Annotated in this window: 45 protein-coding genes (2 of these 45 cut by a window edge); 30 read left to right on the top strand and 15 right to left on the bottom strand. The window is 51.1% G+C overall.

Annotation, left to right across the window (positions count from 1 at the left end; genetic code table 11):
* From ptsP to dgoD, 6 genes are all read left to right on the top strand, one after another.
* Positions 1-1,667, top strand: partial view of a phosphoenolpyruvate--protein phosphotransferase gene (gene ptsP / locus RB298_RS21190; protein ID WP_486048448.1) — the 3' portion only. It extends 94 nt beyond the left edge of the window; the window shows 1,667 of its 1,761 coding nt (coding positions 95-1,761); the start codon falls outside the window, past its left edge; it ends in the stop codon at positions 1,665-1,667.
* Between the two features lie 226 nt (positions 1,668-1,893).
* Entirely contained in the window at positions 1,894-2,727 is an 834-nt protein-coding gene (locus RB298_RS21185; protein ID WP_096776223.1) for a helix-turn-helix domain-containing protein, read from the top strand.
* A 229-nt stretch (positions 2,728-2,956) separates the two neighbouring features.
* On the top strand, positions 2,957-3,913 hold the full coding sequence (locus RB298_RS21180) for a glycoside hydrolase family 43 protein (protein ID WP_486048446.1): 957 nt from the start codon (positions 2,957-2,959) through the stop codon (positions 3,911-3,913).
* A gap of 72 nt (positions 3,914-3,985) precedes the next feature.
* Positions 3,986-5,989: an AbfB domain-containing protein gene (locus RB298_RS21175; RefSeq protein ID WP_486048444.1), complete on the top strand. Its 2,004-nt coding sequence runs from the start codon at positions 3,986-3,988 to the stop codon at positions 5,987-5,989.
* Between the two features lie 161 nt (positions 5,990-6,150).
* Positions 6,151-6,786, top strand: a complete 636-nt coding sequence (locus RB298_RS21170) for a bifunctional 4-hydroxy-2-oxoglutarate aldolase/2-dehydro-3-deoxy-phosphogluconate aldolase (protein ID WP_486048442.1) — start codon at positions 6,151-6,153, stop codon at positions 6,784-6,786.
* A 14-nt stretch (positions 6,787-6,800) separates the two neighbouring features.
* The gene (gene dgoD, locus RB298_RS21165; RefSeq protein ID WP_009593299.1) at positions 6,801-7,949 is read left to right on the top strand and encodes a galactonate dehydratase; all 1,149 of its coding nucleotides are present in this window, start codon (positions 6,801-6,803) and stop codon (positions 7,947-7,949) included.
* A 154-nt stretch (positions 7,950-8,103) separates the two neighbouring features.
* Here dgoD and RB298_RS21160 read toward each other — a convergent pair whose 3' ends face one another.
* From RB298_RS21160 to RB298_RS21145, 4 genes are all read right to left on the bottom strand, one after another.
* Positions 8,104-8,463, bottom strand: a complete 360-nt coding sequence (locus RB298_RS21160; RefSeq protein ID WP_486048441.1) for a hypothetical protein — start codon at positions 8,461-8,463, stop codon at positions 8,104-8,106.
* Between the two features lie 78 nt (positions 8,464-8,541).
* Complete coding sequence (locus tag RB298_RS21155) at positions 8,542-9,018, bottom strand: nucleoside hydrolase (protein WP_486048439.1); 477 nt, start codon at positions 9,016-9,018, stop codon at positions 8,542-8,544.
* Between the two features lie 79 nt (positions 9,019-9,097).
* Complete coding sequence (locus RB298_RS21150) at positions 9,098-10,021, bottom strand: S66 peptidase family protein (protein WP_486048437.1); 924 nt, start codon at positions 10,019-10,021, stop codon at positions 9,098-9,100.
* A 150-nt stretch (positions 10,022-10,171) separates the two neighbouring features.
* Positions 10,172-11,047, bottom strand: a complete 876-nt coding sequence (locus tag RB298_RS21145) for a helix-turn-helix domain-containing protein (protein WP_375121655.1) — start codon at positions 11,045-11,047, stop codon at positions 10,172-10,174.
* Positions 11,048-11,186: 139 nt separating this feature from the next.
* Here RB298_RS21145 and RB298_RS21140 point away from each other — a divergent pair, with 139 nt between their 5' ends.
* The 10 genes from RB298_RS21140 to RB298_RS21095 all read left to right on the top strand — a co-directional run bounded on the left by RB298_RS21140 (position 11,187) and on the right by RB298_RS21095 (position 24,954).
* Complete coding sequence (locus RB298_RS21140) at positions 11,187-12,047, top strand: amidohydrolase family protein (RefSeq protein WP_486048435.1); 861 nt, start codon at positions 11,187-11,189, stop codon at positions 12,045-12,047.
* Positions 12,034-12,975, top strand: coding sequence for an aldo/keto reductase (locus RB298_RS21135; protein ID WP_486048433.1), 942 nt, complete (start codon positions 12,034-12,036; stop codon positions 12,973-12,975). The genes RB298_RS21140 and RB298_RS21135 overlap by 14 nt, the downstream gene beginning before the upstream one ends.
* 19 nt (positions 12,976-12,994) lie before the next feature.
* Complete coding sequence (locus RB298_RS21130; protein ID WP_486048431.1) at positions 12,995-14,023, top strand: zinc-binding alcohol dehydrogenase family protein; 1,029 nt, start codon at positions 12,995-12,997, stop codon at positions 14,021-14,023.
* A 315-nt stretch (positions 14,024-14,338) separates the two neighbouring features.
* A complete protein-coding gene (locus RB298_RS21125) occupies positions 14,339-15,910 on the top strand; it encodes a response regulator transcription factor (RefSeq protein WP_486048429.1) in 1,572 nt (523 codons plus the stop codon).
* Entirely contained in the window at positions 15,907-17,715 is a 1,809-nt protein-coding gene (locus tag RB298_RS21120) for a cache domain-containing sensor histidine kinase (protein ID WP_375121651.1), read from the top strand. The genes RB298_RS21125 and RB298_RS21120 overlap by 4 nt, the downstream gene beginning before the upstream one ends.
* A gap of 167 nt (positions 17,716-17,882) precedes the next feature.
* Positions 17,883-19,193, top strand: a complete 1,311-nt coding sequence (locus tag RB298_RS21115) for an ABC transporter substrate-binding protein (protein ID WP_213579494.1) — start codon at positions 17,883-17,885, stop codon at positions 19,191-19,193.
* 240 nt (positions 19,194-19,433) lie between these two features.
* Positions 19,434-20,249, top strand: coding sequence for a carbohydrate ABC transporter permease (locus tag RB298_RS21110; protein ID WP_486048456.1), 816 nt, complete (start codon positions 19,434-19,436; stop codon positions 20,247-20,249).
* Complete coding sequence (locus tag RB298_RS21105; RefSeq protein WP_096776208.1) at positions 20,246-21,067, top strand: carbohydrate ABC transporter permease; 822 nt, start codon at positions 20,246-20,248, stop codon at positions 21,065-21,067. Before RB298_RS21110 ends, RB298_RS21105 begins: the two co-directional genes overlap by 4 nt.
* 15 nt (positions 21,068-21,082) lie before the next feature.
* Entirely contained in the window at positions 21,083-24,205 is a 3,123-nt protein-coding gene (gene lacZ, locus RB298_RS21100) for a beta-galactosidase, LacZ type (protein WP_486048426.1), read from the top strand.
* 317 nt (positions 24,206-24,522) lie between these two features.
* The gene (locus RB298_RS21095; RefSeq protein WP_486048424.1) at positions 24,523-24,954 is read left to right on the top strand and encodes a DnaJ family domain-containing protein; all 432 of its coding nucleotides are present in this window, start codon (positions 24,523-24,525) and stop codon (positions 24,952-24,954) included.
* A gap of 138 nt (positions 24,955-25,092) precedes the next feature.
* On the opposite strand, the gene RB298_RS21090 is transcribed toward RB298_RS21095, so the two are convergent.
* The 6 genes from RB298_RS21090 to RB298_RS21065 all read right to left on the bottom strand — a co-directional run bounded on the left by RB298_RS21090 (position 25,093) and on the right by RB298_RS21065 (position 32,757).
* Positions 25,093-26,613, bottom strand: coding sequence for an ABC transporter substrate-binding protein (locus RB298_RS21090; protein ID WP_486048422.1), 1,521 nt, complete (start codon positions 26,611-26,613; stop codon positions 25,093-25,095).
* Positions 26,614-26,641: 28 nt separating this feature from the next.
* A complete protein-coding gene (locus RB298_RS21085; RefSeq protein WP_375121646.1) occupies positions 26,642-27,403 on the bottom strand; it encodes a response regulator transcription factor in 762 nt (253 codons plus the stop codon).
* Positions 27,378-29,141, bottom strand: a complete 1,764-nt coding sequence (locus RB298_RS21080) for a sensor histidine kinase (protein ID WP_486048420.1) — start codon at positions 29,139-29,141, stop codon at positions 27,378-27,380. Before RB298_RS21080 ends, RB298_RS21085 begins: the two co-directional genes overlap by 26 nt.
* A gap of 135 nt (positions 29,142-29,276) precedes the next feature.
* On the bottom strand, positions 29,277-30,773 hold the full coding sequence (locus RB298_RS21075; RefSeq protein ID WP_486048418.1) for an ABC transporter substrate-binding protein: 1,497 nt from the start codon (positions 30,771-30,773) through the stop codon (positions 29,277-29,279).
* 88 nt (positions 30,774-30,861) lie between these two features.
* Positions 30,862-31,791, bottom strand: coding sequence for a carbohydrate ABC transporter permease (locus RB298_RS21070; protein ID WP_145037045.1), 930 nt, complete (start codon positions 31,789-31,791; stop codon positions 30,862-30,864).
* A 12-nt stretch (positions 31,792-31,803) separates the two neighbouring features.
* Positions 31,804-32,757: an ABC transporter permease gene (locus tag RB298_RS21065; RefSeq protein WP_096776201.1), complete on the bottom strand. Its 954-nt coding sequence runs from the start codon at positions 32,755-32,757 to the stop codon at positions 31,804-31,806.
* Positions 32,758-33,023: 266 nt separating this feature from the next.
* On the opposite strand from RB298_RS21065, the gene RB298_RS21060 reads away from it, so the two are divergent.
* The 4 genes from RB298_RS21060 to RB298_RS21045 all read left to right on the top strand — a co-directional run bounded on the left by RB298_RS21060 (position 33,024) and on the right by RB298_RS21045 (position 36,409).
* Positions 33,024-33,623, top strand: a complete 600-nt coding sequence (locus RB298_RS21060; RefSeq protein WP_486048416.1) for a short chain dehydrogenase — start codon at positions 33,024-33,026, stop codon at positions 33,621-33,623.
* Positions 33,624-33,837: 214 nt separating this feature from the next.
* Complete coding sequence (locus RB298_RS21055; protein ID WP_375121642.1) at positions 33,838-35,100, top strand: M20 family metallopeptidase; 1,263 nt, start codon at positions 33,838-33,840, stop codon at positions 35,098-35,100.
* Positions 35,101-35,132: 32 nt separating this feature from the next.
* Positions 35,133-35,930: a DUF3100 domain-containing protein gene (locus tag RB298_RS21050; protein ID WP_015736873.1), complete on the top strand. Its 798-nt coding sequence runs from the start codon at positions 35,133-35,135 to the stop codon at positions 35,928-35,930.
* A complete protein-coding gene (locus RB298_RS21045; RefSeq protein WP_009593297.1) occupies positions 35,927-36,409 on the top strand; it encodes a hypothetical protein in 483 nt (160 codons plus the stop codon). Before RB298_RS21050 ends, RB298_RS21045 begins: the two co-directional genes overlap by 4 nt.
* Before the next feature lie 148 nt (positions 36,410-36,557).
* Here the strand turns inward: RB298_RS21045 and RB298_RS21040 are convergent, their stop codons facing one another.
* From RB298_RS21040 to RB298_RS21020, 5 genes are all read right to left on the bottom strand, one after another.
* Positions 36,558-38,930, bottom strand: coding sequence for an ABC transporter permease (locus RB298_RS21040; RefSeq protein WP_192570911.1), 2,373 nt, complete (start codon positions 38,928-38,930; stop codon positions 36,558-36,560).
* Between the two features lie 6 nt (positions 38,931-38,936).
* On the bottom strand, positions 38,937-39,701 hold the full coding sequence (locus RB298_RS21035; RefSeq protein WP_486048412.1) for an ABC transporter ATP-binding protein: 765 nt from the start codon (positions 39,699-39,701) through the stop codon (positions 38,937-38,939).
* 90 nt (positions 39,702-39,791) lie between these two features.
* Positions 39,792-41,231, bottom strand: coding sequence for a HAMP domain-containing sensor histidine kinase (locus RB298_RS21030; protein WP_375121639.1), 1,440 nt, complete (start codon positions 41,229-41,231; stop codon positions 39,792-39,794).
* A 6-nt stretch (positions 41,232-41,237) separates the two neighbouring features.
* The gene (locus tag RB298_RS21025; protein WP_486048410.1) at positions 41,238-41,945 is read right to left on the bottom strand and encodes a response regulator transcription factor; all 708 of its coding nucleotides are present in this window, start codon (positions 41,943-41,945) and stop codon (positions 41,238-41,240) included.
* Between the two features lie 239 nt (positions 41,946-42,184).
* Positions 42,185-46,654, bottom strand: a complete 4,470-nt coding sequence (locus RB298_RS21020) for an S-layer homology domain-containing protein (protein ID WP_486048408.1) — start codon at positions 46,652-46,654, stop codon at positions 42,185-42,187.
* Positions 46,655-47,071: 417 nt separating this feature from the next.
* Between RB298_RS21020 and RB298_RS21015 the strand changes: the two genes are divergently transcribed.
* From RB298_RS21015 to RB298_RS20970, 10 genes are all read left to right on the top strand, one after another.
* Positions 47,072-47,734 (top strand): TetR/AcrR family transcriptional regulator, encoded by a 663-nt coding sequence (locus tag RB298_RS21015; RefSeq protein WP_486048406.1) that lies wholly within the window; start codon positions 47,072-47,074, stop codon positions 47,732-47,734.
* A complete protein-coding gene (locus tag RB298_RS21010; protein ID WP_486048405.1) occupies positions 47,734-48,105 on the top strand; it encodes a DUF4180 domain-containing protein in 372 nt (123 codons plus the stop codon). The genes RB298_RS21015 and RB298_RS21010 overlap by 1 nt, the downstream gene beginning before the upstream one ends.
* 24 nt (positions 48,106-48,129) lie before the next feature.
* Positions 48,130-48,822: a formylglycine-generating enzyme family protein gene (locus tag RB298_RS21005; protein WP_486048403.1), complete on the top strand. Its 693-nt coding sequence runs from the start codon at positions 48,130-48,132 to the stop codon at positions 48,820-48,822.
* 318 nt (positions 48,823-49,140) lie between these two features.
* Positions 49,141-50,094, top strand: a complete 954-nt coding sequence (locus tag RB298_RS21000; RefSeq protein WP_192570918.1) for a glycoside hydrolase family 43 protein — start codon at positions 49,141-49,143, stop codon at positions 50,092-50,094.
* 778 nt (positions 50,095-50,872) lie between these two features.
* Positions 50,873-52,606: a type 2 periplasmic-binding domain-containing protein gene (locus RB298_RS20995; protein ID WP_486048401.1), complete on the top strand. Its 1,734-nt coding sequence runs from the start codon at positions 50,873-50,875 to the stop codon at positions 52,604-52,606.
* A 29-nt stretch (positions 52,607-52,635) separates the two neighbouring features.
* A complete protein-coding gene (locus RB298_RS20990) occupies positions 52,636-53,607 on the top strand; it encodes an ABC transporter permease (RefSeq protein WP_090909282.1) in 972 nt (323 codons plus the stop codon).
* A 15-nt stretch (positions 53,608-53,622) separates the two neighbouring features.
* Entirely contained in the window at positions 53,623-54,558 is a 936-nt protein-coding gene (locus RB298_RS20985) for a carbohydrate ABC transporter permease (protein WP_277746693.1), read from the top strand.
* Between the two features lie 51 nt (positions 54,559-54,609).
* Complete coding sequence (locus RB298_RS20980; protein WP_486048398.1) at positions 54,610-56,388, top strand: glycoside hydrolase family 2 protein; 1,779 nt, start codon at positions 54,610-54,612, stop codon at positions 56,386-56,388.
* Between the two features lie 12 nt (positions 56,389-56,400).
* Positions 56,401-57,405, top strand: a complete 1,005-nt coding sequence (locus RB298_RS20975) for an aldose epimerase family protein (protein WP_486048396.1) — start codon at positions 56,401-56,403, stop codon at positions 57,403-57,405.
* Between the two features lie 33 nt (positions 57,406-57,438).
* On the top strand, positions 57,439-57,671 hold the 5' portion of the coding sequence (locus tag RB298_RS20970; RefSeq protein WP_486048394.1) for a glycoside hydrolase family 2 protein. It continues 1,510 nt past the right edge of the window; the window shows 233 of its 1,743 coding nt (coding positions 1-233); its start codon is at positions 57,439-57,441; its stop codon lies beyond the right edge, outside the window.

Here is a 57,671-nt window from a genome sequence, read left to right as displayed (position 1 = left end):
AAAGCAGTCCCGAAGGGAATTATATTCCCGATACCTCGGCTGCGGTCCAAGACGAGCTTCATAAGCTTCGCGAAGCCAAAGCGGGCTGCGCCGAGCAAATGGAGAAGCTGATTGAGAAAGCGAAGGAAGCGGTAGGCGAAGAGCAAGCCGGCATTCTTGCGGGACACCGAAAGCTGCTGGACGATCCGGCTTTCTACCCGAAGATGGAGGCGCGGATCCGGGAGAAATTGGAGACGGCCCCAAGGGCCGTTGCCGAGGTTGTCAACCAAGTCGCTTCCATGTTTGAAGGCATGAGCAATGATTATATGAAAGAGCGCGCGACCGACATCCGCGATATCGGCGGCCGTCTTCTCGCCTGTCTGTCGCCTGGGCAATCGCAGGGACTTGCCGGAATCACCGAGCCGGTGATTCTCGTTGCCGACGATTTGACGCCTTCGGATACGGTGCAACTGGACCCTGCCTTGGTGGTCGGCTTTATCACCCGTACCGGAGGAGCAACCTCGCATACTGCGATTCTCGCGCGGTCGCTCGGCATTGCCGCTGTCGTCGGCGCGGGAGACGGGATCGACGGCATCGAGGACGGCGATCTGCTCGTCCTCGACGGATCAGCCGGGCTGTGCATCGCCCGGCCGGAAGCGGCGGAGGCGGAGCAGCATCGCCTCCGCATGCAGCAGGACCTCGAGCGCAGGCAGTCGCTCGAGGAATACACGGCGCGTCCGGCGGTGACCGCCGACGGTACGCGCGTGGAGCTCGCGGCGAACATCGGCAGCGCCGCGGAAGCCGAGGCCGCCGTCCGGCAGGGCGCGGACGGCGTGGGTCTGTTCCGCACGGAGTTCCTGTTCATGAACGCCACGGCCATGCCGGGCGAGGAGGAGCAGTTCCGTGCGTACCAGGAAGCGGTCCGGCAGATGGAGGGTCGCCCCGTGATCATCCGCACGATGGACATCGGCGGAGATAAGGAGCTTCCGTACCTGCAGCTGCCAAAGGAAACGAATCCCTTCCTGGGTTACCGTGCAATACGGGTAGGGCTTGTCCGCCAGGAGCTGCTGCGCACGCAGCTGCGGGCCGTGCTGCGGGCCAGCGCCTTCGGTACGGTGAAGGTCATGTTCCCGATGATCTCCGGTTTGCAAGAATGGAGGCAGGCGAGATCCATCCTGGCGGAAGTGCAGGGTGAATTGAGGGAGGAGGGCGTACCGTTCGACGAGAAGATGGAAGTCGGCATTATGGTCGAGATTCCCTCCACGGCCGTGTTGGCAGGACTTTTCGCGGACGAAGTCGATTTCTTCAGCATCGGTACGAATGATCTCGTTCAGTACACGGTTGCCGCGGATCGCATGAACGAACACGTAGCGCACCTGTACGATTATTTCCATCCCGCCGTGCTTCAGCTCATCCGAACGGTGATCGATGCTTCCCATAAGGCCGGTAAATGGACCGGCATGTGCGGCAGCATGGCGGGCGACCCGTTGGCCGCGCCGCTCTTGCTCGGTCTGGGACTTGACGAATGGAGCATGGAGGCTGGCAGACTCAGCCCGATCAAGGAAAGGCTCGAAGGATTGGAGCGAGCGGAATGCCGCGATCTGGCGGAACGCATTCTTCGCCTGGACACGCCCCAAGCCGTTCGTCAGGAGCTGGAGGCATTTTGCAGCGCTAAGATTCCCTGCTGATTCGTCTTCGAGAATTTCATAGCGAAGCGATTTCGTTCGCGGCTCCGCAAGAAGAAAACCCTTGATGAATCATCAAGGGTTTTTAGTCTTATTCATTTCAATGTTTCACACCAAGCCATGTCAGAACAACCAGGGTACCTCGATATTTATTGACCAGGTTCGGAGGACTTCATAGAATGAATAGAGAAGGATGCCTATTAGAAGCCTCATAGAAAGAGGATGGAACATGGAAAACAGTGAAAAGAGCTTTGTGATGAGTATGGAGCGCTTTAAGCCTCACACCTTTCAGGCCGAGCAGGGAGAGGGCCTCTTCCAGTCACATGCCCATGAATACGATGAGCTGACGCTGGTATTGGATGGGGAAGGGTACTACAGCTCTTCTGAACAGAATATCAAGGTAGCTGCCGGCGATCTTATCCTGATACCTGCCCGGCTTCATCACGGCTTCGTTTGTACGAGGCCTTGGCAGGGGATATCCGTTCATTTCTTCCACGATAGGCTTCCGGTCCATTGCCAATACCTCTTTCATGAAATAGAGTCCAAACCACATCGGATCCGGAGCGCCCATCTTCACGAAGATGATATGCGGTGGGCGGAAATCAGTTTTTTTCAGCTGGAGAAAGAATGGAATTCCAAGAGGCAAGACATCGATGCCTACAACATGATGCGGATTGCCTTTGAGACAACCTTGCTGATATTCCAGCGTAACAGGGAAACGTCGATGCCGACGGCAGGTACCGATCAAGTCGTATTGGAAGCGATATTAAAAGAAATTCATAGCAGCTATCATACACAAATTACGGTTAACGAGCTCGCAGCTCGCCATTTTATTTCCGAAAGCAATCTTCGCAGGAAGTTCTCGGAATCCTTCGGCGTCTCGCCAAAGCAGTATATCATCAACCTTCGTTTGATGGAGGCTAAACGGCTGTTGCGACAAACCGATAAGGCGATCGAATCGATCTCCGCCGAGGTGGGCTTTACCTCTTCCAGTCGGTTTTATGAGTTCTTTACGAAATCGAATGGAGCCACACCGCTTGAATGGCGTAAGCAGAATCCATGAATCGAATCGTTTATGAGGACCGTCCGTCAGGGCGGCCCTTTTCGTTTTCGACCGTCGAAAACGATTCGGTATTGCTTTATTTTGCATATATACTAAAGCGTTTTCATAATTGTTTGCCCAGAATTCGTCCCTGATAATTGAAAGATGGAAGTAAGAAATAAACCGAAGGGAGTGGACATCGCGGAAGGCTTTACTTTGATTGGAATGAAGGGATGAAAGGAGAGAGGGCATGCCAAATCGCACAACGACGTTTAGCAATCCAATCGTAGCAAACGCAGCCGATCCTTGGGTGCTGAAGCACACGGATGGCTATTATTACTTTATGTCCACGCAGCCGGGTCGCCTGGAACTTACCCGATCCTCCACCTTGACCGGACTTGCAGAGGGCCGAAGGAAGACCATATGGTCTCCGGAACCGGGAGGTCCCTACAGCTATAACTTGTGGGCACCGGAAATACATTACCTGAATGACAAATGGTACATCTACTATACGGCTAACGATGGCGGAGGAGACGAATCGCGGGGGCTATGCGTGCTGGAGAACGAACATAGCGATCCGCTCGAGGGCGAATGGGTTTGGAAAGGGGCGATGAAGACTCCCGTTCCGGGCTTGGACGGCACCGTGATGACGGTACGGAATCGGCTTTATTTTCTATATGCCGGATACGGACATTTTCCCGAATACGGATCTGCTATTTATATTGCGCAAATGGCTAATCCTTGGACATTGACCGGGGAACACCGCTTGCTAACGGCTCCAACGCTTACGTGGGAAAAACAAGGCGGAATGGCCATTAATGAAGGTCCCGTCACGCTGCATAGGAACGGCCGCATTTTTCTGGTTTATTCCGCCAGCACGACCTGGTCCGAGGATTATGCCCTGGGAATGTTGACGATGGATGAAGATGCCGATCCGATGGATCCGGCTTCATGGCAAAAGTCGTTGGAGCCTGTATTTCGCAAAAGTATAGAGAACGGAGTCTATGCGACCGGCCACAACAGCTTTACGAGGTCTCCGGATGATCAAGAGGACTGGATCGTCTTCCATGCGCTTCCTTCAGCCGACGCCGATGCGAGCATCCGCTCGACGCGCATACAGAAATTCGGCTGGAAACTTGATGGTACGCCTGATTTCGGGGTTCCTTGGAGCGATGCGCATCATCTGCCCGTGCCATCGGGGGAGTAATCAATGAACGCCTTTAAACAGGTTTGCATATGAAATGATCCATTATCTATTATCTATTATGGAGGGATCGAGATGAATACTAGGCTGAAACGTTTTGGGCTGCTTGCAGTCATCGTTATGCTGTTCATGTCAACCTTAGCCGTGCCAACGGCGCAGGCGGCTGCTATCGGAACGGTTGTTTATAGTAATCCGGCTGAACCGGAGCCTTATTATGTAAGGGCGGTCAAGCTTGATAATGGAGATATTCTGACCACCTTCACCCCGCGGTTTCCCGGCAACGCAGGATGGAGCGGCATGCAGCCCTTTCCCTTTTACAAGAGCACGGACAACGGGGCAACCTGGTCCTTATTCAGTGAAATTGATCCGAATGATTACGGACTGAACCGGAATCAGCAAGGCATGACAACGCTGTATGTACTGCCTCAGCAGGTTGGGGATTATCCGGCAGGAACCTTATTGTTTGCATCCACGGATTGGGACAACTCGGCACCGTATACGATTCATATCTGGAGAAGCACGGACAACGGCGCCACTTGGCAGTTTCACAGTAACCTGGCTGCAAGGGGAACCGAGGGGACAAAGCGTACATGGGAGCCGGAGTTTGCGATCACGGCCGATGGCCGGTTGATCTGCTATTACTCGGATGAGCGGAAACCGGGGTATAACCAGGCAATCGCGCAGGAGATTTCCAGTGACGGTGGACTGACCTGGGGAAATTACAGCATCATTGTGGGTAATCAGGCAGATTGGAATTGGCGTCCGGGGATGCCGCGGGTAATACAAGCGAAGAACGGAAGCTATTTCATGTTTTTCGAGATGCTGGGGGCAGCCCCTAACTTTGCGGTCCGGTTCAAAACCTCACCTGATGGCATCAATTGGGGAAGTCCGACGGATCTTGGCGAGGTTGTAGGAACAGGAATATATCGCGCATCCCAGACACCGGAGGTTGCTTACATCGATGATGGAACCGCGAATGGCCGCTTTTACGTTCGGGGCATGACGGATGTGGTTTCTTCCGCTAACAAAATGTTTACGAGCGCCGATTACGGAGCGACCTGGACGCAAATGGACGCGCCGCTGACCGTAAAAGGGTCAAATCAGAGCACGCCGGCAGCCTGGAGCGGAACGCTGCTCCCGCTGGGCCCGTCATTGCTCCTGGAGGTCAACACCGTAAAAGTGGGGAGCCGAAATGAAATCCGTGCCAATGTAGCCCAGGTGGATAAGGAATTCTCCATTGTATCCGGGGGGACCTATAAGCTGGTCAATCAGAATAACCAGCTTCTGCTGGATAATGCCGGCGGCGGTTCGCCGGCCGGGACAAACGTCATCCAGTGGAACGATCTCGGGGCAGATACCCAGTGGTGGCGGTTGGATTACAGAAACGGCGGCTTCTTCCGGGCAATGAATGTAAACAACAGCCTGATCCTGGATAATCCCAACGGAGCCACGACACCGGGTACAAACGTGATCATGTGGACGAATAATGAATTGGATACTCAGAGGTGGAAATTTACGCACAAGGGCAACGGATATTACACCAGCATGAACGAGCGCAGCGGATTGATGCTGGACAATGCGGGTGCCGGTTCTCCGGCAGGTACCAAGGTCATTCAATGGACGGCCAATGGTTTGGATACGCAGAATTGGAAAGCGGTGCGAGTGGATGCGGAAATTCCGGTCAACCAGCTGGAAAGCTATAACATCGCCAACAGTTTTGTTCGTTATCATGATGGCCGAGGGAAGATTGACGGGGGGCAGTACAGCGCTGAATCGCAGTGGAGAATGGTTCCGGGATTGGCTGATCCATCCGCCGTCTCCATCGAATCGGTGTCCTTTCCAGGTCAATATCTCAGACATCGTGACGGCAAGATTTGGCTGGAGTCCAATAATGATACCGCTCTGTTTAAACAGGATTCGACATGGAAGTTGCGTACCGGATTTTCAAGTCCATGGGCGGCCTCCTTCGAGTCTTATAACATATCCGGAACATTTATCAGGCACCGGGACGGCGTGTTGGAGATCTCGCCGATCACGACTACATTGGATCAGAAGGATGCGACATTTTACGTGAAGTGAATCATTTGAGGGAATAAGCCTTCTGCAACATAATTAACAAGAGAAGACAGCTGATCAGGCGATCGGCTGCCTTCTTTTCTTGCAAAATATAACATTCCACTATCCGTTCTTTTATTGCGAATACGAAATACTTTTAAATGTAAGGAGGGAGCATAAACTTCATGAATACCATGTCCAGCATTCTAGATAACAAAATAATAGCGATTATCCGCGGCGCCAATTCAAAAGACGTTTTGAACATGGCAAAGGCGCTGCACGAAGGCGGGGTGAACATTCTAGAAATCACCATGAATTCACCAAACGCATTGTCTGCCATTGAAGAGATAACCGTTGAACTTGGAGATCGAGTGGTGGTGGGGGCGGGTACCGTTCTGGACTCTGAAACTGCGCGAGCCGCTATCTTAGCAGGCGCCAAATTCATTCTGTCTCCTACGGTTGACATAGAAACGATACAAATGGCAAAACGATACGGAGCAGTAAGCATCCCGGGTGCCTTTACTCCGACTGAAATTCTATCAGCCTATGAAAATGGCGGCGATATTATCAAAGTGTTTCCTGCGACGTTGGGACCAAGCTTCATTAAAGATATACGCGGACCGCTTCCGCAAATTCCGTTGCTGCCAACTGGTGGCATAGATTTAAACAATATTCAGGAATTTATGAAGGCGGGCGCTATTGGTTGTGGCATTGGAAGCGCACTCGTGAATACGCAGCTGGAGATAACAGATGAGTATTTCGTGCAATTAACAGAAAAAGCGAGACAATTTGCTTCAGCAGTACAATCTAACGAGGATTAAGGAGTGGATTCATAATGAAAATTACGGGTTACGAATTATTCCTGGTACCGCCCCGCTGGTTGTTTTTAAAGATGGAGACGGATGAAGGCATTATCGGCTGGGGCGAACCTGTCATAGAAGGAAAGGCGAGAACGGTAGGAACCGCAGTAGAAGAGTTAATGGAGAATTTAATAGGGAAAGACCCATTAAGAATAGAGGACCATTGGAATCTCATGTATCGATCAGGCTTTTATCGGGGCGGCCCCATCTTAATGAGTGCGATTTCGGGCATTGATCAAGCCTTATGGGACATCAAAGGGAAATATTATAACGCGCCCGTCCATCAATTGCTTGGGGGAAAAGCAAGGGAGTCCATCAAGGTCTATTCATGGATTGGGGGAGATCGTCCTTCAGATGTCGGGAAATCGGCGAAAGAAGTGGTCTCCCGAGGATTTACAGCCGTAAAAATGAACGGTACGGAAGAACTTCAATATGTCGATTCCTATGAGAAAATAGACCAGGTCATTGAACGCATTGCAGCTGTCAGGGACGCGGTGGGTCCGTATGTTGGAATCGGCATTGATTTTCACGGTCGCGTGCATAAGCCAATGGCCAAAATCTTAGCCAAAGAGCTGGAGCCTTTTCGCCCGATGTTTATTGAAGAACCGGTTTTGCCCGAAAATAATGAAGCGCTGCGCGACATCGCTAATCATGTAGCCATCCCTATTGCAACCGGTGAACGAATGTTTTCCAAATGGGAGTTTAAACGTATATTGATGGATGGATATGTTGATATTATTCAGCCGGATCTATCCCATGCAGGCGGTATTACGGAATGCAAAAAAATCATCTCCATGGCTGAAGCGTTTGATGTGGCGGCAGCTCCGCATTGTCCATTAGGACCGATTGCGTTGGCTTCTTGCCTTCAAGTCGATGCGACTTGCCACAATGCATTTATTCAAGAACAGAGCCTTGGCATTCATTATAATCAGGGGAGCGATTTACTCGATTACATTGTGGATAATCTTGTGTTCGAGTATGAGAACGGTTACGTGAAAATACCGGAGGGTCCTGGCTTGGGAATTGAAATCAACGAAGACCATGTGCGAAAAATGGCCGATATCGGACACAATTGGAGAAACCCCGTTTGGCGGCATACGGATGGAAGCATCGCGGAGTGGTGATAACCCAAACGGATGTCAATCCAAATCATCGGTATTTGTATGTGTTTTGCATATAGCTTCCTAAGAGCGCCGGCAGCCCCTTCTATATCAAGTAGAAGGGGCTGTTTTTTTGGGATGTATCCTTTATGAGGGCGTTTTTATAAGTTATCCATGTCTATCGGGCAATCCTCAAGAAAAGATCCCGGAACACCTCGTCACGCCGAATGAAATGAACGGAGCGAATCATGTGCCGGAACGGATCATGCATCCATCGGAAATCCTCGGATATGCGCGGACTGTGAACCAGAGCGCTCGGACACCATTCCGGGTTGTTGAGCCAGGCAATGACGCCAATGTCCCAGATGACCCGGGAATAAGCAAAATGATCGTCGGAACAACTTAAATATGTTTCGAATAAATAATCCCCGATCTCGCCTTGGCCTTTGACGAAGTCCCGCAGTTCGGATAACGAGGTCTGCAAATGAGATGCCACGCCGAGGCAAGGAACGAGAATGAGCGGGACGCCGCAGTCCATGACCAGCCTGGATGCGTGCAAATCCTGAAAAAGGTTAAACTCCTTCGTATCGCTCCAATGCAGGGCATGCCCGCCTAACTATACCAGCACGATCCGTTCGAGGATCCGGGGTTCCATGAGCAGGGCGGATGCAACATTCGTGATGGCACCGATCGCAACGACATACAAAGGATCGCCAGGATCGCTTGCCATGGCCCGCTCAACGAGATTACGCGCGGCTTCGCTTTCGACCGGCTGGTCGGAAGCAGGAAGGTAACCCGTGGAGCCGCGATAGACAGGGATGTCTTCACGTCCCAGAATGCGGCGGATGTTCCATATTTCCTGGTAGCTTTTTTCCATTCCGTCCGCAGGACCTGAAGATAGCTCATTGAAGAAAGGCGCTGCATATAATGCCTCTACGGTCATGTTGTCCGCGGATTTCAGCGCGTAAGCGATCGCAAACTGATCGTCGATTTCATTGAATGCGTCGGTATCCAGCACCAGGCGGATTTTACGTCCCGGATGCTCCAGACGCTGCACCAATTGGCTTGCCGGGATCGTTGGAAAAGTAGTCATCGCCATATCCTCCAATCATGTTTAGGCTAGGCCGCCAGGAGCCGCTCCAGCTGATTCATCTGGCATTAGGAAACGAACTTTATACGCTGACCGTGGGTTCGACCACCGTTATGGTATTACGGATGGAATCGAGATTAACGGTTGCGCCAATCGGCAGAGCTGCTTTATACACACCATGGCCCGTGGCAAGATTCGTGATTAACGGCTTGCCGAGAGGCACGATGAACTCGTTGATGACATCCTCATAGGCTTTGCCGTAAGCCGTCTGACAGCCTGTACATTCCCCCATGATGATGCCGATGCAGTCACGAAATTTTCCGGCGAGCTTCAAATCGTTGAAGTATCTGTAGACGGTATTGGTAGGTTCATGCGTTTCTTCAAGAACGATGATTTTCCCCCGTGTATCGATTTCGAAGGGAGTCCCCAGCGTATCAACGAATGACGTTAAATTACCGCCTACAAGCGGCCCCGTAACGTTGCCCGGAACCCGGCCGATCAGGGGCATACCAGGCGGGTTCAGGATGGGGCGCGTTAATGAATACAGGGACGTTGCCGCAAAAAACTGATCGAAATTATAGGCTGGCGTTTCGGGTTTGAAGTCAATAAGCAATAGACTATGGAATGTAATTAAATCGACCAGTTGATGCAGGGCGTTTAATAAAACCGTGATATCGCTGTAGCCCGTCAAGATTTTCGGGTGATTCCGGATAACCTGATAATCCAGGTACGGGAGGATTCCGGCTACGCCTGTGCCGCCTCTGGTAGGCAGTATCATTTTAACCTGCTCGTTTTGGAACATCATCATTAAATCGGATGCCCGCTGTTCGTCCGTGCCGGCCAGAAACCCGTTTTGCGCATATACATATTGACCCAATACGATATTGAACCCCATTGCTCTCAAATATTCGATCCGTGCATCAATGATGCTGGCAGCGAGCGGGCTGCCCAAGGTAACGATTCCAACGGTATCGCCTCTCTGTAGTATTGGCGGACGTATCGGCATATTCCTGCCTCCTGCCTTGAAATAGAAGAAGCCTCGTATTCCCGTGTCTCTTTCTAGATTATATTGAATACGCCATCTGCACAGTACTGAAATGAAGCGGGAATAGTGAATCGTTAGTTGGACGGCTACGCAAGGGCTTGCTGGCGTGTCTTAACGATGGGAAGCAGCCTGCTTCCTGTATGCTCCCGGGGTCATGCCCGTCAATTTTTTGAAATTGCGATGAAAGTGCGTCAGCGTGGCATACCCGCAGATTTCAGCGATTTGCCCGACAGACTCCTCATGGTTTCGCAGGAGTTCTTTGGCACGGGCGATCCGTTTTGCCTGGATGTAACCCGTCACATGCAAACCGGTGTACTTCTTGAACATGCGGGAAAAATGGGCGGGGTCCACCGCAGCTTTGGCCGACAGAGCAGCTAGTCCGATAGGCTGATCCAGATGTTCGTGAATCCATTGGATGGAATCCATCAGCCAGGCCGGGCCGATCTGGGAGTGGGCCGTCTGTTCTGCGGACAGGGTGCTGATATAGCGATTGATATGCAGCAGCAAGGAGCGCAGCTGAAGCACGAGCGCCTCGCGGAATCCTAGCTGGGCAAGCCGGATTTCTTCCGAGATTCCTTTCAGCATGTCCTCGATATAGGCTTGGTTCGACTCGGGTAATTGATGACGATAGGAACCTGTTCTATGGGCATATTCAAAACAGCTGAGGACGGAGTATTGCAAATCGCTTCCGTTCGCGCCGAGTACAAGCGAAGGCGCAAAGAATAAAGCACTCGAAACAATGGGCTGGTCCGGGTCAGGGAAAGAGCTGTGAATCGTGTTACCGGGTATGATGAAAAGGTCGCCTTCTTTTTTCTCCATCAGCTTGTTTTCAATAAAAAACGTGCCTTTTCCCTGGTACACGTATACCAATTCGTAAAGATCATGCAAGTGATGAGGCAGCTCCAGTTGAGGGCTTTTTTTAGTCCGATAAACCAATTCCATCGGAAACAGGGGATCTCCTTGAAATGGCTTGCGCAGGGGAGTCATGAACACCACTCCTTATCCTCTAATAAAAACAACAATATCAAAATAGGTTATAAAAATGCAATCCTTGGCTATTTTTGTACACTGATTATGAACGTACAATAAAGATAGCGAACACTACACCTAAAAGGCAGGGATGTATATGAGATTGGATGCCCACCAGCATTATTGGCTGATTGAGCGAGGAGATTATGAATGGATCACGCCGGAGGTTCCGGAGCTTTATCGAAACTTCCTGCCCTCCGATCTTAAGCCGCATTTGGATTCGCATCAATTGGACGGCAGCATAACGGTTCAGGCAGCACCGACCTTGGAAGAGACGGATTATCTGTTATCATTGGCGGATCGCGATGCTACCATTGTCGGAGTAGTAGGATGGATCGACCTGTTCGATCCGGAGCACCGCCGGCATTATGAGCGATTTCGGAAACATCCGAAATTTATCGGCTTTCGCATCATGATTCAGGATATGCCGGAAGCCAATGTGATCCTGGAGCCGACTTTTATCCAAGCATTGAACGAATATGTCAAGGAAGACGTTCCGATCGATCTTCTTGTCCGGAGTCATCAGCTGGAGACGCTGTTGAAGCTGATTGAGATGGTCCCCGGCATCCGCGGCGTCATCGATCATCTGGGCAAGCCGCCGATCCGAAGCGGACAGATGGAACCTTGGGAGAGCTTGATGAAGCAAATCGCCCGTTTTCCGCGCATCTACTGCAAGCTATCCGGTATGGTGACCGAGGCGGAGCATCGCCGGTGGAGCCAGGAAGACTTTAATGAGTATGTACATAAAGTGGTCGCGATGTTCGGTCCCGATCGGGTCATATTCGGCAGCGATTGGCCCGTGTGCCTGCTATCGGCAGAATATGACCAAGTGGTTGACGTATTGGCGGAAGCGCTGCCGAAGCATTGGGGAGAACGGGAACATGCACGTTTGTTCGGTCTGAACGCCAAGGCGTTCTATAAGTTGGAAAAGGATGGTGTTCATCATGAAATACCGTAAGTTAGGCCGAACCGGTCTGGATGTTTCCGTATTAGGCTTCGGAGCCTCTTCGCTAGGCTCCGTCTTTCGGGAGACCGACGACAACGAGGGAATCCGTACCGTGCACGCAGCCATGGATGCGGGCATCAATTTGATCGATGTATCCCCTTATTACGGATTGACGAAGGCGGAAACCGTGCTGGGCGAAGCGATCCGACAATTACCCCGGGACCAATTTATCCTGTCTACGAAAGCAGGCCGCTATGGCGAGAATGATTTTGATTTCACGTCCAAGCGGATTATCGCCAGTATCGATGAGAGCTTGAAGCGACTCCAAACCGATTACGTGGACATTCTCTTTTTGCATGATATTGAGTTCGTTCCCGCATCCGTTGTAATGGAGGAAGCCCTTCCTGCACTCCAGCTTTTAAAGGAAAAGGGGAAAATCCGTTTTGGAGGGATTTGCGGTCTGCCTCTGCAGTTGTTCGAAAAATTGCTGCCCCAAATCGAAGTGGACGCCATCATTTCTTACTGCCATTATTCTTTGAATGATCAGACGCTTACCGGTTTGCTGCCGCTGCTTGACGAGGAGGGAATTGGGCTTATTAACGCCTCTCCCTTATCCATGGGCCTTCTCGGTTTCCGAGGAGCGCCGTCTTGGCATCCGGCTTCAACGGAAATCAGGGAAGCCTGCAGACGTGCGGCCGAGTATTGCGCTAAAGCCGGAACGGATATCGCGAAGCTAGCCGTGCAATTCTCGACTTCGAATGAACAGATTCCGACGACGCTGGTCAGTACGGCCAATCCCGACAATATACAACGTAATGCCGCTTGGAGCGAAGAGCCGCTGGATCAGACCCTTTTAGCGGAAGTATTGAAGATTTTGGAGCCCGTACAAGGACGGACTTGGACAAGTGGACGCCCGGAATACAATGAAGGCATCCGATGAAGAAGAGGAGGCAGCTGGGATGAAGGGTATCGTATGTCAAGAGATCGGGAAATTTCAATACCGGGAGGATTTGCCCGAGCCTCCATTGCTCGAAGGAGAAGCCATCGTCAACATCAAGCGGATCGGGATTTGCGGTACGGATCTGCATGCCTTTCGCGGGAATCAGCCCTTTTTTACGTACCCGCGTATTCTCGGCCATGAGCTATCCGGCATCATTGAAAAAGTCGGAGCTAACGAAGAGGGATTGAAGCCCGGAGACACCGTCTGCGTCATTCCTTACATTCACTGCGGGGAATGCATGCCTTGCCTTAGAGGCAAAACAAACTGTTGCAGATCGTTGAAGGTGATGGGGGTGCATATCGACGGCGGCATGCGCGAGCGCATCTCCGTTCCGACTCGCCATTTGATGCGGGCGGAAGGGCTGACCTTGGATCAGGCTGCCTTGGTAGAACCGCTTGCCATTGGCGCGCATGGCGTTAAACGAGCGAATGTGACCCCGAAGGATACGGTTTTAGTCATCGGAGCCGGTCCGATAGGACTCGGGATCATGGTTTTTGCCAAAGCGCTGGGGGCAACCGTTATCGCCATGGATATGAACGCCGATCGGTTGGCCTTCTGCAAAACCTGGGCGAAGGTGGATCATGCCATCCAGGTTGGAGATGAACTGTCTGATCTTTCGGCGATAACGGATGGAGAATTTCCTTCCATCGTTTTGGACGCAACGGGAAACCAACCCTCCATGACCAACGCTTTTAACATGGTTGCACACGGGGGGACCTTGGTATATGTAGGCTTGATTCAAGGGGACATTTCATTTCGGGATCCCGAGTTCCATAAGCGGGAATTGACGCTGATGGGCAGCCGTAACGCGACCAGGGATGATTTCCATGATGTGATGCAGCGGATCTCGGAAGGCGGCATTTCGGAAGGCGGCATCGATGTAGATCCGTACATCACCCATCGATGCCGGTTTGACGATTTGATCCAAGAATTTCAGGGCTGGCTCCGTCCTTCCGCCAAGGTCATTAAGGCGATGGTGGAACTTTGAACCATTCTCTTGAATTGGTTGAACATGGTTCAGATGAAAGAGGATAATGGAAGGTCAAACGGCAGATGGAAATGGACAGCATATTTCTTAATTTTATTTTGCAGTGTATGATAACAGTATGTCTTAATTTCTTTCACGCGGATTCTCTTCCATTGTCGGATGAGGTTAAGTCATATTCGGGAATTCGTAAACGGTTACATTAGGAACCAAGGCTGGGATAGAAGGGGTGTGCCCTGGTAATTCAGGGCTTTTTTTAAATTGTATTCATACCGTGTATGACTGCGGAAGGTTGCAAGCTGCAAGGGGGGAGCCGACATGAAACCCGTATTCAAGATCATGATCGTAGACGACGAAATGCTTGTCAGGCAGGGGATTAAGCACCTTCTGGATTGGGAACAGGAGGGGTACCGAATCGTAGGCGAGGCTTCTAACGGTCAGGAAGCACTGAATTTGATGAATGAGGTGAGCCCTCATGTCATTCTTACCGACATCGTAATGCCCGTCATGGGAGGGGAGAAACTGGTCAAGGTCGTTAAGGAGAAGTATCCCCACATTGAAATCATCGTTCTTAGCAGTTTCAGCGAATTCGATTATGTTCGGTCTACTTTTCAGAGCGGCGTAGCGGACTATATCCTGAAGCCGAAGCTGGAAGCCGATTATCTGTTGTCCATCCTTAATAAGGTTACGGCCAAAATGGTCGCCATGAAGCCGGACGCCGATCCACGTGCGGATCAAGGGGAAGCGCGGATCCTGCAAGCCATCGAGAAACTCATGACGGGTTATGAGTCTTCGCTGGATCCCTTGCTGCTGCATTCGAGGTTTCCTTTCGGACAGTATTTGTTTTTCGGTGCGGATATGAAGCATATGAAAGAGTCCGGGGACAGATGGGGTTTCGGGAACGAATTGGAAAGCGAACTCCAAAAGATAGCGATGGCCGACTTGGTGTTTATGCGGTTGAAGTTTGTCAACGATACGGCTCTTTTTTTGCTGAACGTGAATCCCGAACGGAGGAACGAACTTGTCATTGAACTCCGGCAACTGATCCCCAAACTGGCTCATGATACGAGTGAGACGCATTTTGTCATCAGCCAGTGCTTCGCCGACTTTAAAAGTCTCGGCGAGGTTTACCATGACAATTATCTGAAACTCATGCGATACGGCTTCTTCCTTAAGGATCGGACGCTGATTGAATACGAACATTTGCCGGGCCTTCCGGATTCGCATCTCGAATACGACATGGGTGAGCTCATGGAACAGTTGAAACGCAAGCAGTACCGGAAGGCCTTCACCGGCTTTTTGGAATACGCCTGCCTGCGCTCGATGGATTATCGTACCGATATTTTCGAATTCAAATCGTCGTTGGGGAATTTCATATTTAACGTGGCGACCACGCTTGGAAAAATGAAGGTCGAGACCGGAAGCCTGGAGAATGCCAAATACGACTATTTCCGAAAAATAGACGAAGCCAGGTATGCCGGCGAAGCTATCGCCGTTGTCGAAGCGTTCATCCGCGAAGCGGAACGTGCGATAGGCGAGACGAATACATCCGTTAATCCCAATATGGACCGGCTGCTTGAATATATTCAGGACCATTATGCCGACCCCATCACACTAACCGGAGTGGCCAGGCAGTTTCACTTTAATGCTTCTTATCTGTCGAGTTATTTTGCTTCGTATAATGGGGAGGGATTCAGTGAATACCTCAATAAAATCCGTTTGGAAAAAGCCATGGAGCTGCTTCTGACAACGGAACTTACGATTTCCGAAATCAGCGCCAGCGTAGGGTACTCCGATCAGAGTTACTTCACTAAGGTGTTCAAGAAGCAGACAGGCATCTCTCCGAGTCAGTTTCGGAGGCAAGACGCGCGGGAGATACGGGAATCATGATCGGAAATGTCATAACCAAGCTGCGAAAACAAGGCTTATTCCTTAAGCTGTTTCTTGTGACCCTCATCAGCATCGTTACCGTTTCCCTCCTGACGCTGTCCATTACCATCAGCATGTCGGAGAAGTTGTTTCTGCAGACCTTCAGCATCACGAACGGCAAGCTGTTGAACCAGATGAAGTCAAACCTGGAGTCCTATAATAACGCTATAGCAACCGGTGCCACCATGATCGCCCAGAATGCGGCGATCCGAAGCTATTTATCGGGCGGAGAAACGGAGGCCGTGGCTCTTGCGATGAAAACGTATCGGATGACAGAGGGCATGAAGTCGATTCAGTCCAACTTTAGCGCCTATGACGTCGGCATCATGATCGTTGGAGCGAATGGCAGAAGTTATTCTACCGATCCTTGGTATTGGTCGGTCTCGGCCGAGGAACTGAAGGATCACCCGATTACCAAGACAACGATGGCCCATCCTGCACAAATCCTGTACCAGCTCTATCGTGGCGATGATCCTAAAGCTAACGCACAGGAGCCCATGCTCGTCGCCTCCAAAGCTCTCTTTGACCAGTCTACCGGCAGAATTTACGGCACCTTGTACGTGGTCATCCGCGACCGGAATTTCAAGCCCTTCTATGCGAATTTTACAAGCGAAGGCAATGACGTCGTGCTGTTGAACAAGGAAGGGGTCATTGTTTCCAGCAACAGGACCGAATTGATCGGGATGTCGGATGAGGGACTGCTTCAGGAAGTCGTAACGGATCAGGACGAGGGAGAAGACGATCAGTCTGCCTATGTAATGGGGAACGAACGAATTGTGTTCTCGGAATATTTGCCCGAATTCGAATTTTATTTGGTGAATATGATCGACAAGAAAGCCGTGACCGGACAGATGGTGAATGCAAAAGCTGTCACGTTGACGATCATGGCTATCGTTGCGATATCGCTTGTCATTGTTTTTCTGATCACCCGGCGAATGACGCAGTCGCTCCGCGTACTCGTCGAACAGATGTCGAGCATTCCGACTAGCGGGTTCGATCATCATGTCGATGTTGCAAACAGCAGTTATGAAGTGAAGGAACTGGGGAACGCCTTCAACTTTATGCTGGATGCGCTGCATGATTATGTAGACCGATTGATGGAAACCCAGAAGCAGCAGCGAAATGCGGAGCTGGCCGCGCTTCAAATGCAGATCAATCCGCATTTTTTGTATAACACGCTGGCTTCGGTCAAATTTCTGGTGCAGCAGGGCAACAAGGAAAAAGCGGCGGGTACGATTAACGCGCTCATATCGCTCCTGCAAAATACGGTCAGCGATATTCACTCCACCATTCCTGTGCGGCAGGAACTCGAGACGCTCAAGCATTATGTGTATATTAATCATGTGCGTTACGGAGAGAAAATCCGCGTCCATTACTTCGTGGAGCCGGATAGCCTGGATTATCATATGCCCAAGCTCATTCTTCAGCCATTTATTGAGAATGCATTCTTCCACGCATTCAACATCAAAGGAGAGGGGAGGATTTTGATCATGATTGCCGTTCAGGAAGACCAGCTTGTGTGTGAAGTCGTAGATGACGGGGACGGTATGAATCTTGAGCAGAACCCGCCCATAGAAGACTCGTTGCCTGCACCGATGAGCAAACGCCAATTGTTCTCCGGCATTGGGATACGCAATGTGGATGATCGAATTAAATTGATGTACGGCGAGAAATACGGGGTCCACATTACAAGCAAACGCGGTGAAGGAACAAAAATCATCCTTACGCTTCCATTGACCAAAGCTAAAGATATTACAAGAATCTAAAGATAGTACCAGAGCCAGTATGAAAGCGAAAACAGGATCCAATAATAGCACCAAAGCTGACAAAGATAGTGCCAATGAAAACGAATACAAAGTGATAAGATGGATGCGTAACAGAGAAAACGCTTCCATCTTTTATTGTTTTTTAGATTAAAAAGGGGGTTTACGCATTGAAAAAATTAATCAGCTTACTACTGGCTGGCGTTGTACTCTTGTCGGCATGTTCTTCGGGCGGTACGGAAGGCGGATCGGACAGCACCGGCAATTCCGGCAATGAAGGCAGTGCCGGGGCAAAAGAGATTACGGTTTGGGCTTGGGACCCGGCATTTAACATTGCGGCCATGAATGTTGCCAAGGAAGCCTACGCTCAAGTGAATCCGGATGTCACGATTAATGTGGTAGAGAATGCACAGGCCGATATCGTCCAAAAGCTGAACACAGGGCTCAATTCCGGTTCCACGAAAGGGTTGCCTAACATCGTGCTCATTGAGGATTACCGTGCACAGAGCTTCTTGCAAGCGTATCCGGATTCTTTCTACGAATTGACGGACATCGTGAAAGTGGACGATTTTGCGGATTACAAGATTGGCCCGACCAGCGTCGACGGCAAGCAGTACGGCGTTCCGTTTGACTCCGGCGTGACGGGAATGTACGTACGTACGGATTATCTCGAGCAGGCAGGCTACAGTCTGGACGACCTGCAGGACATCGACTGGAAGCAGTACATCGAGATTGGCAAAGCCGTCAAAGAGAAAACCGGCAAAAGCATGATTACGTTGGATCCTAATGATCTGGGACTTATTCGCATGATGATCCAATCCGCGGGGGCGTGGTATACGGCGGAAGACGGCAATACGCCGACGATTGCAGACAATGCTCCATTGAAGGAAGCCTTTGAATTGTACAAAGAAATGATGGATTCCGGCATCGTGAAGGTGAACTCGGACTGGAGCCAATTCGTCGGAGCATTCAACAGCGGTGAAGTGGCTACCGTGCCAACCGGAAACTGGATCACCCCTTCGATCAAAGCCGAAGCTTCCCAATCCGGTAAATGGGCGGTAGCCCCGCTGCCTAAGCTTGCGGCAACAGAAGGCTCTGTCCATGCATCCAACCTGGGCGGCAGCTCCTGGTATGTGATGAACGTTGAAGGCAAAGAAGCAGCTGCGGAGTTCCTCGCGAAGACATTTGCTTCCGATGCTGAGCTGTATCAGACATTGAATACAAAAGTCGGGGTCATCGGCACCCTGAAAGCGGCCGCAAGCGGAGAAGCTTACGCGGCAGCGGATGAGTATTTCCAAGGGCAGAAAGTCGTTTCGGACTTTGCCGCTTGGACCGAACAAATTCCTAACGTGAACTACGGCATGAACACTTACGCCATCGAGGACATTATGGTCGTTGCCATGCAGGCGTATCTCGGCGGTAAAGACGTGGAAACCGTTCTGAAAGATGCGCAGGCACAAGCCGATACGCAAATCCGTTAAACACACTTAGGCAGTACGATCTATGCCCTTGCTCCTTCTTCTCCTGTAAAGTGGACATCTGCTGAAGGAAGGGGAGCAAGGGTTTTATTATCTCTATCCGTAAGAATTGTGACCAACAGAAGGGTGTGGAGTGGTGTGAATGCAGAAAAAGCCAGGCTAAGCCCGCAAATTCACAAGGGCCTTAACAGTCAAAGACGGATACGTTTGACAGGCTGGTTCTTCGTCCTTGTGCCGGTCGTCATGATTGGTATTTTTTATTTCTATCCGATGGTTAAAGCGTTAATCCTATCCTTCAAATCGGGCAGGGGCAGCAATCTTCAGTTTGTCGGAATAGACAACTATATTCGCCTGTTCAGCGATACCACCTTCCTTACGGCCGTCAAGAATACGTTTATTTACTTACTTGTTCAGGTCCCGGTTATGCTGGTGCTGGCGCTCTTTATCGCTGTGCTGCTCAATGACGATCGATTGAAGTTCAAAGGTTTTTTCAGAACGGCTATTTTCCTGCCGACGGTAACGTCGCTTGTAGCATACTCCGTCGTTTTTAAGTACATGTTCGGAGCTGACGGCATCGTCAATAAATTTCTGGTGAATCTTCATCTCATCCGGGAGCCGATTCAATGGATTACCGACCCGTTCTGGGCCAAAGTCACGATTATCATCGCGATCACCTGGCGTTTTACAGGCTATAATATGATTTTCTATTTATCGTCACTGCAAAATATCGATAAATCCGTATATGAAGCTGCACGCATCGATGGTGCGAATGCCTTCACGCAATTTTTCAAAATTACGATTCCGCTCTTGAAGCCGATCATCTTGTTTACGACGATCACATCGACTATTGGAACGCTTCAGTTGTTTGACGAGGTGGTCAACATCACCAAAGGCGGCCCCGGAAACGCAACCATGTCGATATCGCAATATATTTACAATCTTTCCTTCGAATACACGCCAGACTTTGGGTACGCAGCTACCGTTTCTTATTCGATCGTACTGATGGTGGTCATATTGACGATGATCCAGAACAAAGTTGGAGGTGACAAGAGATCATGAGAACCAAACGCGTGTTTACTTACCTGTTTTTAATTATCGCTGCCCTGATCTCCATCTTTCCGTTTATCTGGATGGTTGTCAGTGCCACCAATCCGTCCGTGGACGTAACGAAAGGGACGCTGCTGCCGGGTTCGCACCTGGTCAAGAATATCAACAATCTGTTCAGTTCCGTGGACATGTGGCAAGCTCTATGGAATTCCGCAAAAATCTCGGTGGTGACTACCGTGCTTTCACTGCTGGTTGCATCAGCCGCTGGTTACGGATTTGAGATGTACCGTAGCCGCGGCAAAGATATCGTATTTAATATCCTCCTGGCCTCGATGATGATTCCGTTCGCGGCGATCATGGTGCCTTTATTTCAGATGTTTGCTAAGGTATCGGGGGTTGTACCCTTTCTAGGCATTGATACGGCAGGGGCTGTCATTCTGCCGACATTCACGACGGCCTTCCTGATCTTCTTCTTCCGCCAAAGCACAAAAATGTTTCCGAAGGACATGATGGAAGCCGGTCGCATCGACGGACTCTCGGAGATCGGCTTGTTTTTCCGCATTTATATGCCGACGATGAAATCGACCTATGCCGCCGCCGCGATTATTACGTTCCTGAACAGCTGGAACAACTATTTGTGGCCGCTGATCGTGCTGCAATCGCCGGAGAATATGACCGTGCCCCTGCTGATATCGAACCTGGGATCAGGCTACGCTCCCGACTACGGTTTGATCATGTCTGCGATTGTCATTACGACGCTGCCGACGGCAATGGTGTTCTTCATGATGCAGAAGCAGTTTGTTGCCGGAATGACAGGTTCAGTTAAATAATAAGGAGGAGAACAGATGAAACAGCAGGTTGAACGGGGAGTCGCGCCAAGTCTTGCATGGTTGTCCGATCCCGGCATATTCGCGGTAGGCAGGATGCCTGCGCACTCCGATCACCGATACTACGCAACGATACGGGAAGCCGAATGGCTTGGAGAGATGCCTTGGCGCCACAGTCTGAATGGAAGCTGGAAGTTTAGTTATGCGCATAACGCCAAGGAACGCCAAGCGGATTTTTATACAATGGACGCATCCTGCAGAGGATGGGATGATATTGGGGTTCCCGGACATATCCAGCTTCAGGGTTACGGGCAGCCGCAATACGTGAACACCATGTACCCATGGGACGGTGTGGAGTTTCTTAGACCCCCGATGATCTCAGAGGACCACAATCCCGTGGGCAGCTATGTGAAGTATTTCGACGTTCCTGCCGGCTGGCAGCAGCGTCCGTTGTACATTTCTTTTCAGGGAGTTGAATCGGCTTTCTATCTATGGCTGAACGGGGAGTTTGTCGGTTACAGCGAAGACAGCTTTACGCCGAGCGAATTCGACCTCACGCCGTACTTGGCGGAAGGCGAGAATAAGCTGGCTGTAGAGGTCTATCAACGCAGCACCGGAAGCTGGCTGGAGGATCAGGACTTTTGGCGCTTTTCCGGAATTTTTCGCGACGTGTATCTATACACGGTACCAGACGTTCATGTTCAGGATCTGCATGTTCAGACCGATTTGGATGAAACGTATGAACTTGGAACGCTGAAGGCTGCCATGCAGCTTAAGGGCAGGCCTGCTTCGAAAATAGTCTTTGAGCTTAAGGATGCAGCAGGAAATCCAGTGGTCCGGGGGGAAACCGGAGCTTCCGAGGGAACGGCGTCGATTGCGTTAGCTGCGGGAAAGGTCAAGCGGTGGAGCGCAGAAGAACCTAATTTATATACACTGTACGTATCCGTCTATGACGCATCCGGAAACCTTGTGGAGGTCGTGCCGCAAAAGATAGGTTTTCGCAAATTCGAGATGATCGACAAGGTGATGCTCTTAAACGGCAAGCGCATTATATTCAAAGGCGTCAACCGGCACGAATTCAATTCCCATCGCGGACGCTGCATTACGAAAGAGGATATGCTGTGGGATATCAAGACATTGAAGCAGGCGAATATCAACGCCGTTCGGACGTCCCATTATCCGAATCAGACGCTGTGGTACGAGCTGTGTGACGAGTACGGCGTGTACGTCATCGACGAGATGAATCTGGAGACGCATGGATCGTGGCAGAAAATGGGGGCTGTTGAGCCATCCTGGAACATACCGGGCAGCAGGCCGGAATGGCAGGATATCGTTCTGGATCGTGCGATTTCCATGATCGAGAGGGACAAGAACCACCCATCGATATTGATCTGGTCTTGCGGCAACGAGTCTTATGCGGGTGAAGTCATTCGAAACGTTGCGAATGTTTTCCGGGAGAAGGACCCTACCCGGCTCGTGCATTACGAAGGAGTGTTCCATAACCGGGAATATGACGATGCGAGCGATATGGAGAGCCGCATGTATGCAAAACCTGCAGATATTGAACAGTATCTGCAAAACGAACCTTCCAAGCCCTATATCAGCTGCGAGTATATGCATGCCATGGGCAATTCCGTCGGCGGATTGCATAAATACACGGAGCTGGAACGGAAGTATCCGATGTATCAAGGCGGCTTCATCTGGGATTTCATGGATCAGGTTATCGTGAAACATGATCGTTACGGCAAGCCTTTTATGGCTTATGGAGGGGATTTTGACGACCGCTCAACGGATTACAACTTCTCCGGCAACGGCATCGTATATGCAAATCGGACATGGTCCCCCAAAATGCAGGAAGTGAAATTCCTGTATCAGAACATCAAGCTGACACCGGATCGTTATGGCGTCACGATCCGAAACGAGAATTTGTTCGTGGGTTTGGATGCTTATCATGTTAAATACTCTCTATACCATGAAGGCAGGGAAATCTATAGCGGAGCTGTATGCACCCAGGTTGGTCCCGGCGAAGAGAGATATGTAAAGCTGGAACTGCCTGAGGCCGGGTATCCAGCCGGGGAGTATACGCTAGACGTTACACTCGTGACCAAGAAGGAGTCGTTATGGGCGGAAGCCGGGTATGAAATTGCTTTTGGACAGTTTGTTTTCCAAGTGGAGGACACGTTGGCTGTTGATGATACTAATAATGCGTCGTCGGAGGCAGAACGCCTGCAATCAGGTTCAGAGGTATCGCAGGATAAGCCGGCGAATGATTTCCGTGTAGTTGAAGGGGACGTAAATATCGGCGTTCACGGACGCGATTTCTCCGTCATGTTCTCGAAGCAGGCAGGGACCCTCATATCGGTCAAGTATGCGGGACGGGAGATGATCTCTTCGCCGCCGGCGCCGCTCTTCTGGAGAGCGATGACGGATAACGATAAAGGGGCCGGACTGCCGTTCGACTCCGCGCTTTGGTATGCAGCAAGCCTGACTCGAAGAACGGAAAGCTGCGAGCTAATGGAGTACTCAGACCGCGCAACCGTGACCTACGTGTATAAACTGAGCGTATCCGAAGGAATACGGGTGCGTGTATCCTACACGGTGTTTACCGATGGCAGCATTCACGTAAAGTCGGGGTATCAAGGAGAGCCGGGGCTGCCGAAGCTGCCGATCTTTGCTCTTACCTTCAAAGTGCCGGCGGACTACGACAACCTGGATTGGTATGCAAACGGGCCGGAAGAGAACTATATCGATCGTGCGTTCGGAGCTAGATTATGTCGCTTCCGAAGTCGTGCGGCGGATCATGTTTCAGCCTATTTGGTACCGCAGGAATCGGGCAATCGTACAGGCGTGCGGGAGGTATCCATAACGAGCGATCAAGGTCATGGTCTCACGATAAAAGCCTCGGCGGCAGCACCGGTTGAAGCGAATATATCGCCCTATACCGCATTTGAGCTGGAGAATGCGACGCATCATTATGAGCTGCCGAATGTTCACCATACCGTTGTTACCATTGCCGGTCGGCAAATGGGGGTTGGGGGTGACGACAGCTGGGGGGCTCCGGTTCATGACGAGTATCAACTCGATTCTTCGACGGACATGTCCTTTGAATTTACGATATGCAAAAGCCTATTCATGAAATAGCAGAATGCCAAACAACGCTCGGCTCACCAATATGGTTGGGCCGAGCGTTGTTTCATGCCTTCGTTGTAAGCTTGATCAGCACAACTGTAGTATGAATCCGTCATATGCCGCGTCCCGCATCATCGAATTTGATTCCGAAAGCGACTGTTAAAACCATGTGATGTATGTTATATTTTGGATAATTTCGGTTGACGTTCGATGAAGAAGGACTTTGCGCTGCATATTAAGCAGGACGAGAACGGGAAGTACAAATTCTTTGACATGTCATTTGAGAAACGGATTTATTTCCCTGATATGTAAAACCGGAGGTGTCCGATATGGAGTTGAACAATGATGCTAAAGAAATGGCTTCTGCTGCTGAAGAAAATCAGCAAAAGAAAAAAGAACGACGCCCGATGTCGACCAGCAGCGGGCTCCTGGAATCGGCCATCGACAAGTTTGCCAGAGAAGGCGGCTTTGACGACTTTCCGTTGAAGGGAAAGCCGATCAAGATCGAAGACGGCGATGTGCTAACCAGTATCATGAAGAACGCGAATTACCAGCCGGCATGGGTGGAGCTGAGAAAAGAGATCGCCGCCGACATCAAGCGTCTTTTGGACCGTCCGGAACCGAATGCGGTTCCCGAGGCCGAGGTGGAGGCCATCAACCAGAAAATTATGAAGTATAACCGGATCGTTCCGAATCCGCAGCTGCAAAAAGGCCTCCTGTCCGGGACCCATTTGCACGCAGCCTATGAAAAGTGGGAGTAGAGAATATCTTAAATGTGCTCCCCGTTACCGTCCAGGTGAACAAGCGAAAGAGACTCTAAAGTTATCCGCTTTAGGGTCTCTTTTGAATAGGGTTCATTGGGCCAAGGCCGAGCCAATCAGGGAAGCGGATTCCAGCAGTTACTTCCTGCCGCTGCGCCAAGCATCCAGCTGCTTCTGCACCTCTCGTATCACGTCATCCATGCCTGCTTGCTTCAGCTCCTCGTTAAACTTGGGGAGGATCGCATCGACATCCACGGAGCCCGTCATGAGGCTTGGATAATATTTATGCCAGACCATCTCGATGTTATCGGTTTGAGCGGTCAGCGCGGATAGATCCGGCGTAAATCCAAGCACGGTGGAATTGACGACTCCGGCGTTGTATTGACGGAATTGCTCCCATTTGTCGAGGGGGTCCGGGTTATCGCCGCCCATGGTTTTCAGGATAAACCAATTCCCCTGCGTGTACTGCACACCTGAATAGCTGCTTGCGGGCGCATCCGGGATCGGTTCGCCATGGCTGTCTTTGTCTGTTTTCGGAACGACCTGCCCCTGTTCGTCCAATGTGTAGTGGATGCCTTCGATCCCATAATTGAATAAATTCCGTACTTCGGGGTCCGTATTAAGCAAATTCAGAAACTTAATGCATTCTACGGGGTGCTTGGTATTGGCATTAACGGTCATGATGCCTCCCCGGACGGATTCCGTAGTAACCGTGCTGGGGGTTACGGGATTCGCTACAATCTTATAACCGCGATCCTTGCTCCAAGTCGTCTCCGAGAGCGGCCCCCCGCCGGAGGACTTCCAGAACACCTTGGCGCCTCGTTTGAGCCCTCCCGGCTCGCGCAGCGCCGCGTCCTTATTGATGAAGCCTTGCTTATAATAATGCCGCAGCGTATCGAGAACCTGCCGGGCTTCCTTGGTTTCGAAGATATTCACCACCGGTGCGTCCGGGTCGAGCGATTTGATCATCAAGGGCACTTTATGGTTCATGATGTATTCGTATCCGTAGAGAGCGAAGAAATTATGGGAATCCCGATCCAACTCCATAGGGATGTAATCCGGCTCTTTCTGCTGAATCATCCGGAGGAGAGGCTCAAGCGATTCCAGCGTATTGTACTTGGTGATGTCGATATGGTGTTTGTCCACGATCGAGGCGGGGTACATCCACTGATCGCGTACGGCTAACTCCTTATTGGTAGGGACGCCGTAAATGCTGCCGTCGTTCATGCGGACCCCCTGCCAAAAGGTGGGATCGATGGCCTCGTACATATCCTTGCCCAGGCCGGCCAGGTGGTCATCAAGCCTCAGCCAGGCTCCACGCATCGCGGTGGTTGCATAGTCGGGCGCAAAAGCAATGTCGAACGGGCTTCCGGCGGATATCAGCGTGTTCAGCCGATCTTCATATTCCTGCCAGCTTACCTTGATATAGGTGATCGTCACGCCGATCTTGCGAGCCATGATTTCATTGATTTTATCATTGACGAGGCGAAGATCCTTATCGGGCTCACCGATCGTATAATAGATCAGGTTGACCGTGTCGCCGACATGCGGTTCATCGTCAAAGCCAGGCTGTCCGAAGCAGCCGGTTGTATAGAATGTGAACAGCAGCAGCATGCTGATCATCATTAAAGACCGTAAGCGTCTAGCGTATTTAACCATCGATGTCCTCCTTTCCGCCACGTATGCGTTACCCTTTTCCCCGCAGTTCAGAAGGAGATTTCCCGAAAAAGCTGTGAAAATGCGTATAAAAATAATTGAGATTGTTATAGCCCACGGAAAACGCGATATAGGAAATTTTCTCATCCGTCGATTGAATTCTCTCCTGTGCCAGAAGCATGCGGTAAGCCATCAGGTATTCGGAAAACTTCATCGCGGTTTCTTTGAGAAACAATTGTCCGAGGTAGGTGCTGTTCATCTGGAAACGCTCCGCCACGGATTTCAAGGTGATGTTCTGAGCATACTCCGTCCTGATCATCAGCAGAATCCGGTTCACCAGCTTGGATAAGCTGTCATAGCTAACGCCAAGCACCGGATCCTGGTTCAAGCTTTCGCCGTTTCGGTTACCTATCGAACCGCCCAGATCCTCGACGATGATCTTCTCGATCACTTGCTGCAGCTTGGTACGTTCGACCGGCTTGAGCAGATAGTCTTTGACGCCGCACCGAATGGCTTCCTGGGCATACTTGAATTCGCTGTAGCCGCTCATGATGATGTATTTCGTAGGGATTTGAAATTCGTTGAGTCTCTGGATCGCTTCATATCCAAGCTCCTTGCCGATGCAGACATCGAAAATGGCGACGTCCGGCAGCAGGTCCACCACCTTGGACATCGCTTCACCCGTGGATTCACAGGTTTCGATCCGTCCAAATCCGTATTGCTTCCAATCCAGGATTCGCTTCATTCCCTCCAAAATCTGAGGTTCGTCATCCACAATCATCAGTTTGTACATGTTCAATCACCTCTTTTGAAATCCGCACGGAAATTTTGACTCCAGCTTCCTCATTATTCTCAATCTCGATCGAAAGGCCGTTTCCATAAAAGAAATGAAGGCGCGTATATACGTTGCGCAGTCCGATACTATGGGAAGAAGTTTCATCATGGTTGGACAGCGTGCTGCGAACGATATCCAAACGTTCCGGCGGAATCCCGCTTCCGTTGTCCACGAATTCCAGCACATAACCATCATCCGCTTCAAAGCCGTTGACGACGTACAGATTAAACTCATGATTCGCGTTAAAGCCATGAATGAAAAAATTCTCAGCCAGGGGCTGCATCCAGAATTTCACGGTAGGGATCGAGTGCAGCGCCGGCTCGACATTGATTTGATAATAAAAACGCTCGGGATACTTGAACTCCATAATCTCCAAGTACTTCTGCAGCAATTCCAGCTCGCTAGCAATCGAGATGATATTTTCCTTTTTGACGATTTCACGATAGAGCGTGCCTAACGTAGCAATGGCGTCGGCGGTGTCTCGGTCCTGATTCACTAGCGCCGTGGAGCGGATAACCTCCAGCGTATTGTATAAAAAATGAGGGTTGATTTGGTGTTGAAGCGCTTTCATTTCAGTTTCCTGCTGCTTGATCTTGAGCAGATATTCATTGCGGATATGCTTGTCCAGCTGCTGAATCATATCGTCCAATTCCCGGGCGATCATGCCGTATTCGTTGCGACGGTACCGGGCGGGGCGGTTCGGCGTAAAATTGGCCATTTTCACCCGTCCGATCGATTGAATGATGCGGCGGAGGAAGAGGGCATCGTCCCGCATATTGTATGCGATGAGAAGAAGCACGCTGACCATGGCCGTCAATACGATCAGAAAGATGGCGACCAGCATCCCGGCATGCTGACGAATCAGCATGGATAAATCAATGATGCTAATAAATTTGAAATTAAACTTGGTGGACGGAAAGGAAACGAACAAGATATGCTTCCGTACACCCCTCGATATAAAACCATGGCTGCGGCCGTCTGCCTCGGCCAGTCGGGACAGCTCCTCCAAGTCCTGGTCCTGTCCATTGCCGATGAGGTAGGTTTCGCCGGTAGCACTGACCGCGGCGGCATTGCCAAACCGGAAATTTCGAATGGATTTAAAGATTTGATCGCTGCTGACCAAAAAGCGCATTTCCCCGAACTCCTGAGCGCCCGGCGTCGGATTCGACAGTTTCTTGCGATAGACGAAGCCCTTCATAATCGTATCGCGGAACGCCTCGTCCGTATTCGGCAGCCCGAAGGTAAAGCTTGTTATCCCGTGCTCATTAAAACGTACGACATTGCCGTAATGGCCGGTATGCAGGCTAATCTGCGTGATTTCGCCCTGCGCCCAGCTGTACAGATAGGTCTTCACATCCTCGGGAAACGAAACCAGAGGCTGGGAGAAATGGCTGTTCTGCAGCCTGCTGGTTAAATAGCCTTCCGCGCTGCTGCTTAGAAAGCTGCGAGCATCGTCAATCAGTCCGGGATTGGAGTAGATGCGCTGCATGTAAGCCTCGATTCGGTCAGCATCATACTGCAGCTCATTCTCCACGCGCGCAAAGGCATTAGCCGCCTCGATGCGGGCATTGCCCACCCATTGATTCAGCAGCATGGCACTGGTCAGCGTACCAAGCGTCAGACCGATGACCACGACGAAGATGACATAGGCAATAAACTTGTGGCGATAGATTTTGATTTGTAAAAATGAGCCCATACGACACCTCAATTGCAGCAGGTCGCTTTAAATATGCGCAGCTTAATCTCAATGTAACACGATTCACGCCAAGCTTCATAGATAGGATGGAAAAAGCATCCCTTAAAAGTGTCCTAATAAGGGATGCGCAGGAATTTACTTGAAGTAATTGTTGATCTGCTCTTGGGCGGCTTGCATGATGGTGTCCATGCCGGCCGACTTTAATTCAGCGGTGACCTTCGGTATCACTTTCTCCGGATCGGATGCTCCTGTAATGATTTCATATTTGTATTTATCCCACACGGCCTGGCAGTTCGCCACTTCGGTCTGAAGATCGGTGATGTCCAGCGCAAAGCCGAGGACGGTGGAGGAGGTCGCTGCATCGTTCAGCTTTTTAACCTGCTCCCATTGATCTTCAGGAGCGCCTTTCGTAACCGCCAGATTAAAGAACGTGCCTTGCGTGTAAGCCGCGAGCGGCCAAGTATCGGATGTACGCTCAATCACTTTTTCGCCATCGACGTTGTTGTAATCCACGCCCAACTCGCCGAATGCCAGCATATTGCGAAGTTTAGGATCCGTATTCACCAACTCGAGGTATTTCAAGGCTTCCTTCTTATACTTGGAATTCGCCGAAATCGCGTTCAGCGAGCCTTGGATCGTACTGGTGGTATAGATCGGCCCGTAATGCTGAACCATATCGTACTTCTCGATGGCGTCATTGATCTGCCAGCTGATCTCGGCTCCCGGGAATGCCTGGGCTGCAAAGAACGGTCTGCCTTTGTCGTTCTCCGTCTTCGTCGGCGCATCCGGGTTGATGATGCCATCCTGGTACCATTGATGCAGCAGCTTCAGATTAGCCACAACATCAGGCTGCTCCAGCACGGAGACAACCGTGCGCGATGCGTCGTCCGCTTTGACGCCGATCGGAGGGAAGCCCAGGGTTAAATCGTCATAGTCGTTAAAGAAGCCGTTCAAGCCTTCGCCTTGCGTCATTGGCAGCGGATAGAAGCTTTTGCCTTCGCCGGCCTTCATGTCATGAAGCGGCTTATCCAGGTCCTGCAATGTTTTGATATTGTTGATGTCGATATTGTACTTTTGCACGTACTTATCATCGAATACCCAGTACTGCGTCAGCGCGGAATCCTTGTAAGTCGGAACGGAATAATATTTGCCGCCGATCTTTGTGCCTTCCCATACCTTCTCGGGAATCAATTTGTATAAGTCCGGCGTTTCGCTCTGAACCAGATCCGTAATATCGGCAAACGCGCCCATAGTCACTTGCTTGCTGTATTTACCGCTGTTCGTGAACATGATGTCGAATGGCTCGCCGGTATTCACGATGGTATTCATTTTGGTGTCCCATTCACCCCAGCTGGCTACCTTGATGTCGACCTTCACGCCAATCTTCTCGGCCGTGTAGGCATTCATGGCATCCACCGCTTTGCTGAAATTGTTAGGCACTTGGCCGCCGATGGTCCACCAGGTCAACGTCGGTACATCCTTGCTTGACGTTTCGGTGTCATTGGATGTGTCCGGCGTCGCTTGGGATCCGTCTGTCGCAGGTGCAGGCTTCGAGCCGCCGCAGGCTGCCAAAGCAGTCAACATAAGCGTCAGCACGCACAGCGTAGAGATGAACTTTAATGCTCTTTTCATTTCATTTCCCCCTTTTTGAAGTTGAATTACCTAAGTGTGTACAGCGGATATTTATCATAAACCAAGCTTGTCTTGGTTTATTTCGTCATTAGCCCTTCACGGCGCCGACCGTCAATCCGGAAATAAAATACTTCTGGAAGAAAGGGTAGGCGAATGCTACAGGCAGCACGATGAGAATGGCGACCGCCATGCGGGCGGATTCCTTCGGCATCGTTGCGACGAGCATGGCATAGCTTACGCCCATACTCGCAGCATTCTTCGCGAGTGCGTCCACATTGCTCATTAGGCTGTTGAGCAGCGCTTGCAGGGAATAGAGGTTCTGGTTGTCGATATACAGCATCGATTGGAACCAGTCGTTCCAGTAAGCAAAGCAGAGAAACAGTCCGATGGTGGCGATGACCGGCAGCGAGATCGGCATGATGATGGAGAAGAAGATTCGCAGCTGGCTCGCGCCGTCGATTTCGGCTGATTCGATCAGCCCGTCGGGAATCGTGCTTTTGAAAAAGGTTTTGCATATGATGACGTTGAACGATGAAACGGCGAGCGGGAGAATCAGCGCCCAGATGCTATCTTTCAGTCCCAGCAAATTCGTGTTGATGAAGTAGCTGGATACCAAGCCGCCGTTGAATACCATCGGAATGAATACCACCCAGGTCAGAAATCCCCTCAACTTATAGTTGGGACGAGAGAGAACGTAACCCATGGAGGCGGTCAGCAGCACCCCGAGCACGGTACCGACCACGGTCACGAGGGCGGATACGCCGAGGGCCCGCAGAATCATCGTTCCCTGCTTGATGATGTAGACGTAAGCCTCGGTCGACATGGCGACCGGCAGCAGATGATACCCGGTCTCACGGATGGACTCCTCGCTGGAGAAGGAGATGGACAGGACAACGATTACAGGTATGACGCAGAGCAGCGCCAACAGAATGAAGATCAGGTTGAACAAAAGGTTGACGGCTTTGTTCGTGCGGTTAAACTTCTCAAGGCCTGTCTGATAAGTAGATTTCGATGTCATCTTCTTGCCTCCTTACATCATCGCGCTATCGGGATCGATTCGGCGAACGATCCAGTTAGCGGCCAGAATCGTAGCGCATCCCAGAACAGACTGTACGAAAGCGGCTGCGGATGCCATGCCCACGGTGGCCGTTTTCAGTTGTTTATACACCATGACATCGATCGTTGTCGCCACGTTGAACAGCGAATTGGAGTCTCGCGTGACCTGAAAGAACAAACCGAAATCGGTGTAAAATATGCGCCCTACCGCCAGTATGAACATCATGACGATCACCAGCTTGAGCATGGGCAGCGTAATGAATCTTGTCTGCTGCCAAATGGACGCGCCATCGATGACGGCTGCTTCATAATAGGTGCTGTCTATGCTCGTGATGGTCGCCAGATAGATGACCATGCCATAGCCCAGGCCCTTCCAGACATTCAAGAGAATCAGAAAAAACGGCCAATACTTCGGCTCCATATACCAGTTAATGGGATCGCTGCCCATCGAGACGAGCATTTGATTGACGATCCCTTTATCGAAGCTCAGGAACGCCCAGCCTACGGCGGATACGACGACCCACGACAGGAAATAGGGGAGGAACATCATCGTCTGATAAACTTTGCTGGCTTTGCGGCTGTGGAGGAGGCCGATCATGATCGCGAACAAGACGGGCAGAACGATCCCCAGCACAATAAACACAATATTGTATCCTATCGTGTTTCGAATAATGATCCAGGCGTCATTCGACTTGAACAGAAATTCGAAGTTTTTGAGCCCGATCCAAGGGCTGTTGAACACGTTGCTCAAGAACCCGCCGCTAATCTTGAAATTTTTGAAGGCGATAATGATCCCGAACATCGGTAAGAAACTAAACAGGATGTACCAGATCGTGGTTGGCAGCGCCAAGAGGGTCAATTCCGTATCCTGCTTGTGCCAGCGCATTCGTAAGCGCTTTCGTTTTTTGGGTTCGGCTTGAGAGCTCATGTCTGTCACTCCTTACGGTGTAATCTCGCTTGTCGTGCACTTGTTGATTTCATTGTATAAGAGGAGGAAACGCTGCTTCCAGATAACAAACTTGATACTATAGTCAACAAACGTTAGGTTCGAAAGACTTGTTAGGACGGACATTTACAGAACATGGTTTTTTATTATAATATTTCAAGGCCGTTCTCCAAGAGTTCTTTCAATGTCTTCAAGCAAAACCAGGGGTATAATATAATTGAAATCTCATAGGAATAAGGAGGCTGCACATGAAGGTAGTAATCATTGGCGCAAGCGGCACGATCGGACGAGCAGTCGCTAAAGAATTAGAAAAAAATCACGAAATCGTACATGCTGGGCGAAACGGCTTCGATGCCCAAGTGGATATTACTTCCGTCAACAGCATTAAAGACATGTATAAAAAAATCGGAAAAGTGGATGCGGTCATCAGCGCAACAGGCGGTGCGCATTTTGGTCCTATTGCAGAATTGACGCCGGAGCTAAATGAGATTAGCATTGAAAGCAAACTTAAGGACCAAATTAATCTAGTCCTTCTAGGACTGGATTATATGAATGACGGAGGAAGCTTTACCTTAACAACCGGAATTATGATGGATGATCCCATTCCTCAGGGCGCATCGGGGGCCATGGCAAACGGCGGTGTCAAGGCTTTCGTTAAATCCGCAGCCATTGAAATGCCAAGGGGAATTCGCATAAACAGCGTAAGCCCTAATGTTTTAGTGGAGTCCCTAGAAAAATATGGCGAGTTTTTCCCGGGCTTTGAAGCCGTGCCGGCCGCACGTGTAGCGCTTGCGTATAAAAAGAGTGTGGAAGGGGCTCAAACCGGGCAAAACTATGAAGTTTATTAATGAGAAAAGTGCACAAAACTAGAAAAAAGAATCCGGGTTTAATCCGGATTCTTTTTTCTTTCGTTCATCTGCAGCTATTGAACAAAGGGAAAACTAGAGCGTTATATGTAAATATAATCACTTCTATAGGAAAATAATATAACGTGATTTTTATTGACACAATTAAGAAAACTAAACTAACATTAGGATTATTTTCATCAAGAGGGAGGCAGCTATGAGTTTTAAAGAACAGTACGAAGAAATTGCAGGTGTAGGACAGACCATATTCGATAACCCTGAGCTTGGCTACAAGGAATTTAAAACCAATCAAACGGTAGCGGATTTTCTGAAAAAGGTTAATCCGGATATCGAGCTGCAATCATTCAGCACAACCGGCCTTCGGACAACGCTTGGCGGCGGCAAGCCGCTGAACATCGCTTTTATCGCGGAGCTTGATGCGGTATATGCTCCAACCCATTGGCGATCGGACGAGGCAACGGGTGCGGCACACAATTGCGGTCATTATACGCAGGTGGCGATTGCCCTGGCTTTATACAAGCATTATTTCGAGTCCAAGGCGTACGACGCTTTGGATTATAGTCTAACGTTTATTTTTATTCCCGCCGAGGAGTATTTGGATCTCGCTTACAGGGACGAGCTGCTCGGAAGCGGCAAGATCTCCTATTACGGAGGAAAACCCGAAGCGATGAAACTCGGCGTGTTCGACGATATCGACATCGGGCTGTGCGTACACGCCATGGGAGGAGAGTTTGCCGAGCGCACGATCGAAATCAACTGCGACCTGGCCGGATTCTTATATAAGCATTACACGTTTACCGGAAAAGCAACCCACGCCGGTTTTGATCCCTTCTCCGCCAAAAATGCCTACAGCATGTCGACCCTGTTCAATGTGGCGTTAGGCCTCAGCAGGCAGCAGATGAAGGACAGCGAGAAGGTCCGCATGAACCCGATCGTCCTGGAGTCCGACATGTCGACAAACGTCATTCCCAATCGGATTACGGTTGGCAGCGATCTGCGCACCCAGTCGGTGGACTACATGAAGGAAGCGGCCTCCAAGATGGACGATGCGGCCAGGGGCAGCGCGCTGGCCCTTCAAGGCGAGGTCGAGATTAAGACGCAGATGGGATATTTGCCGTTCGTTCAGGACCGGTATTTGTCCGAGTTCGTGCTGGAGGCGTTCCAGGATAACGAGGAGATCGCCCGTATTTGGAACAACAACGCCATCAGCGCTGCAGGAGACATTGGGGATTTAGCCTTCATGATGCCCTGCATTCAAATCGGCTACAGCGGCTTTACGGGAACGATCCACGGCGACGATTTCAAGGATATCGATCCGGAATTTATTTATGAAGTGTTCCCGAGATTTATAACGCAGGTGCTGGAGCGCATGAGCGGACGCATCGACCGTTCGAAGCTGTACCGCCGCACATTCGCCGAATACGAGCAGCTCCTTGCTTCGATCGTTGGCTCCCATTAAGAACAGAAAAACAGAAAAGAGGACATCATGGCATGAAGTTAAAACTACAGTATCTCTATTTGCTTGCATTCGTGCTCATTGTTATAGCGGTTGCCGAATTTATCGGCATTCAGTCCATCCAGGTCGGCTCCGTGAAAATAAGCCTGCTTCCACTCGTATTCGCCATTTTGATCACGATGGTGCTCGGCTTGTCGATATTCCGGAAAGGCTTGATGAAGAAAATTTACAGCAAGGAAAACGTCGGTTTCTCCAGCAAGTATCTGATCTTTATTATGCTGCCGCTCATGGCGAGATACGGCGCCGACGTTGCTCCTAGATTAGAAGAAATCTTAAAAGTAGGCTGGGTATTCATCATACAGGAAATCGGCAACCTGGGGACGATTCTGCTCGGACTTCCCATCGCCATCCTGCTCGGCCTGAGAAGGGAAGCCATCGGCGCTACGCTTGGACTTGGAAGGGAAGGGGAACTCGCTTACATCTCCGAGAAGTATACGCTCGACTCCGACGAAGGCCGCGGGGTACTGTCCCTCTATATTATCGGTACCCTATTCGGCACGCTGTTCTTCAGCATTCTGGCGCCGGTCATGGTTGCCGCCGGCTTCTCGATCGAAGCGCTGGCGATGTCCTCCGGGGTCGGTTCCGCCAGCATGATGACAGGCTCTTCTTCCGCGTTAATCGCCCATTCTCCTGAGATGACGGAGACCATTAACGGATACGCTGCTGCGAGCCAGCTGCTTACCAGCTTTCTCGGAACGTATACGATGGTATTTCTCGCGGTTCCGCTGCAGCGGTTTATGTACAAATTAATGGTCAGAGGTGAAAAGAAATGAGCACCGGATTGAATAAATACGCAAAATATGCCCTCGTCCTGCTGCTTAGCGTCGGTCTTATTTTATTTACGGAGCAAATGAAGTTCATCAAAAACGGCGAAGGCCATATTACGATAGGGACGATAGCCGGCTTATCCGTGCTTTGGCTTTTTTCCTTCATCGGCGTTCTGATCTCGACGCTGATGAAAAAGGTTCCGCTGAAATTCCTGCAGGAATTCCCGGTGCTCGGCTGGGTATCGATCGTTTCGCTGATCTGCTGCCTGATTTCGGATGTGTTTGTGGACGCCATTGCCAACGTCAACTTTTTGTCCATCACCACTCCGATTTTGGCGTTCGCCGGCATTTCCGTAGCCGACAGGCTGGTTGATCTTCGCAAAACCTCCTGGCGCGTGGCGATCGTTGCGGTGTTCGTGTTCACGGGCACGTACGTGGGAAGCGCGCTGTTGTCAGAGCTCGGCCTCTATTTGTCCGGTAAGTAAAATATGGAACAAAGCCAAGAAGCTAAAAAAGATGACCTCCGAAAAACGGAGGCCATCTTTTTCTCGTTCAACAGCGAAACAAATAGCTTTCGCCTCGTTTGGTAAATGGCTCATTTGTCTGCCGCAGCCCCGTTCTCGTTGACTTTCCTCAAGAATCCGTCACCAGCACTCGCAAGGAGGTGCGGTCAAGGGCTCGCGAAGCCAACCAGCAGCCGCTGACGGCAATGGCAAGAGCGATCAGCGTCAGGACAATCGCCAGCGGCCACTCCATGACCAGCGGCACCTTGACGATGCCGTAGGCAGACAGCAAGCCGCGCAGTACGGCTGGCAGAGCATAGACTCCGCATACCATGCCAACCAGCGTACCGAGGGCAGCCACTCCGGCAATGCCGCTTGTCAACGCGCGGCGAATGTCTGATGCCGTCAGGCCGAGCGAAGCGTAAATGCCGTAGGTTTTCGTTTCCTTGCGAATATGCAGGCGGCAAGTACTATAGACGATCAGGCAAGTGACGGTGAGGAACAGAAGGGCCAGCAAACTCATCGGAATGAGCAGCACGGCCGTGGCCTCCTTGAATACGGAATCCAGAAGCACTTCCTGCTTGAGGGCCTGGATCACCGGACCATAGCGTTGATTCAGCTGTCGCACGAACTCATCGCTATCCGCTTGGTTCCGAAGTTGAACAAACCCGGCGTCCGGATTGATGTGCCCGACAAGGTCCGATGTGATCCGAGCGATATTCGACAGGTTGGAAATGGACTGAAACGTGCCGGTGATCAGCAGTTGATGCGGTTTTCCTTCGATGTAGATCGTGACGGCATCGCCAATATCTTTATTCAATTTGCGGGCAATGTTGACTCCGATCGTGATTTCGTTAGGCAGCACGGGGTTCCGGCCTGTCAGCGAGGCCAATCCCATCTCGTCCATGCTGCCTTCCACCACGGTCAGCGGGAGGCTGAACGTCGGTTGAGTGCCATCTGCTTGCGCAACAACTCCAATAGCCGAGCCGGACCAGTTCAGGCTGAGGACCCGGGGATCCTTCTCGATATAAGATTGCAATTCTGTACGATCCATTCCGTCAGCGTTGATCACCATGATGGCGATATCCGCATCGTCGTAGCCCCACTGGGCCGAGGTTTCGCTGATGCGATAGACGCTCGTTACCAGCAGGGTGCCAAAGACGAGCACCGCCGCGGTAATGCTCATCAACAGAAAGACCAGCGCCGCCCCTTTTTTGTTGCCGGTCACATGCTTCCATCCGATGACGGCGGGTACGGACCATCGGTCCAGCAGCCTTGTGCCGGTTCCATGTCCATGGGCATGGGTATGCGAAGACTCCGACATGCCATAGCGGATCGCCTGAATCGGCTCGATATGGCGCGTTTTGGCTGCATAGAGGACAACGCACAAGAGGATGATGATCAGCATGCCGATGCCGGTCCAGATTGCGACCCCCAGCGCCTGCACGGACACTGGCGCCGCCTCGGATTTGAGGAAGGATAAGGAATTCTTAATGATGATATCCGACAGCAGTCGACTGCCGATCAGGGCAGGGATCAAGGCGATAACGGTAATCAAGCCGTACTGCAGCATATAGGTGACGATGATGCGTTCGGAGGTCATGCCGATGGATTTGAGAATGCCGATCGTGCGGTAATTGGCCAGGATCGTGTCCGTGATCGTAAAGCCGATCGTAAGCAAGGCGACAGCAATCATGACCAATCCGAGGAAACTCATGACGAAGCCGATCACTTTGTTCATGATAAAGTAAAAGGCGGACAGCTCGGCAAACGAAACGCGTTCTTCCAAAAACGGCGATCCGAGCGCCTCCTCAAAGCGCTGCCAGTACTCCCCGCTTTGTTCGGGATGCGCATAGCGAAGCGACACCAGGTACTGCTCCGGCGTGGACAAGCCGCCCATGGTCGAAAGGTAGTCCGCTTCGTTCATCCAGATGCGGGCAGTGGTGGTGAAGGGGCCGCCATGTGACAGGTCAATAACGATAGCGCCGATCGTGAATTGTACCGGGGCAGCCCCGGCGGTGAACACCAATTCATCGCCGACTTCCATGTCGTATTTGTAGGCGAGCGAGGTGGGCACCCAGACGGTTCCGGCTTCCGGAACGGTCAGTTGAGCCGGTCCGGCGCCGGGGAGCGGATGATTGACCCCATGCGGCATCGGAGGCGTATCGATCATATACAGATAAAGATTGGGCAGTTCTTGCCCGTTATAGACCAAGCCGGTCCAAGGCTTGTAAGGAATAAGGCTGGAGGCGGTCACCCCCTCCTGGGTTGACCACCAATCGGCAACCATGCGTTCATCATGCAGCCCGCGGGTCATATTTATGATTTCATGGGCACCTTGAGCAGCCGTATGGCGCTCTTCGAATACGTTTTCCGTATTCATCAAGACCGTGAAAGCGGTGCCGACTAATAGAGCAGATAGCGCAATGAGCAATGCGATCAGCGCGTTTTGCAATTTTCGTTTGCGAATGTTCCCCCAGCACAGCGTCAATATGGCACGCATCTTGGACTACCTCCTCCCGGTGACATAAGCAAAGATCATTGCTTCCCGCTCGGAGGCTAACTCCGGGACGTAGGGTCCCATATCCAGCGTGCCGCCGATCTTGCCATCGCGAATGTAGATCAGGCGATTGCCGCGGCAGGCCGCCTTCATATCGTGGGTGACCATGACAATCGATTGGCCCTCCGCATTCATCCGGCTCAGGATATCGAGCACCGTAACACCTTGTTCGTAGTTGAGGCTGCCGGTGGGTTCATCGGCAAAAATCATATCCGGATTGTTGATGAGCGCCCTGGCGATGGCGGCCCGCTGCTGCTGGCCTCCGGACACCTGGGAAGGCAGCCGGGTGCCTTGTTTTTCGAGATGCAGGCTTGTCATCAGGTCATTGGCCCTTTGTTTTACGGCTTCTTTGTCCCGATTGGCGATATAACCAGGAAGAGCGACGTTATCGAACAGCGTCAAATCCGGCACGAGGTTGCTGTTTTGATAGATAAAGCCGATCTGATCTGCTCGAAAACGCGCAAGCTCCTTAGCCGAAAGCTGATCGAGGCGCTGTCCCTGAAGGTGGACTTCACCGGCCGTCACGGCGTCGAGTCCGCTAAGCAAGTAAAGCAAGGTCGACTTTCCCGACCCGGAATCTCCCATGATCACAGTAAAGTCGCCGGCATATATCGACAGATCGACATTGCGCACGGCATGGTACTGCTCCTTGCCGGTGGTATAGGTTTTGCATAAATTGGAAGCTTGCAGCATGATGGTTTTGGTTGTAGGCATGACAGGGTCTCCTCTCTTCTCATGCTTCCAAATTATAGAGGACGATTCTTGCGCATTCCTTATCAAATTATTAATAAAGTATGACAGGGGTCAGCTTAGCGGCAGAGTCAAGCAGAAGGTCGTTCCCTGCTGCTGCTTGCTGTGAAACGTGATCGTGCCGCCATGCGCTTCCATAATATATTTGCAAATCGACAAACCGAGTCCAACCCCTTGCCGCTCGGCCAGTTTCTTGCGGTCCGGGACACTGCCTTGGTAATACCGTTCAAAAATAAAGGGCATGTCCTGAGGGGAAATACCGCTGCCCGTATCGGAAATTATGATCCGCAAACTGGATGATTCGGCCAACTCCTCAACGGCGAGCGTAATCGTATCCCCGGGTTGGGTATGCTTCAGGGCATTCGTGACGAGATTGGCGATGACCTGCTCGAAACGCACAGCATCGATGATAACAAGCACGTTCGGAATGGAAGAAGGCTCCACGCAGCGTACTCCCATCGTACGTATGTAGTGCGCCATGGTTCGCAACACAGGTTCAATCGTAGAAGAACTGTATTGTTCCAGCGGACGCACCGCAATTTGGTCCAGATCACGCAGCGCGTGCAGCAGCAAATCGTCTACAAGCACAGCCATCTTGCTTGTATTGGCATGCACCACCTCCAGGTAAGCCATCACACTCGGCAGATCGGGGCAGATGCCTTCACGAATCGCATCGATGTAGGCTTTGATGGTCGCCAGCGGGGTTTTTAAATCATGGGACAGATTGGAAATGAGTTCCTTGTGCGACTGGCTGTGCGAGGCTTGCTGCATATGTAAATTGCGAATTTCTTCACGCATGAGATCAAATACGGCATAGAGTTCGCCGACCTCGTTATTGCTTGTCCATTCGGCGCGCTGCTCGTAATCGCCCTTCAGGATGGCTTCCGCATAGGGCTTGAGCCCGGCAACAGGCTCAACCAGATCCCGCTGCACCCGGCGTCCGGTGGAGAAGAGTACATAAAGCAGCGTCAGGAGTGCCAAGGAAAGCAAGGTCCATGGCACAACGAGAAGCAAGCCGGAAGAAGGGATGGCCGCGGTCGCTGCAGATGCAGGGACCGTAAACTGCGCATAGCCTGCGAAGGCGTTGGTTCCGGCATCCAGCAGCGGAAATGCCAGGTGGTAATCGGGCGGGTCGCCGTCGGACATACGCAGCGTATAGTCCAGTTCAAAGCGAGGATGAATACGGCGTACCGATGAATCATCGCTGTCATATATCATCGTTCCGTCAGGGAGCACGACCTTAAGGCCGATCCGTGTTTCTTGACTCCAGCCGGTTAATTTCTCGCGAATCGGAGCATCGGGAGGGAGCAGTTCGACGAACTCGTTCTCCAACGTATGGACGATCGTATTGGTCAGCAAGCGAATGTGGTTGACGATGGAGGACGAAGCAGGCTGGTTCGAGGGCCAAGCGAGCCAAACGACGGACAGCAAAATTACAAGAAGAGACAGGCAAGCCGTCCAGAGCCTTCTTGCATACCATGGTTTCCAGTGCATAAAAGGCTACTCCGTTTCATCGGGGTCGAATTTATAACCGACGCCCCAAACCGTCGTAATATGAGCGGATTTGATTCCGCTACGTTCCAGCTTCTCGCGGAGCCGCCGAACGTAGACCGTGATCGTATTATCCTCGACATAGGCGGAGTACCCCCACACCTGATCCAGCAGCTGCGTTTTGGTAAACACTTGGTTCGGGTTGGATGCGAGAAAATAGAGCAGGTCGAATTCCTTCGCGGATAAAGCAATTTCCCGCTGTCCGGCCATGACCTTGCGGGCGCTTTTATCAATCGATAACGTGCCGAATCGCAATAGCTGTTGTGTTGTTGCCTGGAGTTTCGGGTCGACCATTCTGCGCAAATGCGCCTGAACCCGGGCGACCAGCTCACTGAGCGAGAAGGGCTTGGTCATATAATCATCGGCGCCGAAACCCAAGGCAAGCACTTTGTCCGTGTCGCTGCTGCGAGCGCTTAAAATAAGTATGGGCGCAGAAGTCAATGTACGAAGCTCACGACATACTTCAATTCCGTCAGCGTCTGGCAGCGTCAAATCAAGAATGATAAAATCCGGCTGCCGGTTACGGACTCCCTGCAATCCGTCCCTCGCATTCTCCGTGATGAACGTGCTGAATCCCTGGACACGCAAATAATCGTTCACGATGCGCGAGATATCCCGCTCATCTTCAATAATCAGTACCGTTTTAGGAGATTGCATGAAAAAGTCGCCCCTGTTCCATATGCTTTAAATAGTGAATCCATTATAGCACGGGTCGGATTTAAGCATAGGGAAGATAAGGAAAATCCCCCTGGATAACCCTGTCGCTATTTTTAAGTTGGCTGAATGCATGCCTACATGTATCTGGAACAAGGAAAACCCCCGGTCTGGAATAAGACCGGGGGTTGAGCGGTTGGATGCTTCGATGATCGACAGCATCCTCCCTATGAGGGAGAGTATTACTTCACGTTATCCTTAAGCGTGGAAACCCAAACCTCAACGCCGTCTGAATTACGAGTGGACTGGTGAGAAACCGTTGCTTCCTGAACATCGCCGAAGCCCCAGTGGGTTTCTGCTACATCAGGGAAGAGCGGCTCCAATCCCGTCAAAGGTCCACGGTATAACGCTTTGTTGATCAACGTGACGGCTTCGACACGCGTTATGCGGTTGTTCGGCCGGAACGTGTTTCCAGGATAACCGGACAGCAAATTGTTGCGATATAATGCCTCAATGGATTCGGCAGCCCAGCTTCCTTCGATGTCCGTAAAATGGTGATTTACGGAAGCCGATGTGTCCAAGTCCAGGAAACGGGCCAGCACCGCAGCCAGTTCTCCGCGAGTGACTGGTGCATCCGGACGGAACGTATGGTCTGCGTAACCGTTGAAGTATCCTTGGGATACCGCGATTCGAATGTAATCGGTCGCCCAATGTCCTTTTCGAATATCGTTAAAGCTTGAGTTCGCGTTGCCTGTGGTTTTCTCCGAAAGACGAGCAACGATTGCAGCGAGCTCGGCCCGGGTCAAGGTATTGGACGGTTGGAATGTACCGTTAGGGAACCCGAGAATATAACGCTGATGCTGGAGATCGCCGAACCGGTCAGAGAATACTTGAACATGGACGCTATTGGATTTTTTGCTGCTACCTGCCGTAAGCTGTCCGATGATTTCATATTGAATCTCTTTGGCTGCAATCTGTCCCCACTTGATGTCCAGTTTGAAGCTGCCGGTGCTTCCGGCAGGGAGATGAGCCACATTCCAGGTTACGGTTCTGCCATCAACCTTTCCGCCGTGAGCATTCACGACTTCGGCGCCTTCAGGAAGGGTGACTTGAACCGATGCATCACGTAATGCCGCGTTGGTACGGTTAGCGTAATCGACGGTAATGGTCGACTGCGTGCCTTCTTGGACTTGCTTCTTGTCCGTGGACAGGTTCAATGTCACATCGCCCTGCGGCTGAGGTGATGGGGAAGAAGACCCAGAAGAATCCCCGCCATTACCTGATGACGGCACTGGCTGCATAGCAAAGTCAAATGCGATAATGCTCTGTCCCACATGGATGATCCCGTCTTTGATATAACTGTCGGAACCGTTAACGGCCGGGGCATTCGGTTTGGAAACCCGAGTGTCATAAGTGTAATAGCCGCTTCGTTTCGCGACGATGTAATAATCGCCTTCCGGATATACCATCCATGCATATTCGCCAGCCGCGTCGGAAATTTGCGAATTGGCATTTTGGTTAGGCGCAAACCCAGCCAGTGCAGGCAAGGATACGAGTGTATTCGGCACCCGTCCTTTCTGACGGTTCAGCTCAGTGTCAGCCCAATACAATTGAACGTCTGCGCCGCTAATCACTTTTCCTGTCGATGCATCCGTGATGATGCCGTAAGGATCTATCAGGGAATATACGATCGCGGTCTGTCCGTCTTGGGTCATATCCACGTCCAAGATGGAAGCGGGACCTGCCAATACCGTACCGTCCGCCAGTTCAAGCTGGTAGGATATTTGGTATTTCCCCGGCGGGACTTGATCCAGCGAGAACGTTCCGTCATTGGCTACGTTGAGCGGCTGCTTAAAGCTGCTGCCGTTCAAGCCTTGAAGCAGTGCAACGGCTTTCCCGCTGCCGAGGACATCCCCGATGGTATCAGGGTTGGATGCTCCGCTGGCGGAAGCAACGAATAATTGACCTCTCAGCAGGTTCGAAGGTTTGATCGTTTGGCCAGGTTGTACAGTGCCGATCGTAACCTCTTTGGTTTGCGTCAGCGTGACGTCACGCCCTCCGATTTGAACCGGAGTTTCGATATTCAGCTCGTAGGTATAGTTTCCGCGCGGAACCGGAATCTGGTATGAGCCGTCCTCGCCGGTCGTAACCTCAGCCGAGAAATCAGGAATTCCGTCGTTGTTGAAATCGGATTCCACGGTAATTTTTGCGCCTGCTACCGGTTTGCCGGTGATTTGATCCACAACGATGCCGTCAATGGCGGCAGGGAAGTAATGTACGCCCTTGCTTGCTTGAACGGTTGTGCCTGTGGCAGGATCTTGTATTTCTGCGACCACGATGTCGTATAACGGCGTCGTGTCCGTTAAAACCGCAGGTTCGTATGTCCATACGGCAATCCCTTCTTCATTGGTGGTCACCGTCTTGGTTTTACCGGAATCATACGTAATGTCCACAGGCACTCCAGGAACCGGGTTGCCCTTGGAATCGGTAGCCTTAGCGGTAACCGTGACCGGAGACTTCCCGTCAGCCAGTACGCCTTCAGGGGTCACCGTTACATCCAGATTGTAAGATAATGCCTGATCATGAACATGCACGGTTTGCGTGACGGATTTTCCGTCATGCGTAGCCGTGATGATGGCCGTGCCTGGTGCTACGGCGGTAACGACGCCATTGGCATCGACCGTGGCCACTTTATCATCGGAAGATGTATATGTGGCTTTGCCTGTTACATCCTGAATGCTTTCATCCAAGGAAACGGCCGTTACCTTAGGCGTGTGCTGTTCACCGGTCTGCAGCGTGACGCTTGCCGGATCGATCAACAGATCGCGCAGGCCGGAGGCCGGCGTGGTTACATCCACGGGCTGCGAAGCAGGGGATTCAATGCCGTTGCTGACGGCTTTGATGACATAGCTTTGCTTCGTTTCCGGCTTCAGGCCGGACAACACATAGCTAGTACCTGTCACTCCGTCGGCGATCAGCTGTCCGTTGGCATCATAAATATTGTACGTTTGAGCGCCCGGGACGGCGTTCCACAATAACTCGGCATTGGTCGCATTCACTTGCCCAGTCTTTAACGCCGGAGCATCGATGCTTACTTTAACAATGGATTGAGTGGTCTTACCGTTATATACGGCGTCGATTACGGTGGTGCCCGCACCTATTGCCGTCAGTAAACCGTCTTCACTTATCGTAGCTACGAGTGGATTTTTAACGGTAAACTCCGTTACCTCCAGGGTAACGTCTCTACTACCGGTCTCATAAACAGACGTAACCACCGTAGGATGCGTGTAGTTTTGTGCAAGAGGACTCGTATTGAGTTTGTATTCTGGCAGATCAAAGTAGAGCCCTAAAGTAACTGGATTAGATGGAAGGGTCTCGATCGTACCGGCCGGTCCAGATATAACTGCAGTTACAGTGTATTGTGAGATCTCATCCAGATCTGCCCCCGTTAAGGTATACGAGGGAACCTGAATATTCGTGTCGAGCAGGACACCGTCCTTATAAAGACTATAATAAGTAGCTCCTGTTACAGTGTTCCACGACAGCTCATTAGCTGTTGCAGGTGTATTACCTGATGAAAGGACCGGTGCCTTCGGTACCGTAGCGTAAGCTCCACCTACCGTCACAACCTTTATCTCTCCTGATGGAGGATTATCGCCAAAATCCAGAATGGCCGTAGCTTGTCCCTGGCTATTAGTCGATTGGGATGGAGAAGTCCATACTCCTTCCTCGGAATAGAAGGTAATCGGGGCTCCCTCCACGGGATCGCCGTTTACATCAAGCGCGGTTCCTATCACTTCATACTTTCCAGGCTCAGAGGTTGGAACGACTTCAATTCTGACATCGGTTGGAGCTTGTTTGTAGACATAGCCTGTATTTGCCGTATCGATCGGCTCGAATTCGTTCGTGAAATACCATCCGAGAATATCGTGGGTTTCCATCGAGCCGCCGGTGGCGGAGGTGAATCCCGCATAAACGCCGGGATATCCGGCAAAGATTTCGTCCAGATCAATGTTGCTTGTTTCCAGAACGGGAGTTGTCGGACGTACAGCATCCTTGCTCAGGTATACCTTAACAACCTTGGTCTGTCCATCGTAGTCGATCCAGGAGTATAGATCCTCTCCTCCAGACAGCGTAATGCCATTGAGGTTCGTTGTATACCAATCCGGATTGGTATTGTTCACACTACCGTTTTTTGCAAGTCCGATGTAGTTAGCGGATGGATCGTTAACCGGGCTCGGGTTCTTGTATGTATCATACTTCACCGCAAAGCTGGGTTTGATCCCGCCGTAACCAATGCCCACACCGACTTCGCCCGCACTGTTGGATTGAGCCTGAATGGTGAAGGTAATGCCGTCGGCAGGAGAGTTGGTACGATTGTCTCCGTTCAAGCGGAATTTGAAAAAAGTGCTGAAGGAATAATTGTTGCCCGCAGCGATCAGCTTTTTGTTAAAAGCCGTACCGAACTGGTTTCCTTGTGCCTCGGTCAGACGCAGGATATCGCGTCCTTTACTGTCTTGCATCACTTTGGCTTGGCCGTTCAGCGAGAATAAATCGACTTGCTTGGAATTGCTGAAATTATCAAGTTTATAGGTGACCCATTTGTCCTCGGGTGCCGCCGCCGCAGAGGCCGGTGCCGTCAAGGGCTGAAACGTGGCAACGAGCATACAGATCACCATAAACAAGGATCCGAATTTTCCGGATTTTTTCATGAAAATGATCATCCTCCTTCTTTTTGTATTTTGTTGATGTCCTGTACCTTTATCTCAAGCGAACCTGCACCAAGGCTGCCTTCTTGACATGGAAGGACATATTTTGACAAGCGGATATCAGAATAACAAAGCATGCTCTACAAATTCTCTACAATAGCTATACAGGTTCTCTACAGATGCTCCTCTCTAAAAAGATGCGGGCGTGTCCGCCTCGTGCGTAATATCCTTCAAACAGAATCTTATTGCTTTGATTGATACAGCAGCTGGCGAGAGATCGTAGGAGAAACTCAGGATTTGCCCCATGCAGCCAGCTGCCAGCCAAATAAATGTTCATTGACAGCATGAATCAACATTGTGTACACTTTTTTTATTCCGACTGTTCAGTATAAATAAAATCAAGATGTCAGGTGAGAAGCGATGCCCAAATTGGGAATGGAACAAAAGCGCAGGGCAGACGTCATTAACGCCACGTTAACCTGCATCAGCTTGCATGGAATTGAAGGGATGACGCTGGATAAGGTTGCCGAGTATGCGAACTGCTCCAAGGGAGTGGTCACTTATTATTTCAAGAATAAGGATCATTTGACGACCGAAGCCTTCAAGTCGTTCCTGGCCTACTATGGGCTAAAGATCGAATCAGGCATTGAGCCTGCCATGTCAGCGGAGGAAATGATGGAGGTTGTCCTGCAACATATACTCCCTCCGTACAGCGAGGACACGGATCAGAAGCTGAATGTTTCGCAGCTTGACGGAGTCGATAAGATGTTTATCCCCTATGAGGATCAAGGCAAGCTCTTTGTGCAGTTTTTTTCAAAGGCCATGCTGGACCGTCATTTGCAGGAAGTTGCATCCAAGAGCTACGAGCGCGATCTCCAAGGCATCTCCAAGATAATGGAATACGGTAACCGGACGGGGCAGATGTCGGTTGAAGATTCCAACAGTGCCGCCTATGGCCTGATGGCGATGGTTATTGGCCTGAGCTTCTTTAGAGTAGCGAAGGTTCCGCCCGACAAGGACGAGGATAACCGGTACATATGTGAGGATTATGTAAGAAGACTTATCAATAGAGGAGGAGTTTGATGAATATCGCGAAGGTTGAAACCGATGGAGGAACGATCGCCGTCGTAAGCGGCAGCGAGGTATTGATTAAGGATGTCCAGTCGGCCCTGGATCTCGTGGCCACCGTCCAATATGAAACGGGCAGCCGCCGCATTGTGATGGATCAATCGTTGATAAGCGAGTCTTTCTTCGATTTGAAGACGCGGCTTGCAGGCGACATTCTCCAGAAGTTTATCAATTATCAGGTGAAAATTGCGATCATTGGAGACTTCTCGGTTTATCCAAGCCAAAGCCTTCAAGATTTTATTTACGAATGCAATAAGGGCCATGATTTCTTTTTCTTGCCCAGTGAACAGCAGGGGATCGAACGTTTAAGCAAATGGAATAACTAAGTAGCGAATACGGGAGGAAGATCGTTGCCGGTATCTGGGTTTGATCCAAAAGGGGTTTCGATGGTGAACATTCCAGCAGGCGTAGTTCAATTAAGGGACGACCGTATAAAGTCCTCGTGGACGGTGGAAGTGCCTGCATTTCAGCTTGCATCGGTCCCTGTAACGAAGACGTTGTATTTCTCAATCATGCCAAAGACATCCGGATGCGATGATTTGTTGGAGTCCCCAGCCGTGAATATATCATGGCATGAAGCGATTCTCTTTTGTAATATGTTATCTCGGCGCGAAGGCCTGAACGAATGTTATTCGGTAACGGATGACGGTGAATCCGTCGTTTGTGACAAAGAGGCGGACGGATACCGCCTTCCCACGGAAGCGGAATGGCAATACGCTTGCAAAGCCGGGAGTCTCGGCTACCGTTACGGAGAGCTTGACGACATCGCTTGGTATGGAGGGAATTCCGGAGGCGTCCTGCATGAGGTGGGCAAAAAGCGGCCGAATGCATGGGGGCTTTACGATATGCTCGGAAACGTATGGGAGTGGTGCTGGGATCTTTACGATCCGAACGTATACGGCTCCTACAGAGTATTCCGCGGAGGGAGCTGGGCCGAAGAAGCCAGAGGCTGCGGAGCGACATGTCGCCGCCGCAGCCACCCGACGTTTCGGATTGAGGATCTCGGGTTTCGTTTGGCGAGATCGATATCAAGAAAAAGATAAAGCTGATTCCGTTAGGGTCAGCTTTTTTGATTGTGCAGCACCTCCTGAATTTCCAATCAAACACATCGAAATACCGCGACTGTTTCCAAGATGGCTATAGAAACTTAGATGCTCCCCGTTCATAGTTCTCCCACTTCCCGATGTCACATAATCTAACGCGATAAATCTCGTAAATTTGCGTATAGACAAGGCTGGAAGACATCAGTAAGATTGGGTTTAACTTTTTGCGGGAGGTGTGGGGAGCTCAAGGAGTCAAGGGTTGAATTGCCGCAGTGTTGATCAAAACCAGGAATGTCTAGGGATAAGGGGGATTCGAAGATGGTGAATGGACCAACATTCAACAATCCGATCGTAGAGCAGGCAGCCGATCCTTGGGTATGGAAGCATACGGACGGCTATTATTACTTTATGTCGACGAAACGCGATCATCTGGAACTGACGCAATCCGCAACCTTAACCGGCCTTGCGGAAGGACGGAAGAAAACGATCTGGACTCCGGAACCCGGGGGAAGGTACAGCCATAACCTATGGGCGCCGGAAATTCATCGTTTGGACAACAAATGGTACATCTATTTCACGGCGAATGACGGAGGAGGGGATGAGTCCCGCCAAATATGCGTGCTGGAGAACGCCGAGGCTGATCCGATGGAGGGACAATGGGCTTGGAAAGGCGCGCTGCCGACCCCCGTCCCCGGCTTGGACGGCACGGTCATGACCGCAGGCAACCAGCATTATTTCCTGTATGCCGGATATGGCCATTTCCCGGATTACGGGTCCGCGATCTACATCATGCGCATGTCGAACCCTTGGACATTGACGGGGGACCATGTATTGCTCACGGCTCCGACCCTGTCCTGGGAAAAACAAGGCGGAATGGCGATTAACGAAGGACCTGTCATTCTTCGGCGGAACGGCCGCATCTTTATGGTGTACTCGGCCAGCACCACTTGGTCGGAGGATTATTCGCTGGGCATGCTCACGATGGAAGAAAACGGGGATCCGATGGATCCGGAATCCTGGACCAAATCGATGCAGCCCGTATTTTGCAAAAGCGTGGAAAACGGAGTGTACGCGACCGGTCACAATAGCTTCACGCAATCGCCGGATGGCAAGGAGGATTGGATCGTTTACCATGCGCTGCCCGCGCCTGGCGTCGAGACGGCCTTGCGGTCGACCCGCATCCAGAAATTCGGCTGGAAGCCGGATGGAACTCCGGATTTCGGCGTGCCGGCCGGCGAGTCGGATGCCTTGGCCAAACCGTCCGGAGAATAATGTATGCGGATTCACAACCTCCCGAACATGCAAGGGATCGCAGTGTAAACATGGTTGAGAGCGAGTGGTAACCAGGCTGGTGTAAGCGAATAACTATAGTATTTGATCTATATAAACCCCCATTTATTACAATATATCTGTAATGAATGGGGGTTTATTACGAAGAGATGCACTTGTATGACGAGAACCGCGAAAATATATGAAAATAACGGAATTTCATGAAAACTCCTTAATTCAAAAGGAGTTTTGTGCATCTCATTATTCCCGTTATTCTCATTATCAAAATATTTTTTTGGATAATTCACAAATTTAGTTACGAAAATTGTGTATGAAAGCGTTGACAGAATGGGGGTGTATGCTTATACTTCGGTTAAAGATACAGAATAATTGTATTAAATGGATGTGCAACAGCTGTCAGTTTCATCAATTTCACATGTGAAAGGGGAGCCATATCCAATGGCCATGATGAAGAGGATCGTGTCAGGGCGGAGGTGCTTAGACCGCGAATGACCCTTGTCATGCATCAGCCTGAAAAGACATGAAGCGTTGAACATGAAGCGAAGCTGATGGAGCAGAAACGGGATTTTGCCAATTAGAAGAGACAAAGGCTTTCAAAGACATGAAGATGCCTTGACACAAGGAGACACTAGCTTCGAAGGATTAAAAAAGACAGATAAAAGCCTTAAAACCGGACGCCCCCTGAATAACGACGGCATATGGATCCTCTAGAGCGCAGCGGCGGGGTGCTCGCAATTATTCATATCATGGGAGGTTAAGCATGAACGGAACGATGAAGCGTTTTTTCACTTTGTTATTCATATCCATCCTGATTATTTCGACGGTAACCGCTTGCAGCGGCAAGGCAAATGACAAGCCTGACAACACCGTAACCCAAGAGGAAGAAGTAGAGAAGAATGAGGTGACGTTCGAGGATATCAGCGGCGATATACGCGGAAATAAAGCACCGACGCAGGAGCAAGTCGATGAGGTCAACGGCACGCTGAATGATACATACCTCGGAGATGTATTTGACGAAGTCATTCCAAACGATTATTCCGCATATCCGGTCAAGGGCGATGTGGTGCTGGATGTTTGGATGCCTGCCAACTCCAACATCCCGGATATGAATAATCACTTGGTTCAGAAGCAGGTGGAGAAGCTCACCGGCATCAAAGTAAACTTCATTACGCCGCCGGTCGGACAGGAAGCCGATGCATTTACCTTGATGATCTCCTCCGGCGAGCTGCCGGACATCATTATTGACCCGGGCCGTTATCCGGGAGGCTTCGAAGCAGGGGTCAACGATGGCGCTTACCTCGATCTCACCGACCTGATGGAAAAGCACGCTCCGAATTATACGGCATGGCGCAACTCTGACGAAACGAGAAGAAAAACGACCGTGACCGACGACGGCAGGCTGCTGGGCTTCTACGGCATCGCGCCGTATTCCGAATGGACCTGGTTCGGCATGCTGATCAAGCAGGAGGCGCTGGATAAGACGGGACTTCCAGTCCCGAACACGATAGACGAATGGTATGAGTTCCTGAAAAAAAGCAAAGAAGTCGGATATAAGGCGCCGCTGAATTACGGCTCGACGTACGGCCAAATTTTTACCGGCATTATTAATGGCGCATATGGCGTCTGGGATTGGACCTTCGTGGACGAGAACGGCAAGGCTGCTTGGGGGCCTGCACAGCCGAAAGCCAAGGAATATCTCGCAACGATGCAGAAGTGGAACAAGGAAGGCCTGCTGAATCGGGACTGGGCTACCGCCGATTTCAATCAACGGATGGCCAGCGCGATTTCCGATGATACGGCCGTGATGATGGATTCCCCGGATACGATGTGGAGCTATTGGAAAGTGCAGAACGACATTGATTTCGTGGGGGCGCTGAATCCGGTTCTGAATGAAGGAGACAAATCCGCGACCACCTACAAAAACTTCAAAAGAACCGGAACCAGTGCAGCCATCACTACCCAGAGCAAAAATGTCGAAGCCGCTATGGCATGGCTGGATTTCAACTATTCCAAGAAAGGCTGGGAGCTGATCAACTTCGGGGAGTACGGCACCGTGCACTTGGTGGATGAGCAAGGAATGCCTTATTATCCGGAAAACAGTTATATGTACAATGATCCGGACGGTCAGCCGGTAGACGTCACGCTTTGGAAATACCGCTGGCATAGTTGGCCGAATATCCGCGACGAGCACAATGCCAATCCGTTGATCACGGCGAAAGGCAGCTATTCCGGAGATATTCGCCAGGACTGGACGGAGAACATGGACACCAGCATGGCGATGCCGCCGATCACGTTTACGAAAGAAGAGGCCTCGCGCGAAGCCGAGCTTGGGAACCAGTTGTCCACGCTGCGCGGAGAATATTTCGCGAAGATCATCATGGGCGAATTGCCGGTCGATGCTTACGATAAATTTTTGAAGGAAGCGCAAAGCATGGGGCTGGACGAATTTTTGAGTCTCCATCAGGCAGCCTTGGATCGGTATAACCAACGATAGTTTTCATAATAAGAACAGGTGGTTGATTCATGGAGATTTTACGAAAAAACAGGGGAATAGACCATGTCCGGACACCCTCGGAGCCTAAGAACACCAAGCGCTTGATTCAGAAGGACCTGAAAAAGAACTGGTTCGTTTATCTGATGGCCCTTCCCGTCGTGGCGTGGTTCTTGATCTTCTGCTACGGGCCGATGTGGGGCGTCATGATCGCATTCAAGGATTTCAAGCCTTTGCTGGGCTTCGCGGACAGCGATTGGGTGGGCTTCAAGCATTTCATCGATTTTTTCTCAGGACCCTATTTTTGGAGGGTCGTCAAGAATACGCTCCTGCTGAATGTATGGGGAATCGTCTTTGGATTTACGGCACCGATCATCCTGGCCTTGCTGCTGAATGAAGTCCGTTCTTCCAAGTTCAAGCGGACCGTGCAAACCATCACGTACATGCCGCATTTTATTTCACTGGTGGTCGTGTGCGGGATCATTCACATCTTTACGTCCAATGAGGGAGTCGTTACGCAGCTGCTTTCCTTCATAACGGGAAAAGACTATTCGTCCCTTCTCGGATACTCCAATTTGTTCCGGCCGATTTATACCTTTTCCGGAATCTGGCAGAGCATCGGCTGGGACAGCATCATTTACCTGGCTGCGATGAGCTCCATCGATCCTTCGTTATATGAAGCGGCCGATATCGACGGGGTCGGCAGGGTGAAAAAAATGTGGTACATTACGCTGCCTCAGATCAGCCCGGTCATCATCATACTGTTTATCTTTGCGATCGGCGGATTGATGGCTTCCGGCTACGAGAAAATCATCCTGCTCTACAATCCTTTGATCTACGATACGGCGGATGTCATCGCTTCCTATGTTTACCGAAGGGGCTTGAGGGAAGCGAGCCTGAGTTATTCCACTGCCGTCGGCTTAGTAAGCTCCATCGTCAATTTCGGGCTGTTATGGATGACGAATACCATCGTGAAGCGCAGATCTGAATCCAGCTTATGGTAAGAGAGAGGGAAGGTTATGGAGGAAATCAAGCAACTCAAAGTGAAACGAAGCAGGAAGCATAAAAGCATCGGGGACCGCGTATTCGACTTTACGAACTATACGCTGTTAACCGCTTTAACGTTGGTGTGCTTTTATCCCATATTGCATATCTTGTTCGCCTCCGTCAGCGATCCCGGCGCTTTGGTGGCTCATCGAGGGGTATTGTTCAAACCGCTGGGATTCACGCTCGACGGTTACAAGCTGGTCTTTAAGGACAACAGCCTGCTCAGGGGATATATGAATACGATCATTTACGTTGGACTGGGCACCTTGGTCAATATGGTCATGACGATATTGGGCGCTTACGTGCTGTCCAGGCGGGACTTGTATTTCAAGAATTACATCATGGTCATGATTACAATCACGATGTTCTTTGGCGGAGGGCTGATTCCCTGGTTCCTGTTAATGAAGGACATCGGCTTATACAACAATTTGTGGGCCATGATTCTGCCGACCGCTTTAAGCACATGGAACATCATCATTCTAAGGACCGGATTCCAATCGATTCCGAGAGAGTTGGAAGAAGCGGCACTAATCGACGGCGCAAGCCAGGCCAACATCCTGATCACGGTGATCCTGCCGCTGTCGAAGGCGACGCTGGCCGTAATCTTCCTGTACTATTTGGTCGGCAATTGGAACTCCTGGTTTAACGCGATGGTCCTGCTGAAGGATAGGGAATTGTTCCCGTTACAGCTGTTAATGAAGGAAATCCTGGTCGCCAACGATTCAACGGCCACCACGATCGGCAGCGCGGGCGGTGTCGTCATTAACAGCGCCCAGAGCTCGACCGCGTTCCGGGAACTGGTTAAATATTGCGCGATCGTGGTTTCGACGGTGCCTATATTGTTGGTGTATCCGTTCCTGCAAAAGTATTTCGTGAAAGGCGTTTATGTCGGTTCGATCAAAGGCTAGGCGTTCAAACAAGCAGATAGAGAGACTGAATAATTAGGAGTGAGCAGCATCTTGACGACAGAAGTTAGCAAGGCACAAACGGTTCGCAGCGAATATCCGAGGCCCCAGTTTCAGCGCCAAGAGTGGTTAACCCTCAATGGAGAATGGGATTTCAGTTTTGACGATGAAGCCATCGGCGAGGATGCAGGGTGGTATCATGCGGAAGCGCAGGCTTCCTTTACGAGGAAGATCAACGTTCCCTTTACGTTTCAAAGCAAGCTGAGCGGCATCGACGACCCTTCCTTTCATGATATCGTGTGGTACCGCAGAACGTTCGAAATTCCGCAGGACTGGAACGGAAAGAGGATCGTGCTTCATTTCGGCGCCGTGGATTATTTGGCCAAAGTATGGGTAAACGGGCACTTGGTAGCCATGCATGAAGGCGGGCATACGCCATTCCAGGCCGACATTACGGCTTCGCTCGTGAAAGGAAGCAACACGCTCGTGCTGCGGGCGGAAGATTTCAGCCGCGACGTCACCCTGCCGCGAGGCAAACAATACTGGCTTGAGCATTCGGCAAGCATCTTCTACACCCGTACGACCGGCATCTGGCAAAGCGTGTGGTTGGAGCCGGTATCCCCGGTACACTTGGGCAAAACGATGATGACGCCCGATATCGACCGCAACGAAATTCGCATCCGGACCTTCCTTGAAGGCTACAAGGCGACGGAGGATCTCAAGCTGCAGATCACCGTATCCTATCAGGGCGAGTGTGTTGCCGAAGATCAATATGCCATTCGCAGCGCGGAGCAGCTGCGGACCATCGGCCTCAGCGATTTTACGGACCATGGCCTGGGACGCCTGTGGAGCCCGGAGCATCCGAATTTATATACCATCGAATTCCGCCTTGTTCAGGATGGAGACGTCGTTGACCAGGTATCCAGCTATTTCGGGATGCGGAAGGTATCGATCGAGAACGGCAAACTGTGCCTGAATAATCGCCCGTATTTCCAGCGGCTGGTGCTGGATCAAGGTTATTTTCCCGAGGGAATCCTGACGGCGCCGTCGGATGAGGCTTTGAAGCGCGACGTGGAGCTGGCGAAGGAAATGGGATTCAACGGCGTGAGAAAGCATCAGAAAACGGAGGACCCCAGATTCCTGTACTGGTGCGACAAGCTCGGCCTGCTGTTATGGAGCGAGGCGGCCAACGCTTACGAATATTCCGAGTCGTATGTTCGCCGTTTCACGGCGGAATGGCAGGAGATCATCGAGCGGGATTATAACCATCCCTGCATCATCACCTGGGTCCCGCTGAATGAAAGCTGGGGTGTTCCCAATGTGCAGATGGATAAGCGCCAGCAGCAGCATGGGCTCGCCATGTACCATCTAACGAAGTCGTTAGACGATAGCAGACCGGTTGTATATAACGACGGATGGGAGCATATGACCACGGACTTGGTCACCATTCACGATTATGAGAGCCGCCAGGAAGTGCTGGAAGAACGGTATGCAACAGCCGCGTCCGCGGTGGAAGCCATGCCGGCGAACCGAAGAATATTCGTCGGCGGCGCTTCCTATGACGGCCAACCCATTCTCGTATCGGAGTTTGGCGGCATTGCCTTCAAGAAGAGCGAATGGGAGGGCTGGGGGTATTCCGGAGCCGAGAACGAGGAGGATTATCTGATCCGGCTCAAAGCGGTGGTGGATCCGATGTTCTCTTCCCCGGTGATCCAGGGATACTGCTACACGCAGCTGACGGACGTCGAGCAGGAAATCAACGGCCTGCTTACGTATGACCGTAAGCCGAAGGCGCCGCTCGAAACCATTCGCAAAATCATGACGGGACAATAGGAGGCACATAAAATGGGCGGGACGAATGCCTATGAAGGCGTATACCATAACGAGAAAGCCGTGTTTCTGCGGGCAGGAGCTTATGAAGCGGTCATGCTCCCGGATATCGGCGGTAATTTGATAGCGTTTCGGGACATCGAAAAGGGCTACCGGTTTCTGCATGAGCCGACGCCGGAGGAAATGCCGGCATTCAAAGCAAGGCCGATGATTCACGGCATTCCGGTGTTGTTTCCCCCGAACCGGTATCAAGATGGCGTGTTCCGGTGGAACGGCAAAATTCTTCAGCTTCCGGTCAATGAAGAGGCGACGGGACATCACCTGCATGGATTTCTGTACAACATTCCATGGGAGGTGGACGAATACGGGCATACCGGGCAGGAAGCTTATGTGACCGTGTCCGTCCGCGTGGATGAACAGCATCCGATATTCGAACACTTTCCGTTCCGGTTCCGCATTCAGCTTCGCTACGGCTTAAGCGATCAGGGATTGTCTCAGCGGGTATTGATCACCAATATGGGCACGGAAGCCATGCCGTGTTTGCTGGCGTTTCATACATCCGTTAACGCGCCGTTCGCCGAGGGGGGAGACGCCCGGGATTACCGCTTAAAGCTGACCGTCGGGAAGCGATGGGAGCTGGATGGGCGAATGCTTCCCACTGGCTCCCATCAGGAACTGTCCGCGAATGAACGGGCCATGCAAGGCGCAGGCGTTTATCCGTTCTTCGAAAGCATGGACAATCACTATACCGCCGTGCCCCAGAACGGAAGGAACCGGATGGAGCTTACCGATGAGGCCGGGAAGGTCACTCTGGTTTATGACGTGGGCACTTCCTACAAGCAATGGATGATCTGGAACAACCAAGCGACCGAGGGATTCTTTTGCCCTGAGCCGCAGATCAACCTGGTCAATGCCCCCAAAATGGATATGCCTTCCGAAGAAATCGGGTGCTTCAGTCTCGAGCCGAACGAAATCTGGGAAGAGACCAGCCGGCTGTACGTCAAGGAAAGCCGGGGCTAAAGCCCAATTAAACATAATAAAAAGGAGTTCGACATGACTCAATTAACACTACCGCGTCCCGAATACCCTCGCCCGCAATGGGTAAGGCCGCAATGGATCAATCTGAACGGTTCATGGCAATTCGAAATCGACCATGGCCGGAGCGGGAAGGAGCGCGGACTCCATGAACCTGGACATGAGCTGTCCGGAACGATCACCGTTCCATTCTGTCCCGAAAGCAAGCTGTCCGGCGTTGAGTATAAGGATTTCATGGCAGCGGTCTGGTA

The organism is Priestia sp. BR_2 (assembly GCF_041954005.1).
GTDB classification, from domain to species: Bacteria; Bacillota; Bacilli; order Paenibacillales; family Paenibacillaceae; genus Paenibacillus_AQ; species Paenibacillus_AQ lautus_A.
The sequence above is the reverse complement of the archived record's forward strand: the minus strand, read 5'-3'. Positions and strand labels throughout refer to the sequence as shown.

Bases quoted from the DNA above. Each gene is read 5' to 3' on its own strand.
- RB298_RS21185 (WP_096776223.1), top strand. From the start codon at position 1,894: ATGGAAAACAGTGAAAAGAGCTTTGTGATGAGTATGGAGCGCTTTAAG.
- RB298_RS21180 (WP_486048446.1), top strand. From the start codon at position 2,957: ATGCCAAATCGCACAACGACGTTTAGCAATCCAATCGTAGCAAACGCA.
- RB298_RS21175 (WP_486048444.1), top strand. From the start codon at position 3,986: ATGAATACTAGGCTGAAACGTTTTGGGCTGCTTGCAGTCATCGTTATG.
- RB298_RS21170 (WP_486048442.1), top strand. From the start codon at position 6,151: ATGAATACCATGTCCAGCATTCTAGATAACAAAATAATAGCGATTATC.
- dgoD (WP_009593299.1), top strand. From the start codon at position 6,801: ATGAAAATTACGGGTTACGAATTATTCCTGGTACCGCCCCGCTGGTTG.
- RB298_RS21160 (WP_486048441.1), bottom strand. From the start codon at position 8,463: ATGGACTGCGGCGTCCCGCTCATTCTCGTTCCTTGCCTCGGCGTGGCA.
- RB298_RS21155 (WP_486048439.1), bottom strand. From the start codon at position 9,018: ATGACTACTTTTCCAACGATCCCGGCAAGCCAATTGGTGCAGCGTCTG.
- RB298_RS21150 (WP_486048437.1), bottom strand. From the start codon at position 10,021: ATGCCGATACGTCCGCCAATACTACAGAGAGGCGATACCGTTGGAATC.
- RB298_RS21145 (WP_375121655.1), bottom strand. From the start codon at position 11,047: ATGACTCCCCTGCGCAAGCCATTTCAAGGAGATCCCCTGTTTCCGATG.
- RB298_RS21140 (WP_486048435.1), top strand. From the start codon at position 11,187: ATGAGATTGGATGCCCACCAGCATTATTGGCTGATTGAGCGAGGAGAT.
- RB298_RS21135 (WP_486048433.1), top strand. From the start codon at position 12,034: ATGAAATACCGTAAGTTAGGCCGAACCGGTCTGGATGTTTCCGTATTA.
- RB298_RS21130 (WP_486048431.1), top strand. From the start codon at position 12,995: ATGAAGGGTATCGTATGTCAAGAGATCGGGAAATTTCAATACCGGGAG.
- RB298_RS21125 (WP_486048429.1), top strand. From the start codon at position 14,339: ATGAAACCCGTATTCAAGATCATGATCGTAGACGACGAAATGCTTGTC.
- RB298_RS21120 (WP_375121651.1), top strand. From the start codon at position 15,907: ATGATCGGAAATGTCATAACCAAGCTGCGAAAACAAGGCTTATTCCTT.
- RB298_RS21110 (WP_486048456.1), top strand. From the start codon at position 19,434: ATGATTGGTATTTTTTATTTCTATCCGATGGTTAAAGCGTTAATCCTA.
- RB298_RS21105 (WP_096776208.1), top strand. From the start codon at position 20,246: ATGAGAACCAAACGCGTGTTTACTTACCTGTTTTTAATTATCGCTGCC.
- lacZ (WP_486048426.1), top strand. From the start codon at position 21,083: ATGAAACAGCAGGTTGAACGGGGAGTCGCGCCAAGTCTTGCATGGTTG.
- RB298_RS21095 (WP_486048424.1), top strand. From the start codon at position 24,523: ATGGAGTTGAACAATGATGCTAAAGAAATGGCTTCTGCTGCTGAAGAA.
- RB298_RS21090 (WP_486048422.1), bottom strand. From the start codon at position 26,613: ATGGTTAAATACGCTAGACGCTTACGGTCTTTAATGATGATCAGCATG.
- RB298_RS21085 (WP_375121646.1), bottom strand. From the start codon at position 27,403: ATGTACAAACTGATGATTGTGGATGACGAACCTCAGATTTTGGAGGGA.
- RB298_RS21080 (WP_486048420.1), bottom strand. From the start codon at position 29,141: ATGGGCTCATTTTTACAAATCAAAATCTATCGCCACAAGTTTATTGCC.
- RB298_RS21075 (WP_486048418.1), bottom strand. From the start codon at position 30,773: ATGAAAAGAGCATTAAAGTTCATCTCTACGCTGTGCGTGCTGACGCTT.
- RB298_RS21070 (WP_145037045.1), bottom strand. From the start codon at position 31,791: ATGACATCGAAATCTACTTATCAGACAGGCCTTGAGAAGTTTAACCGC.
- RB298_RS21065 (WP_096776201.1), bottom strand. From the start codon at position 32,757: ATGAGCTCTCAAGCCGAACCCAAAAAACGAAAGCGCTTACGAATGCGC.
- RB298_RS21060 (WP_486048416.1), top strand. From the start codon at position 33,024: ATGAAGGTAGTAATCATTGGCGCAAGCGGCACGATCGGACGAGCAGTC.
- RB298_RS21055 (WP_375121642.1), top strand. From the start codon at position 33,838: ATGAGTTTTAAAGAACAGTACGAAGAAATTGCAGGTGTAGGACAGACC.
- RB298_RS21050 (WP_015736873.1), top strand. From the start codon at position 35,133: ATGAAGTTAAAACTACAGTATCTCTATTTGCTTGCATTCGTGCTCATT.
- RB298_RS21045 (WP_009593297.1), top strand. From the start codon at position 35,927: ATGAGCACCGGATTGAATAAATACGCAAAATATGCCCTCGTCCTGCTG.
- RB298_RS21040 (WP_192570911.1), bottom strand. From the start codon at position 38,930: ATGCGTGCCATATTGACGCTGTGCTGGGGGAACATTCGCAAACGAAAA.
- RB298_RS21035 (WP_486048412.1), bottom strand. From the start codon at position 39,701: ATGCCTACAACCAAAACCATCATGCTGCAAGCTTCCAATTTATGCAAA.
- RB298_RS21030 (WP_375121639.1), bottom strand. From the start codon at position 41,231: ATGCACTGGAAACCATGGTATGCAAGAAGGCTCTGGACGGCTTGCCTG.
- RB298_RS21025 (WP_486048410.1), bottom strand. From the start codon at position 41,945: ATGCAATCTCCTAAAACGGTACTGATTATTGAAGATGAGCGGGATATC.
- RB298_RS21020 (WP_486048408.1), bottom strand. From the start codon at position 46,654: ATGAAAAAATCCGGAAAATTCGGATCCTTGTTTATGGTGATCTGTATG.
- RB298_RS21015 (WP_486048406.1), top strand. From the start codon at position 47,072: ATGCCCAAATTGGGAATGGAACAAAAGCGCAGGGCAGACGTCATTAAC.
- RB298_RS21010 (WP_486048405.1), top strand. From the start codon at position 47,734: ATGAATATCGCGAAGGTTGAAACCGATGGAGGAACGATCGCCGTCGTA.
- RB298_RS21000 (WP_192570918.1), top strand. From the start codon at position 49,141: ATGGTGAATGGACCAACATTCAACAATCCGATCGTAGAGCAGGCAGCC.
- RB298_RS20995 (WP_486048401.1), top strand. From the start codon at position 50,873: ATGAACGGAACGATGAAGCGTTTTTTCACTTTGTTATTCATATCCATC.
- RB298_RS20990 (WP_090909282.1), top strand. From the start codon at position 52,636: ATGGAGATTTTACGAAAAAACAGGGGAATAGACCATGTCCGGACACCC.
- RB298_RS20985 (WP_277746693.1), top strand. From the start codon at position 53,623: ATGGAGGAAATCAAGCAACTCAAAGTGAAACGAAGCAGGAAGCATAAA.
- RB298_RS20975 (WP_486048396.1), top strand. From the start codon at position 56,401: ATGGGCGGGACGAATGCCTATGAAGGCGTATACCATAACGAGAAAGCC.